The sequence below is a fragment of the Clostridioides sp. ES-S-0123-01 genome, assembly GCF_020658415.1.
GTDB lineage: Bacteria > Bacillota > Clostridia > Peptostreptococcales > Peptostreptococcaceae > Clostridioides.
Genome location: NZ_JACVWD010000001.1, coordinates 230687 through 288357 on the forward strand (window position 1 = coordinate 230687; position 57671 = coordinate 288357).

General features: G+C 26.3%; 58 protein-coding genes, 1 riboswitch and 1 other annotated feature. Of the genes, 42 read left to right on the forward strand and 16 right to left on the reverse strand.

Annotation, left to right across the window (positions count from 1 at the left end; genetic code table 11):
• Positions 1 to 45: 45 nt before the first annotated feature.
• Positions 46 to 1158, reverse strand: coding sequence for a tyrosine-type recombinase/integrase (locus IC175_RS00960; RefSeq protein ID WP_227482587.1), 1113 nt, complete (start codon positions 1156 to 1158; stop codon positions 46 to 48).
• 347 nt (positions 1159 to 1505) lie between these two features.
• Between IC175_RS00960 and IC175_RS00965 the strand changes: the two genes are divergently transcribed.
• Positions 1506 to 1883: a BlaI/MecI/CopY family transcriptional regulator gene (locus IC175_RS00965; RefSeq protein ID WP_227434997.1), complete on the forward strand. Its 378-nt coding sequence runs from the start codon at positions 1506 to 1508 to the stop codon at positions 1881 to 1883.
• Between the two features lie 581 nt (positions 1884 to 2464).
• Here the strand turns inward: IC175_RS00965 and IC175_RS00970 are convergent.
• Positions 2465 to 2728, reverse strand: coding sequence for a hypothetical protein (locus IC175_RS00970; RefSeq protein ID WP_227434999.1), 264 nt, complete (start codon positions 2726 to 2728; stop codon positions 2465 to 2467).
• A 321-nt stretch (positions 2729 to 3049) separates the two neighbouring features.
• Here IC175_RS00970 and IC175_RS00975 point away from each other — a divergent pair, with 321 nt between their 5' ends.
• The 4 genes from IC175_RS00975 (at position 3050) to IC175_RS00990 (ending at position 6638) form a co-directional block, all read left to right on the forward strand.
• A complete protein-coding gene (locus IC175_RS00975) occupies positions 3050 to 3622 on the forward strand; it encodes a hypothetical protein (protein WP_227435000.1) in 573 nt (190 codons plus the stop codon).
• Between the two features lie 101 nt (positions 3623 to 3723).
• Positions 3724 to 4722: a DUF4003 domain-containing protein gene (locus IC175_RS00980; protein WP_227850997.1), complete on the forward strand. Its 999-nt coding sequence runs from the start codon at positions 3724 to 3726 to the stop codon at positions 4720 to 4722.
• A gap of 351 nt (positions 4723 to 5073) precedes the next feature.
• Positions 5074 to 5712, forward strand: coding sequence for a lactate utilization protein (locus IC175_RS00985; RefSeq protein WP_227435003.1), 639 nt, complete (start codon positions 5074 to 5076; stop codon positions 5710 to 5712).
• 26 nt (positions 5713 to 5738) lie between these two features.
• Positions 5739 to 6638: a YegS/Rv2252/BmrU family lipid kinase gene (locus tag IC175_RS00990; RefSeq protein WP_227435009.1), complete on the forward strand. Its 900-nt coding sequence runs from the start codon at positions 5739 to 5741 to the stop codon at positions 6636 to 6638.
• 107 nt (positions 6639 to 6745) lie between these two features.
• Here IC175_RS00990 and IC175_RS00995 read toward each other — a convergent pair whose 3' ends face one another.
• Positions 6746 to 8410 carry a glutamine--tRNA ligase/YqeY domain fusion protein gene (locus IC175_RS00995; protein ID WP_227850998.1) on the reverse strand — a complete coding sequence of 555 codons (1665 nt, stop codon included), beginning with the start codon at positions 8408 to 8410 and terminating at the stop codon, positions 6746 to 6748.
• A gap of 294 nt (positions 8411 to 8704) precedes the next feature.
• Here IC175_RS00995 and IC175_RS01000 point away from each other — a divergent pair, with 294 nt between their 5' ends.
• From IC175_RS01000 to IC175_RS01030, 7 genes are all read left to right on the forward strand, one after another.
• Entirely contained in the window at positions 8705 to 9418 is a 714-nt protein-coding gene (locus tag IC175_RS01000; protein ID WP_227823981.1) for a DUF2140 domain-containing protein, read from the forward strand.
• Positions 9419 to 9578: 160 nt separating this feature from the next.
• Entirely contained in the window at positions 9579 to 10142 is a 564-nt protein-coding gene (locus IC175_RS01005) for a hypothetical protein (RefSeq protein ID WP_227435019.1), read from the forward strand.
• A gap of 301 nt (positions 10143 to 10443) precedes the next feature.
• A complete protein-coding gene (locus IC175_RS01010; protein WP_227482592.1) occupies positions 10444 to 12144 on the forward strand; it encodes a hypothetical protein in 1701 nt (566 codons plus the stop codon).
• Positions 12145 to 12312: 168 nt separating this feature from the next.
• A complete protein-coding gene (locus IC175_RS01015) occupies positions 12313 to 12930 on the forward strand; it encodes a hypothetical protein (RefSeq protein ID WP_227435022.1) in 618 nt (205 codons plus the stop codon).
• Positions 12931 to 13039: 109 nt separating this feature from the next.
• Positions 13040 to 13208: riboswitch (Lysine riboswitch) on the forward strand.
• Between the two features lie 81 nt (positions 13209 to 13289).
• Positions 13290 to 14483 carry an aspartate kinase gene (locus tag IC175_RS01020; protein WP_227482593.1) on the forward strand — a complete coding sequence of 398 codons (1194 nt, stop codon included), beginning with the start codon at positions 13290 to 13292 and terminating at the stop codon, positions 14481 to 14483.
• Between the two features lie 17 nt (positions 14484 to 14500).
• Positions 14501 to 15793, forward strand: a complete 1293-nt coding sequence (lysA, locus tag IC175_RS01025) for a diaminopimelate decarboxylase (protein ID WP_227823980.1) — start codon at positions 14501 to 14503, stop codon at positions 15791 to 15793.
• Between the two features lie 204 nt (positions 15794 to 15997).
• The gene (locus IC175_RS01030) at positions 15998 to 16663 is read left to right on the forward strand and encodes a hypothetical protein (protein WP_227435027.1); all 666 of its coding nucleotides are present in this window, start codon (positions 15998 to 16000) and stop codon (positions 16661 to 16663) included.
• A gap of 148 nt (positions 16664 to 16811) precedes the next feature.
• Here the strand turns inward: IC175_RS01030 and IC175_RS01035 are convergent, their stop codons facing one another.
• The gene (locus IC175_RS01035; RefSeq protein WP_227482595.1) at positions 16812 to 17897 is read right to left on the reverse strand and encodes an AI-2E family transporter; all 1086 of its coding nucleotides are present in this window, start codon (positions 17895 to 17897) and stop codon (positions 16812 to 16814) included.
• Between the two features lie 191 nt (positions 17898 to 18088).
• Here IC175_RS01035 and IC175_RS01040 point away from each other — a divergent pair, with 191 nt between their 5' ends.
• The 3 genes from IC175_RS01040 (at position 18089) to IC175_RS01050 (ending at position 20680) form a co-directional block, all read left to right on the forward strand.
• Entirely contained in the window at positions 18089 to 18805 is a 717-nt protein-coding gene (locus IC175_RS01040; RefSeq protein WP_227482596.1) for a pseudouridine synthase, read from the forward strand.
• Between the two features lie 42 nt (positions 18806 to 18847).
• A complete protein-coding gene (locus IC175_RS01045; protein WP_227435032.1) occupies positions 18848 to 19429 on the forward strand; it encodes a tRNA (mnm(5)s(2)U34)-methyltransferase in 582 nt (193 codons plus the stop codon).
• Positions 19430 to 19807: 378 nt separating this feature from the next.
• Positions 19808 to 20680: a MurR/RpiR family transcriptional regulator gene (locus IC175_RS01050; protein WP_227435034.1), complete on the forward strand. Its 873-nt coding sequence runs from the start codon at positions 19808 to 19810 to the stop codon at positions 20678 to 20680.
• Positions 20681 to 20865: 185 nt separating this feature from the next.
• Here the strand turns inward: IC175_RS01050 and IC175_RS01055 are convergent, their stop codons facing one another.
• The 4 genes from IC175_RS01055 to IC175_RS01070 all read right to left on the reverse strand — a co-directional run bounded on the left by IC175_RS01055 (position 20866) and on the right by IC175_RS01070 (position 23085).
• Complete coding sequence (locus IC175_RS01055; RefSeq protein WP_021384215.1) at positions 20866 to 21066, reverse strand: cold-shock protein; 201 nt, start codon at positions 21064 to 21066, stop codon at positions 20866 to 20868.
• Positions 21067 to 21408: 342 nt separating this feature from the next.
• Entirely contained in the window at positions 21409 to 21618 is a 210-nt protein-coding gene (locus IC175_RS01060) for a helix-turn-helix domain-containing protein (protein ID WP_227435037.1), read from the reverse strand.
• Between the two features lie 10 nt (positions 21619 to 21628).
• The gene (locus tag IC175_RS01065; RefSeq protein ID WP_227435040.1) at positions 21629 to 22096 is read right to left on the reverse strand and encodes a DUF2975 domain-containing protein; all 468 of its coding nucleotides are present in this window, start codon (positions 22094 to 22096) and stop codon (positions 21629 to 21631) included.
• Positions 22097 to 22386: 290 nt separating this feature from the next.
• Positions 22387 to 23085, reverse strand: coding sequence for an alpha/beta hydrolase (locus IC175_RS01070; RefSeq protein WP_227823978.1), 699 nt, complete (start codon positions 23083 to 23085; stop codon positions 22387 to 22389).
• A gap of 264 nt (positions 23086 to 23349) precedes the next feature.
• On the opposite strand from IC175_RS01070, the gene IC175_RS01075 reads away from it, so the two are divergent.
• Positions 23350 to 23907, forward strand: coding sequence for a TetR/AcrR family transcriptional regulator (locus tag IC175_RS01075; RefSeq protein ID WP_227435043.1), 558 nt, complete (start codon positions 23350 to 23352; stop codon positions 23905 to 23907).
• Positions 23908 to 24176: 269 nt separating this feature from the next.
• Here IC175_RS01075 and IC175_RS01080 read toward each other — a convergent pair whose 3' ends face one another.
• Positions 24177 to 24656 carry a GNAT family N-acetyltransferase gene (locus tag IC175_RS01080; protein ID WP_227435044.1) on the reverse strand — a complete coding sequence of 160 codons (480 nt, stop codon included), beginning with the start codon at positions 24654 to 24656 and terminating at the stop codon, positions 24177 to 24179.
• A gap of 307 nt (positions 24657 to 24963) precedes the next feature.
• Between IC175_RS01080 and IC175_RS01085 the strand changes: the two genes are divergently transcribed.
• From IC175_RS01085 to IC175_RS01125, 9 genes are all read left to right on the forward strand, one after another.
• A complete protein-coding gene (locus IC175_RS01085) occupies positions 24964 to 25722 on the forward strand; it encodes an N-acetyltransferase (protein WP_227850999.1) in 759 nt (252 codons plus the stop codon).
• 639 nt (positions 25723 to 26361) lie between these two features.
• Entirely contained in the window at positions 26362 to 26763 is a 402-nt protein-coding gene (locus IC175_RS01090) for a hypothetical protein (RefSeq protein WP_227435051.1), read from the forward strand.
• Between the two features lie 366 nt (positions 26764 to 27129).
• Positions 27130 to 27684: a GNAT family N-acetyltransferase gene (locus tag IC175_RS01095; RefSeq protein WP_227851000.1), complete on the forward strand. Its 555-nt coding sequence runs from the start codon at positions 27130 to 27132 to the stop codon at positions 27682 to 27684.
• 80 nt (positions 27685 to 27764) lie between these two features.
• Positions 27765 to 27978, forward strand: a binding site (T-box leader).
• Positions 27979 to 28240: 262 nt separating this feature from the next.
• Entirely contained in the window at positions 28241 to 29275 is a 1035-nt protein-coding gene (gene argC / locus IC175_RS01100) for an N-acetyl-gamma-glutamyl-phosphate reductase (protein ID WP_227851001.1), read from the forward strand.
• A 41-nt stretch (positions 29276 to 29316) separates the two neighbouring features.
• On the forward strand, positions 29317 to 30534 hold the full coding sequence (gene argJ, locus IC175_RS01105) for a bifunctional glutamate N-acetyltransferase/amino-acid acetyltransferase ArgJ (RefSeq protein ID WP_227435055.1): 1218 nt from the start codon (positions 29317 to 29319) through the stop codon (positions 30532 to 30534).
• Positions 30535 to 30547: 13 nt separating this feature from the next.
• A complete protein-coding gene (gene argB / locus IC175_RS01110; protein WP_227435056.1) occupies positions 30548 to 31408 on the forward strand; it encodes an acetylglutamate kinase in 861 nt (286 codons plus the stop codon).
• 52 nt (positions 31409 to 31460) lie between these two features.
• Positions 31461 to 32654 (forward strand): aspartate aminotransferase family protein, encoded by a 1194-nt coding sequence (locus IC175_RS01115; RefSeq protein WP_255612864.1) that lies wholly within the window; start codon positions 31461 to 31463, stop codon positions 32652 to 32654.
• A 106-nt stretch (positions 32655 to 32760) separates the two neighbouring features.
• Positions 32761 to 33783, forward strand: coding sequence for an ornithine carbamoyltransferase (gene argF / locus IC175_RS01120; protein ID WP_227851002.1), 1023 nt, complete (start codon positions 32761 to 32763; stop codon positions 33781 to 33783).
• Positions 33784 to 33907: 124 nt separating this feature from the next.
• Entirely contained in the window at positions 33908 to 34516 is a 609-nt protein-coding gene (locus IC175_RS01125; RefSeq protein ID WP_227845741.1) for a DUF4878 domain-containing protein, read from the forward strand.
• 377 nt (positions 34517 to 34893) lie between these two features.
• Here the strand turns inward: IC175_RS01125 and IC175_RS01130 are convergent, their stop codons facing one another.
• The 4 genes from IC175_RS01130 to IC175_RS01145 form a co-directional block, all read right to left on the reverse strand.
• Positions 34894 to 36111, reverse strand: coding sequence for a M20 family metallo-hydrolase (locus tag IC175_RS01130; RefSeq protein WP_227851003.1), 1218 nt, complete (start codon positions 36109 to 36111; stop codon positions 34894 to 34896).
• A 229-nt stretch (positions 36112 to 36340) separates the two neighbouring features.
• Positions 36341 to 36979, reverse strand: coding sequence for an ABC-2 transporter permease (locus tag IC175_RS01135; protein ID WP_227435062.1), 639 nt, complete (start codon positions 36977 to 36979; stop codon positions 36341 to 36343).
• The gene (locus tag IC175_RS01140; protein ID WP_227482608.1) at positions 36979 to 37842 is read right to left on the reverse strand and encodes an ABC transporter ATP-binding protein; all 864 of its coding nucleotides are present in this window, start codon (positions 37840 to 37842) and stop codon (positions 36979 to 36981) included. Before IC175_RS01140 ends, IC175_RS01135 begins: the two co-directional genes overlap by 1 nt.
• The gene (locus IC175_RS01145; protein ID WP_227435065.1) at positions 37839 to 38213 is read right to left on the reverse strand and encodes a GntR family transcriptional regulator; all 375 of its coding nucleotides are present in this window, start codon (positions 38211 to 38213) and stop codon (positions 37839 to 37841) included. The genes IC175_RS01140 and IC175_RS01145 overlap by 4 nt, the downstream gene beginning before the upstream one ends.
• 423 nt (positions 38214 to 38636) lie before the next feature.
• Between IC175_RS01145 and IC175_RS01150 the strand changes: the two genes are divergently transcribed.
• The 5 genes from IC175_RS01150 to IC175_RS01170 all read left to right on the forward strand — a co-directional run bounded on the left by IC175_RS01150 (position 38637) and on the right by IC175_RS01170 (position 43779).
• Positions 38637 to 38981, forward strand: coding sequence for a replication/maintenance protein RepL (locus IC175_RS01150; protein WP_227435067.1), 345 nt, complete (start codon positions 38637 to 38639; stop codon positions 38979 to 38981).
• 16 nt (positions 38982 to 38997) lie between these two features.
• A complete protein-coding gene (locus IC175_RS01155) occupies positions 38998 to 39594 on the forward strand; it encodes a hypothetical protein (protein WP_227435068.1) in 597 nt (198 codons plus the stop codon).
• Between the two features lie 36 nt (positions 39595 to 39630).
• A complete protein-coding gene (clpB, locus tag IC175_RS01160; protein WP_227830582.1) occupies positions 39631 to 42225 on the forward strand; it encodes an ATP-dependent chaperone ClpB in 2595 nt (864 codons plus the stop codon).
• Positions 42226 to 42508: 283 nt separating this feature from the next.
• Entirely contained in the window at positions 42509 to 42979 is a 471-nt protein-coding gene (locus tag IC175_RS01165; protein ID WP_227435071.1) for a methylated-DNA--[protein]-cysteine S-methyltransferase, read from the forward strand.
• 659 nt (positions 42980 to 43638) lie between these two features.
• A complete protein-coding gene (locus IC175_RS01170) occupies positions 43639 to 43779 on the forward strand; it encodes a hypothetical protein (RefSeq protein WP_227835512.1) in 141 nt (46 codons plus the stop codon).
• Here IC175_RS01170 and IC175_RS01175 read toward each other — a convergent pair.
• Positions 43776 to 44147 (reverse strand): helix-turn-helix domain-containing protein, encoded by a 372-nt coding sequence (locus IC175_RS01175; RefSeq protein ID WP_227435072.1) that lies wholly within the window; start codon positions 44145 to 44147, stop codon positions 43776 to 43778. The two genes, IC175_RS01170 and IC175_RS01175, sit on opposite strands and share 4 nt — an antisense overlap.
• 638 nt (positions 44148 to 44785) lie before the next feature.
• Between IC175_RS01175 and IC175_RS01180 the strand changes: the two genes are divergently transcribed.
• Entirely contained in the window at positions 44786 to 45043 is a 258-nt protein-coding gene (locus tag IC175_RS01180) for a hypothetical protein (protein WP_227435074.1), read from the forward strand.
• 260 nt (positions 45044 to 45303) lie between these two features.
• Here the strand turns inward: IC175_RS01180 and IC175_RS01185 are convergent, their stop codons facing one another.
• On the reverse strand, positions 45304 to 45978 hold the full coding sequence (locus IC175_RS01185; RefSeq protein WP_227851004.1) for a VanZ family protein: 675 nt from the start codon (positions 45976 to 45978) through the stop codon (positions 45304 to 45306).
• 263 nt (positions 45979 to 46241) lie between these two features.
• On the opposite strand from IC175_RS01185, the gene IC175_RS01190 reads away from it, so the two are divergent.
• From IC175_RS01190 to IC175_RS01215, 6 genes are all read left to right on the forward strand, one after another.
• Positions 46242 to 46541: a hypothetical protein gene (locus tag IC175_RS01190; RefSeq protein ID WP_227834313.1), complete on the forward strand. Its 300-nt coding sequence runs from the start codon at positions 46242 to 46244 to the stop codon at positions 46539 to 46541.
• A 145-nt stretch (positions 46542 to 46686) separates the two neighbouring features.
• A complete protein-coding gene (locus tag IC175_RS01195; protein WP_227830579.1) occupies positions 46687 to 47082 on the forward strand; it encodes a DUF5071 domain-containing protein in 396 nt (131 codons plus the stop codon).
• A 751-nt stretch (positions 47083 to 47833) separates the two neighbouring features.
• On the forward strand, positions 47834 to 48487 hold the full coding sequence (locus tag IC175_RS01200; protein ID WP_227482611.1) for a TVP38/TMEM64 family protein: 654 nt from the start codon (positions 47834 to 47836) through the stop codon (positions 48485 to 48487).
• Between the two features lie 156 nt (positions 48488 to 48643).
• Positions 48644 to 50299: a dihydroxy-acid dehydratase gene (ilvD, locus tag IC175_RS01205; RefSeq protein ID WP_227851005.1), complete on the forward strand. Its 1656-nt coding sequence runs from the start codon at positions 48644 to 48646 to the stop codon at positions 50297 to 50299.
• Positions 50300 to 50657: 358 nt separating this feature from the next.
• On the forward strand, positions 50658 to 51596 hold the full coding sequence (locus IC175_RS01210) for a S8 family peptidase (RefSeq protein WP_227435084.1): 939 nt from the start codon (positions 50658 to 50660) through the stop codon (positions 51594 to 51596).
• 223 nt (positions 51597 to 51819) lie between these two features.
• Positions 51820 to 52248, forward strand: a complete 429-nt coding sequence (locus IC175_RS01215; protein WP_227435085.1) for a flavodoxin — start codon at positions 51820 to 51822, stop codon at positions 52246 to 52248.
• A 192-nt stretch (positions 52249 to 52440) separates the two neighbouring features.
• On the opposite strand, the gene IC175_RS01220 is transcribed toward IC175_RS01215, so the two are convergent.
• Entirely contained in the window at positions 52441 to 53061 is a 621-nt protein-coding gene (locus tag IC175_RS01220; RefSeq protein ID WP_227851006.1) for an aldolase/citrate lyase family protein, read from the reverse strand.
• Positions 53062 to 53220: 159 nt separating this feature from the next.
• On the opposite strand from IC175_RS01220, the gene IC175_RS01225 reads away from it, so the two are divergent.
• From IC175_RS01225 to IC175_RS19335, 5 genes are all read left to right on the forward strand, one after another.
• On the forward strand, positions 53221 to 53589 hold the full coding sequence (locus IC175_RS01225; RefSeq protein WP_227823971.1) for a MerR family transcriptional regulator: 369 nt from the start codon (positions 53221 to 53223) through the stop codon (positions 53587 to 53589).
• 464 nt (positions 53590 to 54053) lie between these two features.
• Positions 54054 to 54416: a metal-dependent transcriptional regulator gene (locus IC175_RS01230; protein ID WP_227482615.1), complete on the forward strand. Its 363-nt coding sequence runs from the start codon at positions 54054 to 54056 to the stop codon at positions 54414 to 54416.
• Positions 54417 to 54427: 11 nt separating this feature from the next.
• Complete coding sequence (locus IC175_RS01235; RefSeq protein WP_227851007.1) at positions 54428 to 56092, forward strand: helix-turn-helix domain-containing protein; 1665 nt, start codon at positions 54428 to 54430, stop codon at positions 56090 to 56092.
• Between the two features lie 62 nt (positions 56093 to 56154).
• Entirely contained in the window at positions 56155 to 56907 is a 753-nt protein-coding gene (locus tag IC175_RS01240) for a sulfite exporter TauE/SafE family protein (RefSeq protein ID WP_227435094.1), read from the forward strand.
• 368 nt (positions 56908 to 57275) lie between these two features.
• Positions 57276 to 57410 (forward strand): hypothetical protein, encoded by a 135-nt coding sequence (locus tag IC175_RS19335; protein ID WP_255612865.1) that lies wholly within the window; start codon positions 57276 to 57278, stop codon positions 57408 to 57410.
• Positions 57411 to 57671: the final 261 nt, after the last annotated feature.

Here is a 57671-nt window from a genome sequence, read left to right on the forward strand (position 1 = left end):
TATAGATGATAAAGGCTAGAGTAGTTATAATTAAAAAATGTAATATTAGTTGGCATTAAATAAGTTCTCAGAAATTTTGTCAGATGCTTCTTTATCCATTTCTTTTAGAACATGGGAATAAACATTTAAGGTTGTATTTATATTTGAATGACCAACTCTTTCTGAGATAACTTTTATAGGTACCTTAGAATTTATAAGTAAAGTAACATGTGAATGTCTTAAATCATGAAATCTAATGTGTGGCAAGTCATTCTTTTCTAAAAATCTTTTGAATTTTTTACTCATAACATCTTCAGCAATAGGTTCACATTTTTTATTGAAAAATAACAAGTCATGACTATTTCTAATAGAAGACTTTAATAAGTTTTTATTTTGTTTTATCTTATATTCCTTTAGTAAAAAGATTAATTCCTTTGGAGCAGATATTTTTCTAATAGAGCTTTCAGTCTTTGGTTCTTTAAGAATTACAGAGCCATTAATTCGAGCTGTTATCTTATTTACAGTTATTGTATTCTCTTCAAAATCAATATTATCCCAAGTTAAACCTAAAACTTCTGAAATTCTAAGACCTAAACCAACTGCTAAATTAATAGGTAATTCCATATATGTATTTTTTGACAATTTCAACAATTTTATCATTTGTTCTTTGTCATAAATTTCATTTTTAAATTTTTTATATCTTGGAGCTTCTATATTATCCATAATATTTTCTTTTACTAATTTGAGTCTATATGCTCTTTTTATTGCAAGTTTCAATATATTTATATGAATCTTAATTGATTGAGGATTCAATTTATGAGATAGTTTATCAATGTAGTTCTGTATATGAATTGGATGTAAATCCTGTATTTTATATTTACCAATAGAGGGATTAATATAATTCTTACAAATACTAACATAATTGTTGTATGTAGCTAATGATATATTTTCACTGTACTTTTTTAAAAAATCTAATAGAAATTCTGAGACAGTGATTTCGTTTGGAATTAAAAAGCCATCTTTATACAGACTTTCCTTTACTTCATTTAACCTTTTGCTCGCATCTCTTTTTTTATCAAAAATACCCATGTTCTTTTGTTTTCTTTTTCCAGTATCTTCATCTGTAAATTCAAGATAAACTACATAATTCTTGTTTCGTTTTCTAATAAATGCATTCATATATAACCCACCAATCAAAATTTTATACATTTATTATAACATATGGATAAACTCAAAAATAGTTTTTGAAATAAATTTATGGCTATTTCAAATATTGATATTTATTGATTATAAAATGAGTATATTATCTTAAATATTAGAATTTTAATTTGATAATCTGTTATACTTATATATATAAATAAAATTTATTATTTACTTTTGGGTTTTTTATGTTTGATTGGTACTGAAAATATAAGTTTTTTATATTAATAAATTTGAATTGTATATTTTGAATAAAACCTTTGACTGGGAAAGTTTATTAATATAGTATTTAATTATGTATAAGTTTGAGAGGAGTGTAAAATCATATGACTATTACTAAAATACCACCAGCGGAATTAAAGGTCATGAAATTTATTTGGGGATCAGATTTTACAGTAACATCAAAAGATGTCATTGAAGCTATGGAAAAACTATATGATTGGAAGCAAACTACAACACTAACACTTTTATCAAGATTAGTAAATAAGAAGTTCTTGGATGCTAAAAAGATAGATAGACATACACATTATACAGTTATTATTGGAGAAGCTGAATATTTACATTTTGAAACAAAAACTTTTCTAGATAATATGCATGGAAGTTCTATTGAAAGCTTTATGAAAGCATTGTTCAAAAAGGGGGTAAATGAGGAGGAATTAAATTCTGTTGAAAAATGGGTAAAAGACATTAAGAAAGATGAATAGTTTGTTTGAGATCAATAGCAAGAATAACTTTAAACATATATTTTTTGTAGTAATTGTATGTTTAAATGTATGAACATTTAAGCATTTAATAGTATATAAAAACTAAGGCTTATTAGTTATTTTTAAGATGAATTTAATTATCATAAAATAAATAGTTTTTACAATAATTAGTAAAATGAATTAAAAGTGAAGTAAACTGTAAAATACATAGATTTATTTATTAAGTATCCCTAGTTTTCTAATGCATTTTAATACTATAAGTCTAATATAAAATCAAATTTATTGATATTTAATTTTATATTAGACTTATAGTTAATCGGAGCTTAGCTAAATATCGATTATTAAAATAGAAAACTAAAATTTTTTTATTATTTATACAAATTGATTATTTTTTAGGTATATTAAAAGTTGTAATTTTATTTTTATATTGATTATTTATAGTATATTAAATGACAATGTATTAGATTATCTTGTTGTTTAAATAAGTATTTATAAGTATAAAATAAATATTACTAAAATAGATATTAATAGCCATTAAAATAAAAAGAAAAGTTCCTAATTTTTAGGAACTTTTTATTTGTTTAGTATAATGTATGAGTTTTTGCTTCAGCAATAGCTCTTGCTGCACTTTTAGGATTTTCTATATTCTCTTTTTTATAGAAATTAATTACTTCTTCTAAATCTTTATTTTCAATGTCATCTTTTCTATTTTCAAGAATATAATTTATGATTGATTCGTTTATAAAGTTTGATAAATCTGTATTTTCATTATTAGTCATTTTGTATACTTCTTGTAATAAAATTTCATTAACTTCAACTGTAATTTGTTTTGTATTTTTTATCATATTAATCACCTCTTAAAAAAATTATAGCATTTCAAAAAAATAAAATCAATATGTTTTAAAATTATAGAATTTTAATTCTTAAATTCTTAAAAATAGAAAAATTAAATAGAAGTAGTTTTGAGCTATTAAAAAGATTAATAAAAAAAATATTTAGTCATAAAAGCCTTATACTATATGATTCTAAGATGAAGGATTTATAAAGGTTTAGGGTGAATTAAGTATAAGACAACTTCTTAAAGCAAATGAGTATGGCATTTAAATCTAAATGTAGACATATAATATTAAATATGCTAATATATCAAAATAATAAGGGGGGAATTTATGAAGCTTAAAGAAGCATTGATTACATGTGTTGTATGTAGTGTATGTTTAACTCCATTATTGGTAAATGGAGAAACAAAAATAGATGCAGAGCATTGTAAAGAATCTATAGTAAATATAGATACTATAGTAACTTCAGGTAAAAACTTTAATTCTAAATATAATCAAGGTATGGAAGACTATAAAAGCAGTGATGAGTATAAATTGAAAGTGCAAAAAGAGAGACTAGAAAACCAGCTAGGAATCAAAATAAAGGATTTAATTCCTATAACATTTGAAGTGAGTTATTATACCAGCCTTAACCAAGAAAATGGATATGGAGCTATAACTGCTACAGGAGATGATTTAGAAGATGGTTTTGTGGCAAACAATCACTTAAGTTTTGGAACTAAGATTATTGTAGATGGTAAAGTAAAAACCGTTATGGATAGGGGGTCTAGTAAGTATTTTAGTAATTCTAATGCGATAGATGTATTTGTACCCAAATGGAGTAACGAAAGTGAATCAGAGTATTATGACAGGGTTAATAATATGGGAAGGCACTATAAAAAAGGATACATCATTATGGAATAATAGTTCTTCTTCAAGTAATATGTATTGATTGCAATATTTATTACATATATAATAGATATTAAGTTAATTAATACAACAATGTATATTACTGGGAGGGCAATATGGAACAAACTTTTATAAATGGGAAAATAAACTTATTAATGGAAAATTATAAAGCATTAAATGAAGTTAAAGGTTCTTGGCAAATGGGATTAATTCAACATAGTTGTGCACTTGCATTTACGCTTAAGAACAAGAGGATAAGCCCTAGATTAGTAGAAGAGCGAATAGAGCTTATTAAAAAAAATACTGGATTATTCTCTAACTTTAGAGGATATAACATATTTTATATTGCAACACTACTTTCATTTGAATCAAATCCAGAAAGTAGTTTTAAGATGATTTTAGAGATATATAAAAATCTTAAAAATGAAAAGTTTTGGGGAGATACATATTTACCACTTACAGCATCAATAGTCTATGAAAATAGAGATAAAATGGATTATATTACATGTATATCAAAAATGAAAACAGTATACGAATATATGAAGAAAAAACATCCATTTTTAACATCTAGTGATGACTATTGTAATATAGCACTTATTGCAATTCATTCAAAAAATTTAGAAGAAGATTTAGAATACATAGAAAAATGCTATGAATTTCTAAATAAAAATGGTTTTTATAAAGGAAATGACTTACAAGCACTATCTCAAATTCTTTTATTTAGCGAAGATAGAACAATGGGTAAATGCAAAAAAACTATTGAACTTAAAAAAGCATTTAAAGAGAATGATTGTAAGTTAAATTATTATGGGTATCCAATAATAGGAGCAATTTCGTTATTAGATTATAAAGAAAATGAAATAATAGAAAATATAAAAAATGTTTCAAATAGGCTTAAAGAAGAAAAAGGTTTTGGGAATTGGTCTTTAGGAAAAAGCAATAGAGTAATGATTAGTTCTGCTGTTGTGGCTTCTATTTATGCAGATTCAATACAAAAAGAAAATAATATAGATTCTATAGCTAATAATATATTTTTAAATATTATTATTGCTATTCAAGTTGCTTGTGTAATGGCAGCTACAAGTGCAGCTATAGCATCTTCTTCATCAAATTAGTGACATTATTTATTAAAATTGGATATAATAAACTTAATAATACAATTTATATGTTTAAAAAAGAATATGATATTACACTTAAATTAATTGTGATATTTAATAAAATAAAGCATATAATTAATATATAGATTTCAGAAAATATATAATACTACATACAATATAGGGAAAGTAGAAAAATACATCTACTTTCCTTTTTAATTATAAATTATGAGTTAGTCTTATAAAAAAATTTATGGAAAATTTATTTAAAGTTTTATATTGTATTTTTTCTTAGATGTACTAAAATAAAACTATAAAGAAAATAAAATTTATAACAAACTAATACATATTGAAAATAAGGGGGAAGTTGAGATGGATCAAAATCTAAATTGGCTTAAAGAAAAAAGAATAGAAAAAACAATAAAATCTCTAGAAAGTAATAACATGAAAGGGTATCTAGTAAATAATAAAGAAGAGCTTCTTAAAAAAATTGAAGAAATAGTAGAAGTAGGTTCTTTAGTAGGTTGTGGTGGCTCTATGACTTTATTTGAGACAGGAGTTATTGACTTTATAAGAGAAAAATATGATTTTCTTGATAGATATGCAAAAGATATTAAACCAGAAGAAATGAAAGAAATATACAGAAAATCATTTTGTGCAGATGCTTATTTTACAAGTACTAATGCAATAACAGAAAATGGAGAGCTCTATAATTTAGATGGAAATGGAAATAGAGTAGCTGCTATGATATATGGACCAGACAAAGTAATAGTCGTAGCAGGTGTAAATAAAATAGTTAAAGATGTAGATGAAGCTATAAAAAGAACTAAAACAATAGCCGCTCCAGCAAATTGCAAGAGACTGAATACAAATACTGGATGTAAGACTACTGGCATATGTATAGATTGTTCAAGTCCAGGAAGAATTTGCTGTAGCTATACACTTATAAAAAGACAATTAGCACCAGAAAGAATACATGTAATTTTCTTAAACGAGGACTTTGGATATTAAAAGAATAAAATAAGTAAGGAGAAATAATGAAAAAAGTAAAACTTATATACAATCCTAATTCAGGTGAAAAAAAAATATTATCAAATTTAGATACTATTATAGAATTATATCAAAAACAAAATTATTTATTGATACCCTATAGATTGAATATTAAAGAGCCTGTAAATAATGCATTTAAAGAAGTAGATAGTTCCTATGACCATATACTAATAGCAGGTGGCGATGGAACTATAGATTTAGTTGTAAATTCAATGAAAGAGTTAGATATAAAGATTCCAATCGGAATTTTACCTACAGGAACTGCAAATGATTTTTCAAATGCTCTTCAAATTCCATTTGATATAAAAGAAGCTATAAAGGAAATCATAAATTCAAAGCCAAAGAAAATAGACATAGGGAAGGTAAATAATAAATACTTTATAAATGTCGCAAGTGCAGGTATGTTTACTGATGTATCACAAAGAATAAGCACAGACTTAAAGAATTCGTTTGGAAGAATTTCTTATTATATAAAGGGAATAGAAGAAGCATTGTATATGAGGAAGTTTAAGATAAAAGTATATTCCAAAGAGATGAATTATGATGGAGATATGTATCTTATGCTGATTTTTAATGGAAAAACAGCAGGAAATATAAATTTAGCATATAAAGCTGAAATAGATGATGGATATTTAGATGTAATTATTTTTAAAGGAATGCCAATTCCAAAATCAATACCAGTTTTGATAAGTGTGCTTAGAGGTGATTACTTAGATCAATATAATGGAAATGAAATATTGTATTTTAAAACTAAAAAAGTAGATATAGAATGTAAAGATTCTCTTATAACAGACATTGATGGGGAAAAAGGTCCAGATTTTCCTCTCAATATAGAATGTATAAAAGATGGAATAGAGGTTATGGGAATCTGTAGTGGAAAAAGTTAATTATTTAAAATAAATGATGAAGACTAAAATAAAAAATTACTTCTAACTAAATTTATTTATAGTAGAAGTAATTTATATCTTAAGTCTTCATTTTTTAGTTATAACAATTATTTAGCAGGTTTAAAAGAGCTTTTTAAAGGAACTATTCTATTGAACACAAGTTTTTCCTTAGTTGTATATTTATTATCTATACTAAAGAACCCATTTCTAACAAATTGGAATTTATCAAAAGGTTTAGCATCTTTTACTTGTGTAGGCTCAACAAAACCTTGTAATATTTCTAATGAATTAGGATTTATCTGTTCTAAGAAATGCTTTCCTTCATTTTCAGGTAAATCATCAAGAATCAATGGCTCAAACAATCTAAATTCACATGGTATAGCTGATTTAGCATCAACCCAATGTATTGTAGATTTTACTTTACGACCTGTAAATCCAGAACCACTCTTAGTTTCAGGGTCATAAGTACCATGTATTTCAACTACATTTCCATTTTCATCCTTAATTACATCCGTACATTTTACGAAATAAGCTCCTTTTAAACGAACTTCATTTCCTGGGAAAAATCTGAAATATTTTTTAATAGGTTCTTCCATAAAATCATCTTGTTCTATATATAATTCTCTAGAAAAAGGAACTAATCTTTTACCTTGAGATTCATCTTTAGCATTGTTTTCTATTTCAAGCATTTCAACCTTATCTTCTGGGTAGTTGGTTATAACTAGCTTTAAAGGTCTTAAAACTCCCATAGCAAGTGGAGCCTTTGGCTGTAAGTTTTCTCTTAGGAAATAATCAAGCATTTGACTGTCTACTGTAGAGTTAACTTTCGATACTCCTATTTCACTACAAAAATTACGTAAAGCTTCAGCAGTATATCCCTTACGTCTAATTCCAGATATAGTAGGAACACGAGGGTCATCCCAACCATCAACAATTCCTTCGTCTACAAGTTGTTTTAATTTTCTTTTACTCATAACAGTATTGTTTATGTTAAGTCTAGCAAATTCTATTTGTCTAGGTACATTTTCCATTTCACATTCTCTGACAAACCAGTCATAAAGAGGTCTTTGGTCTTCAAACTCCAAAGTACATATAGAGTGAGTTATTCCTTCAATTGCATCTTCAATTGGATGGGCAAAAGCATACATAGGATATATACACCATTTATCTCCTGTATTATGATGTGTTGAATGAGCTATTCTGTATATAATTGGGTCTCTAAGGTTTATATTTGGAGAAGACATATCTATTTTAGCTCTTAATGTTTTTTCTCCATCTTTAAATTCACCATTTTTCATTCTTTCAAATAAATCTAGGTTTTCTTCAATAGTTCTATTTCTATAAGGGCTTTCTTTACCAGGTTCAGTAAGAGTGCCACGATACTCCCTCATTTCATCTTGTGTTAATTCACACACATAAGCTTTACCTTTTTTTATTAGGATTAAAGCTCTTTTGTACATTTCATCAAAGTAGTTAGATGCAAAATTTAATTCACTCCAATCAAATCCTAACCACTTAACATCTTCTTTTATGGATTCTACATATTCAACATCTTCTTTTAATGGATTTGTATCATCAAATCTTAAATTAGCCTTTCCATTAAATTCTTTAGCTAGTCCAAAGTTAAGACATATACTTTTTGCATGACCAATATGTAAATATCCGTTTGGTTCAGGTGGAAAACGAGTTATTATACTGTCATGTTTTCCTGTTTCTAGGTCATTTATAATAATATTTTTTATAAAGTTAGATGAGTTCGTTTCATTTGACATATTTTCATACCTCCTATTTAATTTGCTTATAATACAGAACACTACACTGTATTGCATAATATTAATTTTAATCCAAGATTAGAAAAAAATAAAGGTGTAATTAAGAGTATTATGCAAAATATTAACTTTTATACTAAAAACATGTTTTTTTACAGTTTATTTACAAAAAAGCAGATTAGTTGAATTAATCTTTAAAAGACTGTATTATAATATGTATATTGTTAAGAATATTATGTGAAGTTAGTTATCTAAATTTATTTTAAATCTGTTGACAGATTTGTAAAGGAGACGATTATGGGAAGGATTGCAAAGATTATATTAAGCTTAATTGTTATTATTTTAGTGTTAACAGGTATTGTTGTATACACATTAACACCAAAAGAGAGATATGATGTTAGTTCACAAAATAATAAAATCATAGACGAAGAGTATTTATCAAAAGGTTCATATATAAATTCTATGGAAATAGTAAAAAATCCACTTAGAATGGTTGGAAAAGTATCTGTTTCCGAAGAAGAGTTTAGAAATCTAATATATACATTAATGAATAAACATGGAATTAAAGAATTTGAAAATAATTTTGTTGAGATGAAGGATGGAAAAATAAAAGTGGCAGGTCCATATAAGGTCTTTGGTCTAATCAATAGCCAATATGAGCTTGAACTAAAACCCACTTTAAAAAATGAAGATTTGGTTGTAAGTCTTGAAAATGTAAAGATTGGAAAATTTAAAATAAGTGATAAAATGCTAGAAAAAATACTAAGTAATTACAATAAAAAGGTTCCATTTGAGGTTAATGGAAATAAAATTACTTTAGAAAAAAGTTATCTTTATCCAGTAACACTTAAAAATATATCTATAAAAAAAGGAAATGTTGATTTGGATATGGAAGTAGAAATAGATTTAAAATCACAAATAAATGGAGCATTAGGTTATCTAAAGGATTCTGGAAAAGCTCAGGATATACTAAATCATTTGATTAATTTAAAGAAAACATCTGTTGGTTAAAAATATAGAAAATTTATATTTATATTTTTATTATATTTTATATAATATTAAAGCACTTTAAAATCAAAATTTGTAAAATAGCCTTTATTATGTTAGAATATTTTATGACATTAAGTTGTAAGTGTATAATATTATTTAATTACTAGATTGGGGGGAAATGATGAATAAAATTTATATTGTAACAACATATACAGGAACTGTATTATCTTATTTAATAAGAAATATAAGTAAAAAACTGTATACACATGTGTCAATATCATTAAATGAAAATTTAAAGCCAATGTATTCTTTTGGGAGATTAAATCCAAGAAATCCATTTATTGGAGGCTTTGTTGAAGAAAATATAAATCAAGGCTTATATGCTATAAGAAAAAATACTGTATGTAGAGTATATTCATTAGAAGTAGATAATTCACAATATGAAAATCTATTTAAAAATATAAAATTAATTAGTGATTATAGAGAAGATTACTATTATGATATAATGGCATTGATATATTTGTCTATGAATATTCACAGAAAAGTTGAATATAAATACGTATGTTCAAACTTTGTTGCTGATATGTTAGAAAAAAGTGAAATAGATATTTTGAATAAAGAAGCATTTGAAGTAACACCAAATGATTTCTATAATTTAAATGGTTTAACTTTAGAGTATGAAGGTTTATTGTCAGAATATAATTCTAAACAGCATTCTTATGTATCCAAAATGGCAAACATATAAAAAATTTATTTTAAAATTTATCATATAAAAATATTGCTAAATAATTAGGCTGAAGATGGTAGTTTAACTTCGAGAGGATTAAGAATTCGTAAATCTTAGTTAGAACACTTTCTTCAGTTTTTGATTTTCTGTAGTTATTTACATGATTATAATATTTTTTTGAGATATAAATCAAATATAAATAAATAGTGGTACAAAAGTATAAAGATATCTTAATACATAATAAATATGATAAATATTTATTTTTTGTAAATATATGGATATAATAGTAATAATAATATTTTATAGAGAGGAGTATTAAATGAAACGATATCTTAAAACATATGGAGTTTCACTCATAATTGTAGCAATTTATGCATTTATTAAATTACCTGTACTTAGACTGGACTTCACATCTTTATTTTCAGTAGGAATAATATTTTTTGTTGTAGCAGGAATATTAGATATGATGCTAGATAGAAATGAAAGAACATCTAAACTTGCTAAATATAATTTCTCAATAGCAATAGCTTTACTTGTATATGTTGTAGTTGTACCCTTTATAGCCTCTACACCTGTACTTCATGCAAAAGCCTATAAAGACTTATTAGGAAAGGTGACTGAGAGTAAATTTACTGATGATATGAGTCCTGTCAGTGTAAATGACATTCGTCTTGTAGATGAAGACATGGCAATGAAATTAGGTGATAAAAAACTTGGAGAAGTTCCAGCTATAGGTAGTGTATCAAAATTAGGAAAGTTTCATATACAAAATGTAGATGGAGAGTTGTACTGGGTAGCACCTCTTGTGCATAGAGATATAATTAAATGGGTTACATCTTTAAGTGGTACAAGTGGATATGTAAAGGTATCAGCAAGTAATCCTCAAGATGTTCAACTAGTTCAAGAAATAGATGGAAAACCAATAAAGATAGTATATCAACCAGAAGCTTATTTACATCAAGATTTACAAAGACATTTATACATACATGGTATTGTAAATGTTGGTATGACAGATTTTACTCTTGAAATAAATGATGAAGGAAGACCTTATTGGGTTGTAAGTTTATATGAACATAAAATTGGTTACGGAGGAGCAAATGCTACAGGCATAGCTACCGTTGATGCAGAAACTGGAAAAATAAATGTCTATAATGTTAAAAATACACCTAAATGGGTAGATAGAATACAACCACAAAAATTTGTAACAGACCAAATTCAAGACTGGGGTGTTTATGTCAATGGATTTTTAAATTCTGTTATATCAGAAAAGGGAGTACTAGTGCCAACAGAAGGGACATCGCTAGTCTATGGAAATGACAATAGGTCATATTGGTATACAGGTATAACATCGTCTGGTGGAGATGAATCTACAATTGGATTTATGCTTGTTGACTCTAGAACTAAAGAAGCTAAACTGTATAAGCAGCCAGGAGCAACTGAGACAGCTGCGATGAAATCAGCTGAAGGTAATGTTCAAGAAAAGAATTATGAAGCTACATTCCCTGTTATGTACAATATATTAGGTCAGCCAACATATGTATCATCTTTAAAAGATAAAGCTGGTCTTGTAAAGAGAGTAGCCTTTGTATCTGTTGAAGATTATAATGTACTTGGTCTAGGGGAAGATAAAAATGAAGCTTTAAGAAATTATAAAGATTCATTAGAATCTAAAGGCAATGACTTAAAGCTTGATAATGATATGAAAGATGAAGTTATAGAAGGTGTAGTAACTAGAATAAGTCCTGATGTGCGAGGAGGAAATACTAATTACTATGTAACTTTAGATTCTAATAAAGAGATAATATTTAAAGCTACCTCAAAAGTATCTAGCGAATTACCATTGACTCAAGTTGGAGATAAAGTTAAAATATCATATTCAAAAGAAGAGTCTGGTGTAATTGAAATGTCAGAATTTGATAACTTAAATATTGCAAATTTTGATGATAAAAAAGCAAAACAAGAGACAGGAACTAATGAAGATACAAATTCACAAGATTCTGAAAGTCAAAGCAATGTGTAACTTAGTAAAAAAACTGTAGATAGTGTTTAGTGCATTAATAGCTAGTTTTTATAGAAATAAATTCTATAAAAACTAGCTATTTTATTTTAATTCTTTGTAAATTTAATGTCATAAATTTAATATAATATTAGTACAACTTTGCAAATAATACTTCAAGGAGAATGTACTATGACGAATATGGAAAAAGAGATATTGCTTTTAATTAGCAGGGTTAGATGTGTTACAGAAGCTCAATTTAGAAAGATTTATGGAGACCAAAAAAGATACAATAAAAAAAATTTCAAAAAAACATTAAGAAAAATGTGTAGTGAGTATACACTAAAAAAATATCCATGTGATGTGGATTATCGTAACTATAAGGACCTCTCATATGTTTACTATTTGAATGGTAGTAAGCTTTTTAAGGGAGATGATTTAATAAAGGCTCTAGTAGGGTCAGAACTAGTTGTTAGAATTAATACTGCAGGTTGTGATGTAAAAAGATTTTATCGAAATGTTAGTGTAGATGATGTTAAATATGATTTATTTATTGAATATACAGATCAATTTGGCAATATAAAGCAGGTTTTAGTAGATGTTGATTTAAATAATGAAATAGATGTTTCTAAATATGAGAATCTCTCTAGAAAAATAGATAAATCTACAATTCCATTTTTTAGAGTACCAAATATTTTGGTGGTTACACCAGATAATTTATCTGAATTAAATGACTTAGAGAAAGAAGATAATGAATATAGTATAAATTTTATAGATTTAGGATTAAATAAACTATTTAATTGTATATAAGATATTTTAGAAAATAAAGTTTTTGATTTGCCACATTTTGTAAAAAAATTGTTGCAATATTATATAGAATATGATAAAACTATATTAATAAATTAATTAATAATAATGAGCCTAGGGTAGAGGTAGCTATATTCAAGAGTAATCAATAGTAGCTGGTAAGTGTTGATGATTGATGAAAGGGTCTATAGCCGAAGAAAAGTTGTTGACAAACAGATTTTCTGGACTTATGCAGAATATGCATAAGGCTGTCACTTTTAAAGTGGTGAGCTACAAGGTTACTTGGTCTATGAAGTTCACACGTCCAAAGTATACCTTTGGGCGTTTTTATTTATCAAAATTTAGCTTGAGGGGGAAAAAGCATGAGTATAATTGTCCAAAAATATGGAGGAAGTTCAGTTGCAGATACTGACAAAATAAAGTCAATTGCAGAAAATATAATAGAAAGAAGAAAAGAAAATCCACAAATGGTAATAGTTGTATCTGCTATGGGAAAATCAACAGATGAATATATAAACTTGGCAAAAGAATTGAGTAATGAACCTAGTAAAAGAGAGCTAGATGCTTTAATGTCTACTGGAGAAATGATTTCGGCATCTTTATTATCAATAGCATTAAATGCACTTGGTTGTAAAGCCATAAGCTATAATGCTTATCAATTAAATATAAAAACAAGCGGACTTCATGGAAAATCTCAAATTGACGATATAAATGTAAATAGAATAAAGAATAGTTTAGATGAAGGGAATGTTGTAATAGTAACTGGATTTCAAGGAATCAATGAAGATGGTGATGTAACTACTCTTGGAAGAGGTGGTTCAGACACATCTGCTGTAGCTCTTGCAGTTAAATTAAATGGTAAATGTGAGATATATACAGATGTTGATGGAATTTATTTTACAGACCCAAGAAAATATGCAAAGGCAAGTAAACTTGATGAGATTGAATATGAAGAGATGCTTGAATTAGCAAGTTTAGGAGCACAAGTAATGCATTCAAGAAGTATAGAACTTGCACAAAAATATGGTGTTGAAATTTATGTTGGACGTACATGTGGTACAGTAAAAGGAACATATATAAGAGGGGGAAAAGACATGAAATTAGAGGATAAAGTAATAACAGGATTAGCTACTAGTGATGATGATAGTTCTATAACAATAAAAGATTTTAAAGTAGAAAATATATCTAGTTTATTTGAAGATATAGCAACTATGGGAATAAGTGTGGATATGATAAGTCAAACTGCACCTATTTTAGATAAAATAAGTGTGTCATTTACAGTTCCAAAAGAAGAATTAGGAGAGTGCAAAAAGATAGTGTCTAAATATACAAATGAAGAACATGTAGTAATTGATAATAACATCACTAAATTCTCTTTAGTAGGTCTTGGTATGAAAAATACTTCTGGAGTTGCTGCTAAAGTATTTAAGATATTTAATGAAAATGGTATAATGGTAAAACTTATAACTACATCAGAAATTCGTATAACTTGTGCCATAAATTCTGATGATAAACAAGTAGCTATTGAGAAAATAGCAGAAGTATTTAATATATAAAACTTAGGGAGGATATTATGAAACTTCATGGAACTATGACTGTAAAAGACAATGAATTATATATTGGAGGTGTAAGCTGTCTAGAGCTTAGTAAAAAATATCAAACTCCATTATATGTATTTGACGAAGACTTAGTAAGACAAAACTGTAGAGAATATATAAAATATTTTAAGGCTAAAGATGGAAAAAATAAAGTTGCTTATGCAGGTAAGGCATTTTTACCTCTTTATATGTGTAATCTTATAAATGAAGAAGAGATGTGTTTGGATGTAGTTTCAGGAGGGGAACTATATACAGCTTATAAATCAAATTTTCCTATGGAAAAAGTTTTCTTTCATGGAAACAATAAAACTGAAGAAGAAATAAATATGGGATTAGATTTGGGAGTAGGTAAGTTTGTAGTAGATAATTTCTATGAGTTAGATTTAATTGAAAAATTATGTAAAGAGAAGAAGAAAACTCAAGAAATATATTTTAGAATAACACCTGGTATAGAAGCTCACACACACGATTATATAAAAACAGGTCAAATAGATTCTAAATTTGGTTTTGCTTTAGTAAATGGAGATTTGTTTAGAGCAATAGAAAAATTGAATGATTATACAAATATTAAATTGGTAGGTCTTCATGCTCATATCGGTTCACAAATATTTGATGTAGAACCATACATAGATACAGTAGATATAATGATGAACTTAGTAAAAGAAATAAAAGAAAAATTTAATATACAGCTGACAGAAATTGACTTAGGCGGAGGTGTAGGTGTTTATTATAGTAAAGGTGATAAACCTAAAACTATAAGAGAATTCTGTGAAACTATAATCACTAAAGCAGAAAATTCTTGTAAAGAACTTGGAATAGAAGTACCTACATTGGTAATAGAACCAGGAAGATCAATAGTTGCAAATGCAGGAAGTACATTGTATACAGTAGGTTCAATAAAAGATATAAAAGATGTTAGAGTTTATGTAAGTGTAGATGGAGGTATGACAGACAATGTAAGACCTTCACTATATCAAGCTAATTATGAATGCAGTATTGTAAATAAGATTAACCATGAGACCATGAACCATGTAACAATAGCTGGTAAATGTTGTGAAAGTGGAGATATATTAATTGGAGATATAGATATAATGGATATAAAAAGTGGAGATGTACTTATAACAACATCAACAGGTGCATATGGATATTCAATGTCTTCAAATTATAATAAAATACCAAGAGCAGCAGTAGTGTCAGTATTTGATGGAGATGACAAGATAATTTGTAAAAGACAAAGTTATGAAGACTTATTATCTTTAGAAGTATAGAAGAAGAATTAAATATTAAATTTTAAAATAAGTAGATTAGACGATATATCTATAGATTTAAACTAATTTTTAGTTTGTTATAGTTATTCAAGTCATATCTACTTATTTTCTGTTTTATTAACAATTTTCCTGTAATAAATATAAAATATTTTAAAAACTTCCTGATTATGATAAAATTTAAAGTATATGACAAGGAGGGATTTAATGAGAGGAAGAGTAATTTTATTGATATCGATATTATCTATATTTCTTGTAGGATGTTCATTTAATAAAAAAGATGAAATAAGTTCAACTGAGCAAGGAAAAATATATTTAGAGAAACATGACTATAAAAAAGCTATGGAAGCATTATCCTCTGCATTAGAAGAAGATAGCGCTAATGAAAATGCAAGAGCTATGTATATGCAATCTATGAGAATGCTAAATGTGGATGAATTTGAAAAAGCTACAAATTATACGGATGCAATTAAAGAGCTTAAGCTTATAGAGAAAATTAAAAACGGCTCATCTGTTATTAAAAATGAAGCATCTAAAAAGAAAGAGGAATTGACTAAATTAGAAAAAGAACAGAATGAAGCAGAGGAAGAACGAAAGAAAAAGGCAAAAGACACAGCTGGAGAAGATAGGTATAGAGTGGAATCAGAAGCAAAGAAATCTTCCTATAGTGAAAAGAGTAAAAATAATAAATCTAATTCCAAAAACAAAAATACAACTTCAAACAATAACAAAGATGTAACTAACAATGATTCTTCTCAAAATCAAGAAAAACCAAATACGAGCAATCCAACACCGACACCAACTCCACCTTCATCAGAAAATAGTGGAGGGTCAGATAGTAGTGGAAATTCTCAGAACTCAAATAATCAGTAAATGTAAAGTATTACATATAAAAAATTAAGACTTTGTATCAGAAAATGAAATTAACTTTTAGCATATATTCTTTGCCAAGAGTTAATTTCATTTTTTTATAGTAATGTAATAGATAATAATTAATTTTTAAAATTATAAAAGATAAAGCTTATTGCAATCTCTTGTCAATATATTTGTCAATAGAAGTTTTTACAACAGCAGCTACAGGTACTGAAAGAAAAACACCTATAAATCCAAAAAGAGACTGTCCTATTAAAATCGCAGAAATTATCCATATAGCTCCTATTCCAACTTGATTGCCCATAACCTTTGGCTCTATGAAATTTCCATCTAGTTGTTGTAATATAAATATAAATACGATAACCCATATGGTTTTTTGTGGGCTGTATAAAATTGTCATAGCTACTGGAGGTATAGCTCCAATAAATGGCCCTAGATAAGGTATTATATTTGCTAAAAATATTATTGAAGCTAAAAATAAAGCATTTTCTATTCGAATGATAAATTGAAATCCTATAAATGCAATTATACCAATAATGAGAGAGTCTAAAATTCTACCAATTAAATAATCATAAAAAATATCATGAGTAGTTCTAAAAAATTCTATAATGTCATCAGCTTTGTTTCTAGCAGTAGAAGAATATAGCAATCTTTTAAATCCTAATGCAATTTTTTCCTTATCATATATAATATATATAGATAATATAAAGCCCATTACCATACTAAATAGCATAGATGATATGCTAAGTGTATAGATTAAAAAGTTTTTAGGAATTCTACTAATAAAATTACTAGCTTCTTTTAATGCATTATCTAAGCTGTGTTGTATATGAGGAATTAGAGCTTTTAAAAAATCTATGTTTGACATATTTTTTTCTATAAAATTATCTATATAATCACTGTAGATAGGCATTTCATTTATTAATCTATTTAATGTATTGGCTATTGAAGGAATTAGTAATCTAATACCAAAAGCTAAAATAATACCTATCAATATATAAGATAAAAAAATGGATAAAAGCCTATGTGTTTTAAATTTTATTTCAAAAAGCATTACAAGAGGATTTAAAAGCAAAGCGAGTAAAATAGCTAGTAAAAATGGACTAAAAAAACTTAATAATCCTTCAATGCTAGATATAAAATCTGCTGGAGTATTAATAAACTTAAAAAATAAAATTCCAATAAACACGACCATTAAATAATATTTTACATTTTCTTTTGAAATAATAATCACTTCCTTAAAATAGTGTTTAATCAGCTATTACATATTAATAGTATGTGAAAAGAAATTACAATTATTTAGGAAAATTAAATAATTTTTTGGCTTGTTTTTAATTAAGGTCTAGTATAGTATAATAATGTAACAAAATTAATGTTGATAAAAATATTAAATAACATATAATTTAAGATAAGAAAGGATTATGTATGAGAATTAATAAATATATAGCTTCTTGTGGAATTGCATCTAGAAGAAAAGCAGAAGAAATCATTCTTGAAGGAAGAATAAAGGTAAATGGAAATATAGTAAAAGAGCTATCTTTTAATATTGATGAAGAAAAAGATATAGTAGAATTTGATAATAAAGCAGTAAAGCCAAGCGAAAATTATGTCTATATAGTATTGAATAAGCCAGAAGGTTATATAACTACTGTAAAAGATCAGTTTAATAGAGCAAGTGTAATAGATATATTAAAAGATGTAAAGGAAAGAGTATATCCAATAGGGAGGTTAGATTATGAAACAAGTGGGCTTTTGATACTTACTAATGATGGAGATTTAACATATAAACTTACTCATCCAAAACATGAAATTAATAAAACTTATGTGGCAAGTGTAAAAGGAATTATAAATAAGGATGAAATAAAAAATTTTGAAAAAGGACTAAAAATAGAAGATTATACAACAGCACCTGCTAAAATCAGAGTAACTAAGGAAAATAAAGAAAAGAATTATTCAGTATGCGAAATAACTATACATGAAGGAAGAAATAGACAAGTAAGAAAAATGTGTAAGGCTATAAATCATCCAGTTTTAAACTTAAGAAGAATTTCTGTAGGGAAAATAGTATTAAAAGATATAAAAGTTGGTGAATATAGATACTTAACAGAAGATGAAATAAAATATTTAAAATCAATAAAATAACATGAAAATGAAATGAAGTTAATAGTAGGGAGAAATAATATTATGGCATATGCAAAACATTTAACTAAAATTACAGATATAAATAAATTTTATTTAGAAAATATTATTAATAAAGGTGATGTAACAATAGATGCTACCATGGGAAATGGTTATGATACAAAGTATTTGGCTGAAAAGGTTGGAGAAAAAGGCTTTGTATATGCTTTTGATATACAAGAAGAAGCTCTAAAATCTACAAGAAAAAAATTAGAAAAAGAAGGATATATAGATAGAGTAAAATTAATACTTGATGGTCATGAAAATATCGATAAATATGTAAAAGAAGAAGTTTCATGTGTTTTATTTAATTTAGGATATCTTCCAAGAGCAAAACATCTAATTATAACTAAACCAGATACAACTTTAAAAGCTATAAAGTCTAGCTTAGAAATATTAAAAGAAAATGGAATAATAAGTATTGCTATATATACAGGACATGATGGAGGGCAAGAAGAAAAAGATAGTATATATAATTTTGTAAATAATTTAAATCAAGATGAATTTAATGTTTTAGAATCTAAATTTTTAAATCAAGTCAATAACCCACCACAATTGATTTTAATTGAAAAGAAAAAATCACAATAAACACTAAAAAAAACTTGACAAGATTCTATTAAGAGTTAATATATATATTGTAACCTTTTAAAAACACTTTAAATAATAAGTATATGATAATTTACTTTTGAAGTAAGTAATGTGCTTAAATATGCAAAATAAAATATTTAACTTTTAAATGAGTAAAAATTGAAAATTTTAAAAGAAATATTGAATAAATCTTAAAAAATGCAAGGAAAGATGGTATAATAAATTTAATCGAAAATACTATGTGAAGTATAAGGTACAGAAAAGTTAGAATTTTATGAGTTTAAGAAGCTGAGATAAAAACTAAAATAATAAAATTTTTAGAAAAAATATTAGTAGTGATAAAAAGAAAATAGTTTATATAACTAAAAGGAGAAAAAAATGGAAGAAACAAATGAAATGAAAGATAGTAAACATTTGATATCAAATATACAATCTCAATACACGAGGTTAAGTAAGGGGCAAAAACTTATAGCACAATATATTTTGAATAATTATGATAAAGTTGCATTCATGACTGCATGCAAATTAGGTGAAACTGTAGGAGTGAGTGAATCTACTGTTGTAAGGTTTGCAAATGCTCTAGGCTATAGTGGGTATCCAAAATTACAAGCTGCACTTCAAGAACTCATAAAAAATAAATTAACTACAGTACAAAGAGTTGAAATGGCACATGATTATTCTGATGATTTTGCAATATTGAACAAAGTTTTAAAGAGTGATATAGATAATATAAGATCAACATTAGAAGAAATTGATGAAAAAGCATTTAAGGAAGCTTCTAATAAACTTTTAAAGGCAAGAAAAATATATATACTTGGTATGAGAAGTTCTTTTGTAGTAGCTCAATACCTAGGTTTTTACTTAGATATAATACTTGATAATGTCCATATAATTAGAATGGATATGGGAGATGCATTTGAACAGATTGTAAGAATAAACGAAGAAGATGTTATAGTTGCAATTAGTTTCCCACGTTATTCAAAAAAATCTTATCAAATTGTCAATTATGCTAAGGAAAAAGGAGCACATGTAATTTCATTAACAGATAGTTTATTTGCACCAGTAGCAGCACTTGCAGACAATACTCTTTTGGTTAAGAGTAATATGGCTTCATTTGTAGATTCACTAGTTCCAGCACTTAGTATTTCAAATGCTCTTGCAATCTCTGTTGGTATGAAAGAAAAAGAAGATATTAAACAGCACTTCGATGACTTAGAGCAAATCTGGAAGAGATATTCTGTATACGAGTAAAGTTTATATATTAATAAGTATGATTAATTATTAAAAATCTCAAATCCATCAGTTTTTGAGTAAAAATACTATAAAAAACTGACTGACATTTAACTGACAGTCAGTTTTTTTATTTAAATAAAATTTTGCTTAAATTATCAATAAAAAAAGACTCTCAAAAGAGTCTTTCCCGAAAAATCTATATATTATAATATAGTTATATTTTCTGCTTGAGGACCTCTAGCGCCTTTAACTATATCAAAGCTTACTTGTTGACCTTCTTCTAATGATTTAAATCCTGAAGTTTGTATAGCTGAGAAATGAGCAAATACATCATCTCCACCTTCTATTGATATAAACCCAAATCCTTTTTCATTATTAAACCATTTCACTATTCCATTATTCATTAAAAATACTCCTATTAACCTATATCAAGATATACTTGATTTAATTGTGTATTACCACAAATACTATTATATCATAGATTAATAGGAATGTCTATTCAATTATATTTTTTAGTTAACATCTTTGGTTATTATTAGTCTTAAAAATATATTTAAGAGTTTTATATTAAGATATCTTAATATAAAACTAGATAAAACTAAAAAGGGTTTTCTAGAAAATAAAGTCTATTTAATTTAATACCCATTAGTACACATGAAAAAGATTTGACAACATGTCTAAATTTTCAAGTAAAATAATAAAGGCTATAGGTGATAATCAAAAAGAGTGTTTTAGACACTCTTTTCTTAATCATCTTCTACATATTCAAGTATATCACCTGGTTGGCAGTCTAAAGCTTTACAAATTTCATTTAGAGTGGTGAATCTAATAGCTTTTGCTTTACCAGTCTTTAAAATTGATAAATTAGCATTTGTAATATCTATTTTTTCAGCCAAATCTTTAAGTGATATTTTTCTTTTTGCCATCATTACATCTAGATTAACTATAATTGCCATAATATCACCTCTATATCGTTAAATCGTTATCTTCTTTTATTTTTATAGCTTTATTAAATGTTTCAGCAATTACAAAACACATTAGTGAAAAGATAAAAGAGATGACCATAAGTGGTGAAATTCCTCCATTATCAGTTCCAAATATTTTTATAGGACCAGCATTTACACTATAACCATTGATACATTCAATTATAGTATTTATCAATAAGCAATATCCCATTATTTTAAATCTCTTAACATTTTCAAGTATAAAAGGTGAGTATTTAGTGCTATTAATTATAAAAGTTAGGAATAAAATAACTATATAATAGTCAGAAAAATAAACAATTCTAACAATTGTAATAATCAATTTTTCAAAGCTAAAATTATACAAAGATATGGGTATCATACATAAGAATATTATACCTGTTGCAGCCATACTTACTAACATAATGTACAAAAACACTGTTAGAATATTTCTAAAAAATTTTGTACTCATAAATACCATCTCCTTAATATAGGTTATATTATTGATTATAATATATAATTTATTGTTTTTCAATAAAAAAATATTGATTAAAATATAAAAATATTATTGTATATATAAATAAAAATATTAAGGTGGTAAGTTTATATGAAAAAGAATATAAGTTCTAAAATATTAAATAATATTATGCTAGTTGGAATAATTTTAGCTTTATTATCGCTTATTTTAATGATACTAAAATAAAGTGAATTGATAGAATAATTATTCTAATTTATAGATAAATAGTAATAATGAAATTATCTTCATTCAAATAAAGTATTTGTCCATTTATTTAATACTTTTAATTGCTCTTGTGTATTAAACCAATGCTCCCCGTTTTCTATAACTGTTAAATTACAATTAAAATGGCGTGTAAATTTCTCTACCACACTTAGTTCTGTAAGTTCGTCATGTTTACCATATAGTATTCTTGTTGTAGTGTTCCATTTAGTAATAGGATGTTTTTTGACATATTGCAGATATTCCCATGAAAGTGTATGACCAAATGAAGTTGGAATAATTAGTTCATGTTTAAGTTGTTCTTCTGATACATTTGCCCAAAGCATCATATTAGAAATAAGCTGTTGCATATCGAGAATTGGAGATACAAAAACACACTCTTCCAGATTCTCATTTTCAAAACTTAACATACTAAACCATGCACCAATACTATTTGCATATAATGCAATTTGATTCCAATTAGATTTTGCATATTTCATTATAGCTAATAACTCTGGAACAACATTCCATGGGTCAAACGAAATGTTTTCTTCTTTACGTTCTCCATGTTTAGGTAAATCAATGCTTAAAACCTGCCATCCATGATTAACAGCGATATTAGCAAAAATTTCGGCTTCTTCTTTATAACCACATTGTCCGTGTATATAAATATACAATTTGTTTGAAGGATTTCCCCAAAGAATTGAAGGAATTCCATGAATTTGAAAATATTTCTTTTCCATAAAAATCTCCCTTCAGTTTAATATATAGTATCTATTGATATATCTATTAAACTATAAAATTATACTGTAATATTCTAATTTAATTAGTTATAATACTAATTTAATTAGTTATAATACTAATATAGTTAGTATTATATTAAACTAAAATTAAATTGTCAACATTGCACTCAATATAAAGTTTTTTATAAGTCTTAATTGTTGACGAAGCTAATTAGATTAGTTAAACTAATAAAGTAATTAATTTTAGTTGAGAGAGGTATAATCATGCGTGTTAGTAGAGATATAGTAATACAGGTAGCATCTGATATAGCTGATAAAGATGGGCTTAACAAGCTTTCTTTAAAAGTTGTTGCAGAAAAACTAAGTATACGTACACCTTCTTTATATAATCATATAGAAAGCTTAGATGATTTGTTGAGAGAGGTTGCTCATAATGGTATGAGGAAAATGAATAAACAGATGGAGAAAGTTGCTATTGGTGATTCTGGAGATACAGCTATAAAGTCTGTAAGTATTGCATATTTTAATTTTATAATTGCTCATCCTGGGGTTTATGAAACAATTCAATGGGCTATTTGGCATGGGAACAAAGAAACATCAGAGATATTTGAAGAATATAAATCGCTATTAGAAAAACTTATTCTTTCTTGTAATTTAAGAACAAAGAATATAGATGAAGTATTAAATTTGTTGATGAGTGTGATTCATGGATATTCAACTTTGCAACTTGGAAAAGCTCTTTTAGATTCAGAAGAAGCCATAAAAAGTCTATCTGACACTGTTGATACTGTACTATTAGGTATTCATAAAAAGTATGACTAAATATATCGCTAAATATTAATGTAAATGATAGAATTAATAATCAACATTACATATATATCAATAAATTATAATATAGTTGATTTAATTAATAGATTGGATTAGAAAATAAGAAGTAAAAAAATAAATATTAATGTCTTTGCTAGAAGATTCTTTCAAAGTATATTACTTAAAACTTAAAGAAAAATAGTGTACTTTAAAAATTTAATCTAAAAGCAAATCAACTTTAAAAACTTTAAGTGGATTTGCTTTTGATATATTTCTTTGTTAAATTAATTTGATATTGATAGTTTCATTGGAGTAAAACGTATACCATTGACAATCTGTTCAGCATTAGTATTTTTAAATCCTAATTTATGGTAAACTTCAACAGCATAAGGGGATGAATTTACAGTTACTTCAGTTAAATCATCTCTGTTTTCAGTACAATACTTTACACCTATAGCCATTAATTTTTTTGCAACACCACATTTGTGATAATTTTTATCTACAAATAACATACATATATGATTTAGGTCTCTGATAGCTAAAACCCCAATTAACTTTTCACAATCAAAACAGCCCCAAAAGAAAATAGATTTTTCTTTGACTTTTTCAATAATAGAGTTATATTCTATAAATTCATGGAATGACTTAATTCCTTCAGCACAATAATCTGGAGACTCAAATTCTTCAAATACATTCCAAATTAAATTTAATGCACTTCTAATATCAGGTTCTTTTAATTCTCTTATTAGGTACTTTTCACACATTATAAACAACACCTCTATTATTAAAAATTTTTCTTATAATTATATACCTTAAATATATTTATTTCAATATAAATTGTTTTATTAAATTTGAATTTAAAGGTGATTAATAAAACAATCCATATATAATATAGTTAGAACATAAAAATTTATTTAATTTTACATATAATTTAATAATAATGATAAATTTGAAATAATTTAATATAAAATGAAAATATATATGACATATAAGTGTCATATATATAATAGTACAATTAAAGATATAGTATATATATGAAAATTATTTTGTAAAGAGAGAAGGAGAGGTAATATGCAGATTATAGATATAAATTCAAACAATATTGATAATGAACATGTATGTTGTGCAATTACTGAAAAAAAGGGAGAAAACTGTGTTTCTTCTAAAAAATATTGGATGAAAAGTAATTTTGACAAAGGTCTTGTATTTAAAAGATTAGATGAAAGAGGTAAAGTTTTTATAGAATATATACCAGCAGAAAATGCATGGTGCCCTATTACTGCAGATAATTATATGTATATTAATTGTTTCTGGGTATCTGGAAAATTTAAAGGACAAGGATACTCTAATTTATTACTACAAAAATGCATTGATGATGCAAAGTCAAAAGGAAAATATGGGTTAGTTGTACTTTCATCTGAAAAAAAGCTACCATTTTTATCTGATTCTAAGTATTTAAAATATAAAGGATTTTATCTGGCAGATACATCAGAACCAAGTTATGAGTTATTGTATTTTCCATTTACTGATAATGCACCTATTCCATGCTTTAAAGATTGTGTAAAACAAAGTAAATCAAAGGAGAATGGGATAGTTTTATATTACAGTAATCAGTGTCCACATACTGCTAAATATGCTCCTATTTTAAAAAAAATTGCGAATGCTAGAGGTGTTGAAGCAAATCTTATAAAATTTGAAACAGCAAAAGAAGCACAAAATGCTCTTGCACCATTTACTACATATAGTCTTTTTTTCAATGGAGAATTTATAACTAATGAGATACTTTCTGAGAAAAAAATTGAAAAATTTTTAGATAGTAAAGGTTTTTAAAACTCAATTAAAATAAGATATAAACTTAAATCTTCTAGTTTTTGTGCAATTTTTAGGTGTTTGTTTGGACATAAATGAGAATATACATTCTATGTTGTTTCAATTTTTTCATGTCATAAATGTTCTGCTATTGTTAGTATATTTATTCACTAGTCAAATTATAATATTTTACAGAATAACTAAACATTGCAACAAGATGGTTGTGTATTGTTTTTAGATATTTTTGACTGTAATTAACTTTTAATAATTAGTTTTGTCACTTTCTTACATGGGAAGGAATAATTCCAGTTATTTGAAAATTTCAAAAGAAAGGAAGTAATTTTAAATCTATTGTAAGCTTTTCATTAATAGTAGTATCCTTTGCTGTTGTTTGAGTTCTTCTATATTTATTCTCCATATACTTATATTAACATTATATGTGTATGTATCAATGTTTTTTATATACTATTTGTGCTATCCATTCAACCTAAATGAGTGTGATTTCCACTCTAAATTGTAAAAGCTTCATATAAATCCTATGATATATTTAAGATATTTTTATAATAATTATAAATTTATATTAATAAACAACTGTAAAGGTGAACTTGCTTATAGTATAATAAATTAATATATTATGCAAAGAGTTAAGGAGAGATACTTATGCAGACTTTAGATGTATACATGAAAAAATTATGTCCACAATATCTAATAAAACATAGTGAAATCGTTGATGAAGTAACTGTTGATGTACGTACATCGATAGAATATGGTAGTATAGCCAAATTAGAACATAATATCTCTGTTATTAATGAAAAAGAATATGACTTCCTGCACAGGAATAAACCCATCGCAGGAATTGTTGTCTTATATGGTTTAATAAAAAATCGTAAAAAAATAAAAGATAGGCTTCTATCTATTAGCGATAACAATAGTAAAAAGATAATAATTGTTTGCTCTAGAGGTAGGCTTCGTAGTCCAATTGTTTGGATGTATTCTAGATATTTAAAAATAGATTCTAAAGTATTAATAAATGGAATACACTCTCTAAAAAATAATTCTTAAACTTATAAAAATATAGATCATTCTCGATATTATGCAACTAATTATCACATATATAGTATCAAGCTAGAATGTATATATATTTACACAAATCTATATGTATTCTCACTTGTTGTTCAACTGTGTTGAATTAATAATGATACTTTTATCAGTTAATTTCCATCAATTTTATTTTCAATAATTATAATTGTAAAATTGAGGATGTTGTAGAAATAAAAAAAGATATTGAGTAGTAAAATTTATGATACTAATATACTTTATAGCCTGTTAGAAAATATAGAACTAATAGAACTAATAAATGAAATTTCATGTGATAGATGAGCTTTTATCAGATTAAAAAGAAAATCAGAAGAAAGACTATTGTTGTGTATGATTAAGAATTCTTTGATAACAATTTTAGTCTTTCTCTTAAAAGGAGAAAAAATGATATTAAAAACAGAAAGATTAACTCTAATTCCACTATCACTTCGTCAACTTGAACTTTGGACTTCCAATAATTCAGAATTAGAAAAGGAATTAGAATGCATTTATTGTGCAGAACCAATGACTGGTTTTTTTTATGATATTGTAAAAGGACAATTAAATATTGCTAAAAAAGATGAAAAAAATATATTGTTTTATACATTTTGGTTTATTATGTTAAATGAAAACCGTACAATTATAGGATTAGCCGATTTTAAAGATGTGCCAAATTCTTATGGTGAAATTGAGATTGGTTATGGATTAGGTGAGGATTATAAAAAACAAGGATATATGACAGAAGTTATTAAAAAGATATGTAGCTGGGGATTAAGTCAACCAAATGTTTCTTCTGTGATAGCTGAAACTGATGCTTACAATACAGATTCACAAAATGTTTTATTAAGATGTGGTTTTAAGTTATATCGTAACTCGGATACAAAATGGTGGAAATTAACAACCTAGAAAAAATTTCCAAAAATTTATAAATAATATTGACAAACTACTAAAAATAAATTATTATATAAAACAACAAGAAAAGAAATTGAAATCCTATGAAAAAGAAAGTAGCATAAAAGGATTTGATAGAGAGCTAGGGATGGTGGAAGCCTAGTAATGAATTTTATTGTGAATAGAGCTTTGGAGGAAGTTACCAGAATTAGTAGTATGGTAATTGGTGAGTCTCGCCTTAAGAGATTAGAGTGGGTAAGATTATCTTATCAATTAGAGTGGTAACGCGGGTGTATATTCGTCTCTTGGTCTTTGACCAAGAGGCTTTTTTAATTTTAAATATACATTTGCAAATACTTTTTAATTCATAAGAATTATTATAATTGTAATTTTACCAATAAGAGTGGTACCGCGGAAATTCGCCTCTTAGCATTATAATGCTAAGGGGCTTTTTATTGTTAGTTAGATAGTTTTAAACTTATATATTATCAAATGATTATTAAATAATAATATTAATTTAAAAAAATAATTCGAAATATTCTTAAAATAATTATAAAACGGAGGAAATAAAATGAGCAAAATAAAAGCTGGAATTATTGGAGCAACTGGATATGTTGGTGTAGAATTACTAAGATTACTAATAAATCATGAAGGAGTAGAAGTTACAGCTATAGGTTCAAATTCATACATTGGCAAAAACATAGTTGATATATACCCAAGTATAGGTTATGAAAACAGTATGACATGTATAGAAAACGAAAAAGTAATTGATATGTGTGATGTTGTATTTACTGCTCTTCCACATGGTGTAAGTGAAAAGTTTGCAATAAAAGCAATTGAATCTAAAAAGAAAGTCATAGATTTAGGTGCTGATTTCAGAATAAAAGATGAAAAAATATATAGTAAATGGTATGGAGTATCTTTTATAGATACAATTTTGCACAAAAAAGCTGTATATGGATTAAGTGAGATATATCAAGAAGATATAAAAAGTGCTGATATAGTTGCAAATCCAGGATGTTATCCTACTAGTATTTCTTTACCATTGATGCCATTATTAAGTTCTAAATTAATAAAAAATAATAATATAATAATTGATTCTAAATCAGGTCTTACAGGAGCTGGTAGAGAGTTATCAACAAGTAGTCATTTTACAGAAGTTAATGAGAATATAACTGCATATAAAATAGGAAAACATAGACATACTCCAGAAATAGAACAAAATCTAAGTGAAGCGTATAAAGAAGATGTAGATGTAGTTTTTACACCAAATCTAATTCCAGTAAATAGAGGGATACTATCAACTATATACTGCATAAAAGAAGATAATGTATCTATAGGTGATATACATAAAAAATTAACTGATTATTATGAATATAAAGAATTTATAGAAATACTCCCATTAGATAAGATAACCTCTTTAAAAAATGTTGTATATTCAAATAAATGTGTAATATCAGTACATGAAAATAAAGATACATTAATAATCTGTTCAACTATAGACAACATGATTAAAGGGGCAGCAGGGCAAGCCGTACAAAATATGAATATAATGTTTGGAATTGAGGAGACTACAGGCTTAAAGCATATTGCACCAGCATTTTAGGAATAGAAAAATACTAAACTCATATAATTAGGAGGATAAAAATGGAGATTATAAAAGGTGGAGTTACAGTTCCAGAAGGGTTTGTTGCTTCAGGAATTCACTGTGGCTTAAGAAAAAATAAAGAAAAGAGGGACTTAGCTTTAGTTTATTCAGATATTTTATGTGATGCAGCAGCAGTAGTTACTCAAAATAAAGTTAAAGGAAATCCAGTTTATGTAACACAGGAGCATATTAAAAATGGAAAAGCACAAGCGATTATAGTCAATAGTGCTAATGCTAACACATTTAATGGAAAAGAAGGTCTTATAAACGCATATAAAATGGCTAAATTTACTAGTGAAAAATTAAATATTAAAGAAGATGATGTTTTGGTTGCATCTACTGGTGTTATAGGAAAACCACTAAATATAGATTTAATAGAAAAAAATATGGATGAGTTAGTAAGTAATCTCAGTAAACAAGGTCATATTGGAGCAAGAGAAGCGATTATGACAACTGACATTATAAAGAAAGAAATAGCAGTAGCAATAATGTATGGAGATAAAAAAATAACTATTGGAGGTATGGCAAAAGGTTCAGGAATGATACATCCTAATATGGCAACAACATTGGGATTTATAACGACAGATGCAAATATCGATAGCGTTCTCTTAAAAGAAGCTCTAAAAAGTGCAGTTGATAAAAGTTTTAATAGAGTTAGTGTAGATGGAGATACAAGTACTAATGATATGGTAATGATTTTGGCAAATGGAAAAGCGAAAAATGAGAGAATGGATGAAAAAGATGAACATTATCAAGTATTTTTAAGTGCGCTTACATATGTTTGTATAGAACTTGCTAAACTTGTTGCTAAAGATGGAGAAGGATGTACAAAATTAATTGAATGCTATATAAATGGAGCACTAAGTGAAGAACATGCAGTAAAGTTAGCAAAAACAGTTATATCTTCTTCCTTGGTAAAGACAGCTGTATTTGGAGCTGATGCAAATTGGGGAAGAATATTGTGTGCTTTAGGATATGCGGGTGAAGAAATAGATATGGAAAAAGTAGATATTATTTTTGAAAGCATGAAAGGATATATAGAAGTATGTAAACAGGGAAATGGGTTGGATTTTAATGAAGAAAAAGCGAAAAAAATTCTTGAAGATGATGAAATAAGTATATTAGTAGATTTGAACATGGGAAATGCTAGAGGAAATGCATGGGGATGTGATTTAAGTTATGATTATGTAAGAATAAATGGAAGTTATAGAAACTAGGAGGAAATGCTTAATGATTGATATAGAAAAAGCAAATACACTGATAGAAGCTTTACCATATATAGAAAAGCATCAAGGCAAAACTATTGTAGTTAAGTATGGTGGAAGTGCAATGAAAAAAGATGGTTTAAAAGAGTCTGTTATGGAAGACCTTGTACTTATGAGTTATGTTGGAATAAATATAGTTTTAGTACATGGTGGAGGAGCAGAAATCAATAAAATGCTTGCTAAAGTAGATATAGAAAGTAAATTTGTAAATGGGCTTAGATATACAGATGAAGAAACTATGGAAATTGTAAAAATGGTCTTAGCTGGAAAGGTAAATAAAGACTTGGTAAACAAGATACATACAAAAGGCGGAAGAGCAGTAGGGCTTTGTGGGATAGACAATAATATGATTTTATGTGACCCATATAAAAATTATGAACTAGGATTTGTTGGAGAAATAAAGAAAGTAAATGTTGAACTTATAGAATCTTGCTTGAAATCAGGCTATATTTCAGTAATTGCAACTATTGGAGTAGGAGAAGATGGTGAGACCTATAATATAAATGGAGATACAGCAGCATCAGCTATAGCTAAAGAATTAAATGCAGATAAGCTGATACTTCTTACTGATGTGCCAGGTCTTTTAAGAGATCCAGATGAAGAAAAGTCATTGATAACAGAAGTTATATTAGATGATGTTGATAAGCTATTTGATGAAGGTATAATTACTGGTGGCATGATACCTAAGATACATGGATGTGTAGACGCTTTGAATAATGGGGTAAATAGAGTCCATATTTTAGATGGAAGAGTTCCTCATTCTATAATAACAGAGTTATTTACTGATAGTGGAATAGGCACATTAATAAGAAAAGAAAATGAATAAGAAAATAAGTTAAATATAAAAAAGATTATAAACTTAAGTGAGGATGATAAAAATGAAGATAAATAACAATAATATAGTTTCAAAATGGGAGGAATATTTCATAAATACATATAGCCAACCTGATTTTATTATAGACTATGGCGAAGGTAGTTGTTTTTTTGATACTAAAGGCAATAAATATATAGATTTTACAAGCGGATACGGAGTATCTTCTCTTGGATATAGTAATAATAATTTAAAAACTGCTTTAAAGGAGCAAGTGGACAAATTATTACATACATCAAACTTATATTTCAATGGTCCAGTATTGTCTGTAGGAGAAAAAATAATTAATATAAGTGGATTGGATAAAGTATATTTTTGTAACTCTGGAACAGAAGCAAATGAAACTGCTTTTAAAATAGCAAGAAAGTACAGTAGTGATAAATATGGTGAAGGAAGAGGGACAATCATAAGTTTAAAGGATTCTTTTCATGGTAGAACAATGATGTCTTTGATGGCAACTGGTATGGATAAGTATCATAAATATTTTTATCCACTTCCCGAAGGATTTAAATATGTAGAAAAAAACGATATTGAAGATTTTAAAAATAATATTGATTCAACTGTTTGTGCAGTAATTCTTGAAGCAGTTCAAGGTGAAGGTGGAGTTAATGTTCTTGAAAAAGATTATATTTTAGAACTTGTAAAAATATGTAAAGAAAAAGACATAGCAGTAATATTTGATGAAGTTCAATGTGGCATAGCAAGAACGGGGAAACTTTTTGGATATGAATATTTTGATGTAAAACCAGATATTGTTACAATTGCAAAAGGTTTAGGCGCAGGGATACCAATAGGAGGAGTATTAGTAAATGAAAAATTTTCAAAAGTTTTAGGGAAAGGAGACCAAGGTACAACATTTGGAGGGAATTTATTAGCTATGGTGGCAGCTTCTGTTGTGTTAGATGAAATATCTAAAGAAGGATTTTATGAAGATGTGTTAGAAAAAGGAGATTATATAAGAAAATCTATTGAAAATTTTAATAGTACAATCGTAGTAAAGACAAAAGGTATGGGCTTGATGATAGGAATCGAAACTACTATTGAATCTAGCACTATAGAAGAAAAAGCTAGAAAAAAAGGATTACTTATTTTGACTGCTGGAAAGAATGTACTTAGATTTTTACCACCTTTAACTATTAGCTACAAGGAGATAAATGAAGCTCTTGAAATTTTAAAAGATATATTACTAGAAGATAATTAAGTTATTAAAAGATTCATTGTTAGGGTGAGAATTAGAGTAGATAAAAATATATGAAACTAAAAATTTTATAGCATTTAAATAAATTTACAAAAAGGGGAAAATCAATATGAATAATATAAGTTTAAAAGGAAAGAGTTTTTTAACATTAAAGGATTTTACAAAAGAGGAAATTAGATATTTATTAACTTTATCTAGTTATTTAAAAACTAAGAAGAAGGTTGGTATAAAAGGAGATTTATTGCAAGGTAAAAATATAGCATTATTGTTTGAGAAGACATCAACAAGAACTAGATGTTCGTTTGAGGTGGCTGCTCATGATGAAGGTGCTCATGTAACTTATCTAGGACCCAATGACTGCCATATGGGTAAAAAAGAATCTGTATCCGATACAGCAAAAGTTTTAGGAAGATTTTATGATGGTATAGAATTTAGAGGATTTAAACAAGAAACAGTTGAAAGTTTAGCAAAATACTCTGGAGTACCTGTTTGGAATGGCCTTACAGATGAATATCACCCAACTCAAATACTTGCAGATTTTCTAACAGTAATTGAAAATGTAGATAAAGATTTAAATAAAGTTAAATTTGTTTATGTTGGGGATGCTAGAAATAATATGGGTAACTCATTGATGATAGGATGTGCTAAAATGGGAATTCATTTTGTAGCGCTTGCTCCTAAAGAACTTTGGCCAAATGAAAAGTTAGTTGAATATATGAAAGAAATAGCTAAAAAGTCTAAAGGAGATATATTGTTAACTGAAAATATTGATGATGTAAAGGGTGCTGATGTTATATATACAGATGTATGGGTTTCTATGGGAGAAGAAGAACAATATGAAGCGAGAATAAATCAACTTAAAGATTATCAAGTGAATATGGATATGATAAAGAAAACTGAAAATGAAAATGTTATATTTTTACATTGTCTTCCAGCTTTTCATGATTTAGAAACTAAAGTTGGTCAAGAAATTTATGAAAAGTTTGGATTATCAGAATTAGAGGTTACTGACGAGGTATTTAATTCCAAGTATTCAAAAGTATTTGAAGAGGCAGAAAATAGAATGCATACTATAAAGGCTGTTATGGTTTCTACTATGACTGATGTAAATATGAATAATAATTTAATATAAATATTTTTTAATCTAGATTTATGTTTTGATAAAAGTCATAAATATTCTAAATATATTATTAAAAATCCTCATTATATGTTAAAATAATTTATGTATCAACAAATTAAGAGGGAGGATTTGAGATATGAAAAAAATCATATTACTTTTAACAACTTTTTTATTAGCAATATCTTTGACAGCATGTTCAAGTGCAAAACCAGAAGATACAATCAATAATTTTTTTAGTAGTGCAAAGAAATTTGACTTTGAAGGTATGAACAAAGTTATGGAAAATAATGATGAAAAATATAAGGATATACTAAAAGAATTAGAAACAGAAGACCCAAGTACACAGTATGTTTTAGATTATCTAAAAAATAATGCATCTAAAATAACATACACAATAAAAGACAGTGAGATTAAAGATAATAATGCAAAAATTCAAGTAGAGTGTAAGTTTGTAGATTCAACACCATTACTTAAAGAAATAGTGGCTGAAGCATTTACAAAGATGCTTGGCATGAGTTTTTCAGGTCAAGATTTAACAGATGAGAAAACAACTGAAATGTTAGTGTCAATTATGAAAGAAAAGCAAAAAAGTGTTGAAGAAACTTTTGTAACAAAAACTGTAGAGTTTGAATGTACTAAGAAAGATAATAAATGGATAATAAGTTCAGCTAATGATGCACTGGCTGATGTATTATTATCTAATCTTGTTACAGCAGGAGAGGAATTTTCTAACTCTATGAGTTAAGTTGAATATTAAATTGGAACTATAATAAAAAATGAATATATAACATTTATAAGGGATATCAGCTTTGGTATCCTTTATATTTTTAAGGTAAATAGATAAAAATCAATGGAGATATTAAAAATAATTTGAATATTTATTGTCATTATTAGAAAAATATTTACTGTATAATATATATTATTTAAAATGAGATAATTACGAATAGAATGTATAATTATAAGTAAGACATATATCTAATGGAAATGATAGATGTGATATTATTGATGAGAAATCAACTTTTATATAAATAGAATTAGAAGGTAGCAATTAGAGTTAGTTGCTACCTTTTTCATGTTTATTTTCTTTTTTTATACATCAGAATGAAGAGTATTATTGTAAAATTATTTTAGATTAAGATTATCTAGTATTTTTAAAAATATTTTTACTGCAATATCTAAATCATTCACAGTAACATTTTCATTAGGATTATGACTTATGCCTTCAGTACATCTTATAAATACCATGCCTATATCAGTTATATTATCCATTTCTTGAGCATCATGACCAGCGCCACTATAAATATAAAATGGGTTGAGATTTAAATCCACAAAACTTTTTTCTATAACTTTTGTCATTTTATCAGAACATGGCACAGGAACATTTTCAAAAGAGAGTTCACTTGTATAATTAAGTTTTCTATTTTGACATATGCGAGTTATTTCATCAAGTATTTTTATTACTGAAGTATCAAGAGTTTCTTGTGAACATGAGCGGACGTCAAGAGTAAAATCAACCCTTTCAGGAACTACATTTGATGATGATGGATAGAAATTCATCTTTCCAACTGTAGCAACTAAATCAGGCGTTATCTTAGCTATATTTTCAATTGATAATACACATTCACAAGCACAACATCCAGCATCAAATCGCATATCCATTGGGAGTGTTCCAGCATGGCCAGATTTGCCATTTACTGATATTTTAAAACTCTTAAATCCTGTAATACTTGAAACAATACCAGCAGGAAGAGCATTGTTTTCTAAGACAGGTCCCTGTTCGATATGGAATTCTAAATAAGCATCAATATCTTTTCTAGGGTGTAAATTTATTAAATTTTTAGTATCAAATCCAAATTTTGTCACAGCTTCTTCAAGCGTAATTCCATTTTCATCAACAGATTTGAGTAGTTCCTCTTTAAAAGTACCAGCAAAAACTTTACTTCCCATTAGAGATGTTTCAAATCTTGTTCCTTCTTCCTCAGCAAATGCAACTAATTTAATATTAAATGGATAAGACTTATTATTATTTATAGCTTCTTCAAGTCCAATTAGAGGAACAATTATTCCTAGCATTCCATCAAATATACCTCCACATTTTACACTATCTTGATGAGATGCAACTACTAATGTAGGTGCGTTTAAGAAATTAGATTTATATGTACCTATAATATTTCCAATATCGTCAATTTCAATATCAAGATTCAAATTTTTCATCCAAGAACTTATTAATTCAATCGATTTTTTATGCTCATCAGTTAATATAAGTCTTGTAAGACCTGTTGTTGTTGAACTTATTTTTCCTAATGTTTGTAAATAATCCATACATCTTTGTCCTAACATGGGTACCCTCCTAAAAATATAATTGTCAACTAAATTTATCAGATAATTATATTATATCAGTATATTTAGAAAATAATAGGATGTTACTGAATAAATAAATAATAAAAAATAAAAATCCGAGTAGAAATGAATTCATAAAAAACAAAAATACTATCAAATTTTACCCTGACAGTATTTTTATAAAATCTTTTATAAAACCACTTAAATATAAAACTAGTGTTAATATCTTTTACACTTCTTTTTTACAATAAATTTTTGTAGAAATAAAATATGAAATTACAAATAATAAAATCGCAATAAATGGAAGAGAATAAACTAAAGTATTAAGTATAATCTCAATAGAAATACTTGAATTAAATCTTTCCAAAAGACTTTTAAATCCTAATATTGCAGCAGTAGGAAGTAAAAAGCATGCAATCATTAATAAACGAGCTTTTTCTGTACCAAATTTATAAATAAGTGGTAAAATAAGGCTAGCAAAACATACTGAAATTGATAAAATTAATCCTGTAATAACTAAAGTATCATCTAAAACAAGTGTATTTTTAAAATATCCATTAACAATGCTAATAATAAGTGAAAAAAATACACCTATAAAGCTAAATATTAACATAGTTAAATATTTACTTAATACAATAGTGTCACGTTTGATAGGCATTGTAAGTACATAGCTATCCCATTTATTTAAATCATCATATGAAAATGTTGAAACAATCATTGTTGTACATAAAACTATAATAACACCTATAAAACTACTGTTATTTCCATCTCCAACAGAAGAGATATATCCAAATACAATCATAAATAAAATTAGAAATTTTATATTGCTTTTTAAATTAAGTAAGTCTTTTAAAATTAGTCCCTTCATTATTTATCACCTCTCACATAAAATAACATAATTTCTTCAATTGATGTATTATCAACTATAAGGTTTGGATGTTTTGTAATAAATTTATACTTATCTTTAAGTAGTACTTCATATCCAAACTGGCTTTTACGATAATATGAATAATCTTCATTTGTAAGTTTAGCAAAATCATTAGAATTACATTTTAAGATACCCATAGTATCGATTAATTCATCTTTGCTTTCGCTAAATACAATTTTCCCCTTATGTATAAATGTAATATAATCTGCTATTTTGTCCAAATCACTTGTAATATGTGAAGATAAAATAATAGAATGTTCTTCATCTTGTATAAAATCTAAGAATATATCCAATATTTCTTCTCTTACAATAGGGTCAAGTGAACTAGTTGCTTCATCTAATATTAATAACTTTGGTTTATGAGATAAAGCTACAGCAATACTAAGTTTCATTTTATTACCTTTTGAAAACTCTTTAATTAGTTTATTATTTGGAACTCTTAGTTGTTTTAAATATTCTTTAAATAGTCTATCATCCCAGTTTTTATAGATATGGCTCATAATTTTTGAGATATTATTTGTATTTAAATTCTCATGAAAGTTGCTTCCTTCAAATACGACACCAATTTGTTCTTTGATTTCTTTTTCATTTTTTATGTTATCAAGGCCAAAGATTTCAATATTTCCACTATCATAAGATATTAAATTTAAAATTGATTTTAGTGTAGTAGTTTTTCCTGCACCATTTTCACCTACAAATCCCATTATAGAGCCTTTTGGTACTGAAAAAGATACATCTTGTAATGCAAAATTTTTGTAAACTTTGTTTAGGTTTTTTATAGTTATTGCGTCCATAATTATCATTCTCCCTTATATAATAAAAGTAAAATATCTTGTAACTCATTATATGTAATGCCACTACTTTGAGCTGTATCAACTGCTTTTTGTAGATATTCTTCGATTAAACGAAGTTGTTCTTCTTTAACAAAATCCATATTTTTGCCAGATACGAAACTACCTTTACCAGTAACTGTTTCAATAAATCCATCATGTTCTAAATCACTATATGCTCGTTTTGTAGTAATTACACTTATTCTAAGTTCTTTTGCTAATAATCTCATACTTGGAAGAGCAGTACCTTCTGGCAACTCTCCACTTATAATCATACTTTTAATTTGTGTAGTAATTTGTTCGTATATTGGCTTGCCACTTGAATTACTAATAACTATATTCAATTAAACACCTCCTTAAATTGTATATATAGTATATATACATTATATAAATATATATATACTATGTCAAGTAAACTTACAAAAAAATAATTGGAAATATTATGTGTTTAGTGGTTTTACTCTGTAGAAAAGATTATTTTACTGAGCATATTAAAATTTTTAAAAAAAATTTACAAATATTATTCAAAAATCTTACCAATAAATTGAAAATACTGATTTTAAAAAACAATAAAGTTTAGCTTATAGATAAATAAAAGTTTAGCTTATAGATAAACTTTTGCTATTTTTGTTTTTGACATACATATTTTTTTGTAATATATTTATATTATCAATTAGAGATAAGGAGAGTGAGAAGAGATATTTAATTTAGATAAGGCATTAAAAAAAGATTTAAATCAAGAATACACAGAAAGTAGAAATTTGGTTATGAACAAAAGTAAATATATGAATGTTTGCTTTAAAAATTATATCAAAGTGGCAGAAGGAATGTATACTAAAAGAGATTTAATTCCAATAAAATTGATAAATTCTATGGATAAAAATAATAAGATTAGGAAAACACTACATGAATTATCTTGCGAATTTGAATATCCAAAGACTTCCTTGTCTTCATTGTTTACAGAACTAAAAAAATTAGATTTTTTACAGAAAGTAAAAAATGGTGAGTATATGATAAATCCACATATAGCATATAAAGGAAATAAAGCTGATAAAGAAAGTTTACTAGAAGAATATAATCAGATAAAAAGACCTAATAAGGTTAGTAAATAAGGAAGAAGGTTTTTATATGAGTTTAAAACTTGATAGAAATGTTCTACAGTGGTTTGATTATGTATTTGAAAATGAAGAAACTAGTTTGAGATATTATAATTTTGAATGTACATTAAAAGAGATTAGCCCCACTAGTTTAAACAGAGTAGCATTTATATTAGAAAAAAATAATTCTGAATACTGGAAGTTGTATTTTGAAATACCAGCTGAAGTTACTTTGAAACTTAAACAAAACATTCATCCTTTATTTAGAGAGTATATATATGAACAAATATCACTGTATAACGATAATCAAATTTACAATTTTGTAAATTCAAATTTATTAAAAGTGTTTAATAATATTGCAATTTACCAATATAATCTTTTAGAAAATCTATATACTATTGATTTTAGAAAGAGTTTTATAGATAAGTGCCAATATTTGTTAATAGGTGAAAAAAGACTTATAGATGAAGATTTATATCTAAGAGCAAAATCAAAAGAAGTGTTTGATTTTTTTAATTCAGATGGAACCTTTAATCTGACATTAAGTTTTGACATACAAAAAAATGAAAGTTTGCTTGATAGTCTTTTAGAGCTTAGAAAATCAATAATCATAAATGAGAGAATTTAATTTATTTGGATATAATATTAAAATGGAGGGATTTATATGGACGTAGAAAAAATGACTTTAAGAGTTCAAAAAAGTTTAAATGAGGCTTATAATGAAGCAGTAAAAAATCATAACCAACAAGTAGATGTAATTCATCTTTTTTCAGCACTTATTAATCAAGAAGATGGATTAATACCAAATATAGTAGAAAAGATGAATATATCAATAGATTCTTTAAGAAATACTGTAAACTTTGAAATGGATAAACTTCCAAAAGTATATGGAGAAGGAGCAGATTCACAAGGAGTGTCAGCTACTAGAAAAATAAATGAAGTACTTATAAAAGCAGAAAGTATTTCTAAAGAATTTAAAGATTCATATATAAGTGTTGAACATGTTATGCTTGCAATGATGGAAACAGAATCAAAATCAGTTGTTGGTAAAATATTGAAACAATATAATATAAATAAAAATGATTTTTTAAATGTTTTATCACAAGTTAGAGGTAGTCAAAGGGTAGAAACACAAGACCCAGAAGGAACATATGATGCACTTGCTAGATATGGAACAAATTTAGTAGATTTAGCTAAAAAAAATAAATTAGATCCTGTAATTGGAAGAGATGAAGAAATAAGAAGAATTATAAGAATTTTATCAAGAAGAACAAAAAATAACCCTGTATTAATTGGTGAGCCAGGTGTAGGTAAAACTGCGATAGTTGAAGGCTTAGCAGAGAGAATAGTAAGAGGAGATGTACCAGAAGGATTAAAAGATAAAATAGTATTTTCTCTTGATATGGGCGCATTGATTGCTGGTGCAAAATATAGAGGAGAATTTGAAGAAAGATTAAAGGCTGTCTTAAAAGAAGTTCAAAGTTCTGATGGAAAAATCATTCTATTTATAGATGAGATTCATACTATAGTTGGTGCTGGTAAAACAGAAGGCTCAATGGATGCAGGTAACCTGATTAAGCCTATGCTTGCAAGAGGAGAGTTAAATTGTATTGGTGCAACTACTTTTGATGAGTACAGAAAATATATAGAAAAAGATAAAGCCCTTGAAAGACGTTTCCAACCTGTAATTGCAGAAGAACCTACTGTTGAAGATACAATATCTATACTTAGAGGACTTAAAGAAAGATTTGAGATACATCATGGAGTAAGAATTCATGATAATGCTATTGTAGCAGCAGCAAAACTTTCTCATAGATATATACAAGATAGATTTTTACCAGATAAAGCAATAGATTTAATAGATGAAGCTGGAGCTATGATTCGTAGTGAAATAGATTCATTGCCAACAGAATTAGATGTGGTTAGAAGAAAATTATTTACACTAGAAACTGAGAGAGAAGCTTTGCTTAAAGAAAATGATGATAAGAGTAAGACAAGATTAGAAGATATTCAAAAGGAAATAGCAGAGTTAAAATCTAAAAATGATGAAATGACTGCTAAATATGAAAAAGAGAAGAGTCAAATACTAGATATCAAAAATTTAAAATCTCAATTAGATGAAGCTAAAGGAAAAGCTGAAAAGTACGAAAGAGAATATGATTTTAACAAAGCAGCAGAGGTTAAATATGGTGAAATACCTAAATTAGAAGAGCAAATAAAGAAATATGAAGAAAGTATGAATGATGGTTCTGAAAACTCACTTTTAAAAGAAGAAGTTACAGAAGAAGAAATATCTAATATTGTATCAAAGTGGACAGGTATACCAGTAACTAAATTAGTCGAAGGTGAAAGAGAAAAGCTACTTAAGCTAGAAGATGAACTTCATGAGAGAGTTATTGGACAGAATGAAGCTGTTACAGCAGTTTCAAATGCAGTAATACGTGCAAGAGCTGGCCTAAAAGATGAAAGAAAACCAATTGGTTCATTTATATTCTTAGGGCCTACAGGAGTTGGAAAAACTGAACTTGCAAAAACTCTTGCTAGAAATTTATTTGATAGTGAAGACAATATAATTAGAATTGACATGTCTGAATATATGGAAAAACATGCTGTATCAAGATTAGTAGGACCTCCTCCAGGATATGTAGGATATGAGGAGGGCGGACAACTTACAGAAGCAGTTAGACGTGCACCTTATTCTGTAATATTATTTGATGAGATAGAAAAAGCACATGAAGATGTATTTAATATGTTTTTACAAATATTAGATGATGGTAGACTTACTGATAATAAAGGTAAGACTGTAGACTTCAAAAATACTCTTATAATAATGACCTCTAATATAGGAAGTAATTATTTATTAGAAGCAGGTGGAAATATAACAGATACTACTAACAGTCTTGTAATGAATGAGATGAAGCATAGATTTAAACCTGAATTTCTAAATAGAGTAGATGATATTATAATGTTTAAACCTTTAGACCAAGATAATATCAAGAAAATTATAGACATATTTATGGAAGATTTAAAAAATAGATTAAAAGAAAAAGATATTTCTATTGAGGTTACAGATTCAGCTAAAGATGTAATGGTGAGAGAAGGTTATGACCCTGTGTATGGTGCAAGACCTCTTAAGAGATATATAGGAAATACATTAGAAACTATAATTGCAAGAAAACTTATTGCTGGAGAGATATATAATGGATGTACTATAGTTATAGATGGTCAAGATGAAAATATTGAAGTTTTAGTTAAGTAATAAAAGTCAGTAGAGCAAAATGTGTGGTTTGATACATCATGCTCTACTGACTTTCTTGTTCATTAATGTTAATTAATTTATATATTTATGGTTTTAATAAGGAAGATATAATTAGTTTTATTATTTATATAATATAGGGTTATTAATTGATTTTATATAAAACAAATATTTTTAAACAGAGTAAGGTTTTTTTATTAAAAGTTGATAAAATATATGATATAAATAAGTAAAACTATTAATCATAACTGAAGATAAAAATAAATATGGAAGGATATAGTGCTCAATGAAAAATATATTTTACTATGAAACTAAAATTGGGAAAATAGGAATATCAGAAGAAAATAATTACATTACAGATTTATTCTTTGGGATACAAGAATTATCTTGTGAAAAATATACAGTTAAAGAGACTAAAATTATAAAAGATGCAAATAAACAACTAAGTGAATATCTAAATGGTGATAGAAAAAAATTTGATTTACCATTACATCCATCAGGAAGTGAGTTTAGTAAACAAGTGTGGAGTGAACTTTGTAAAATTCCATATGGAGAAACAAGAACTTATCTAGAATTAGCGAATACAATCAATAGACCTAAATCATATAGAGCAGTGGGGTTGGCCAATAGTAAAAATCCTATTTCTATTTTTATACCTTGCCATAGGCTTATTGGTTCTAATGGAAGTTTAAGAGGTTATTTGGGCGGAATAAAAACAAAGGATTATTTATTAAAACTGGAAAGTGAAAATAAATAATAGAATTATATAGTAAGTACATATTGAAAAGATAATACTTATAATGAAAATTAACTTTATTTTCATTAATAATTAAGTTCCAATAATTAAGTTATGAAAACTTAAACTCTCAATAATAAAAATAGTTTAAAGCTAAATAAATTTTACTACACAAATATAAAGTGAATAACATAAATAAAAGATAAATAGTATTTTGTGAGAAAAATTTGAAGTGTAGTCAGGCAAATCTAGCCTCTTTAGAAAGTGGATTTTAATTATGTTTATAAATGGTAAAAAAATACTGATAATGATAGTTAGTAAACTATAATTATCAGTATTTTTTATACTTTATCAAGTACTAAAAAGTAGATTAAATAAACATAAAAATTTATATATTTATACAAAATTTTATAATAAGAATTATCTTAAAAAATATATAAAAACATAAAAAATATACAAAATTCTACAATAATAGATTTTTTTGTTATAATTACGAGTTTTTTATTGCATCTGTAGAATAAAAGTATTATTATATAGTTAAGATAATTATCCAAGAAAATTTTGGATAAGAGAAAAATATTTTATGAAATGAAAAAATCATAATTACATAATTTTTATTAAAATTTGTTGGGAATCTTTGAATAAAATTAAGAACATAGGTTCGCTGGGGGATGGTGTATGTGGAAAAATCAAATACTACTATTATAAGAAAGGAAAAAATTAAAGACACAGGAATTAAATTAGATTTTTTATTGAGTGTAGATATTGATTTTTATGAAATGTTATTAGAAATATTGGAAAAAGTAAAAGAAGAGAACTAATTCTCTTCTTTTAAAAATCTCTTTATATAAGCATTATCAATCATTTTTTCTATAGCCTCTCTATCTTCTTCTTCAAGTGAATATATCTTTTCTAAAAGCTGCTTTGTTTTTTCACTAACTGATAAACTTTCTATTATTAATTTGTCTTCTCTATTTATTTTTGTATTTTCATTTATACCTAATAAATAATCTGTAGATGTCTTCAGTGATTTTGCTAATCTTACTATTATTTCACTTTTAGGTTCTCGCAGATTATTTTCATAACGTGATAAACTAGCTTCAGTTATACCAACTTTAGTAGCAAGTTCCTTTTGATTTATATTCAACTCTTTTCTTAGCTTTGCTATTCTATCTCCTAAACTTTCCATATGTACATCACTCCTTACCGAAATTATAAGTTATTTTGCTGAAAAGTAAAATAAAATTACCAAAAATATATAAAAAAAGAAAAAAGATAAGAAAAAAGATTGATAATTACCGTTTGTATATATATAATATAAATTATACAAATGGTAATTTATGGAGAGGTGATATGTTGAATGGAAACAAATCAAAATTAAAAATGATGCTATTAAAAAAATAATGAAAATATTAAAAATAAATCCTATAATACATTTATTTGAAGAAAATATAAAAATAAGTTTATAGAAAAGAGATATATATGTTGTAAAATATTGTGTTTTGATATAGATGATTTAATATACAAATGATTTGAATAAAAATTTTTATTAATACAATTACCAAATGTATAAATCGATATAGAAAGGGTGGTAAGGATAAGTTTTACTAAGTGAAATAGATTGTATAATGATGTTGGAATAATCAACAAATGATTTATTATGGAAATAAAAAAGAGAACTAATTAGCAAGGCTTTTAGGATTAAAGAAACTCTCAAAAGAGAAAGATGGTATATAAATATGTAATGGTAAAAGTTTTAATTATGTCAAAATAGTATATAACAAGGAAATGACTTAAAAATAAATTAAATATATTGGAGAATTTGAAATGATAATAATTAGAAGCCAGGATAAAACTAATTTAATGAAAGTTAGTAAAATTGAAATAAATGATAATCAAATATATGTAACATTTGAAGATATGTATAATACTAGGAAGATAGGATGTTATGAAAGTAAAGAGAGAGCAATACAAGTATTAGATAAGATACAAAATTTTATTGAGAATGGCACTGAATATGATTATATAACTGCTAATAAAGTTAGATGTAATGTAAATCGAATATTTCAAATGCCAATTAAGTAAGGTTATTATATTAGGCTATTCAGATTTGAAAATTATTCTAATAATTTTGTTGAAAGTGATTATAATTAAAATTTATTTTAAATATTGTTTTTGCTATAATCAAGCAGAAAAGTGAAAATAGGTATTATCAATAAGATAAAAAGTTATTGTTAAATATATTAAAGAATAAAATACCCTGTTCTTAAGGTAGTAAGAATGGGTATTTTATTTGTACATAAATATTAAGATAAAATGTAAAGCTAATAGATACATTAAATTATCTAATAAGTGATATAAAAATTATACAATAGAAATTCTCCTAAAACAGCTAATATTAAGTACATAATAGCTTCATTTTTAGGGAGGTTAATAGTTTTTCTATTTGTATCATCATCAGCTTCAACAGCAATTTCATCTTGAAGAATCTGTTCATATCGATGTGCAAAGATAGTCTTTTTACTTATATAATTAAATAAATTATCTATACATATCCATATGAAGTATCCCAAAATAGCACCTAGAGTATTCATCATCAAATCATCAATATCTGTGGTTCTATGATTAAATAATTGACAAATCTCAATTGCCAATGAAAAGCTTAGTCCAGTACATAATATGCTAATAAAATTTCTAAATCTTTTCCAAATCAAAGGAAGTAAAAATCCTAAAGGTATAAACATGATGATATTTAGAATGTAGGTTAAAGCACCACTTGAACTAAATGGAATTAAATTTATTTCATCTAGTCTAATAATTTCACCATATCTACCTATATCCCATATACTTCCAATACCTGCTTTGCTAAGTGCTAAGTAAATATAAAACAAAAAAACATAGACCCATATTAGATGTGTTACTAAATTCCTTTTTTCTTTTAAATTTACTCTTCTTATAACAATTATTTGGTATATTAAACAAGGTAATATTGCACAAAATAACGGATAAAGTGTACACATAATTTTAATTTATCTCCCTCCAAAATTTATATTTTTGACCTTATAAATACTATCTTTATTGTAATCTTTAAAAATAAACTTTTCTTTAATAAAACCTTAAAAATTTATTAACTTATAAAAATAAACTATGTATCCTTATAAGACTTAGAAAATTGAATCTTCTACACTTAATATGTAAGTATTTAAAAATTTTATCATATGTATAAATATTATAAATATATGGAAATAATAATAGTATATATTGGTAAAATAGGAGGAATTGTATGAAATGGATTAAATGGTATAGTATTACATGTATATGTATTTTTGCTCTTATAACTTTTTTTATGTTAATGTTTCCTAATAAAGTAAAAATACTTGATGCTTCATCTGCATATAGTTTTATTGAAAAAAAAGTGCCAAATAATGCTAGCTATCAAGGATACAAGAGGAATCAAATTGATGGTACTACTACAATTTATTATAATTATAATAATTCAACTCATGTAGTAAAATTATCACACCCTGAATATAATTCGAGAGCGACTAACTGGGATAAAGTTTCAAATATTATATTTGATTAACTTAAAATTAGTACTTATATACAAGTATATTAAGTTATAATTTGTTTGACATTTGTAAATGTAGATATTAGAATCTAAACATAAACGATTTTTGTTTATCTTGAAGATAAGGCAATTATTGTGTGTTAGACTGGAGAAATAGATTATGAAAAATGTCGAAGAACTGCTTCCAAAAGATAAGTTTGATAACTGTAATATTGAAAAATTAAAGTTATTATCTGATGAAGAGATAAAACCTATTTGCCTTAGGCTTTTAGAATGGATACAAGATTACAATTGGCCTGTTGCAAAAGATATATTACCTGTATTGGCATTACATCAAGAAATTATTACTCCACTGATAATAGATATTCTTATCCCAGAGGAAAAAGATGATGATTGGAAATATTGGATAATCGTATGTCTATTACCAATGTTCACAGATAAAAAACTTGAACCAATTATACCTTTTATAAAGAGAATTGCAGAAAAACCAACAAAATGGGAAAATACTTCAGAAGTAGATGAGGTTGCGAGAAAATTGTTACAATTAAGGTTATGAGTATTTTTGGAGTGTGCTTTATTAGATAAGATATGTATAATAGTTCAACTTTACAAAACTATGCTATTATGTGATATGCAGTTAAAAATATGGGATTTTAGAAAATAATTATTTTATGAAGGTTTATGGATTTATATATGAATATATGAAGATATTTTAGACTTATATTCTCCAAAAAATATTGTTGATAGAATGCAAATAGCAGTGTATTTCTAATATACTTATGTACCTAAAAACATTCTCTTTATGGGAATGTTTTTTATTTATTAAAAAATCAATATTTATTAATGCATGAAATAATAAAGCTCATATTTTCTATAAATAATACTATCTTCCATCTTATTAAAAAAATTTTCTAAAGAATACAATAAAAAATAATTATTTAGTTTAATTGTGTAATTTATTGATATCTTTTAGATTTTTTGTAATTAGTTAATATAAAAATGTATTATAATGATATTATTGAAACTTGAAAATCTGATAAAGAGATAATATCATAAGAAGTGATTACTATTAACTTTCATCTAATAAGTCTAAATCATATAGAATCTGAATTAACTAATATTAAAAATCTTATTTTAATTTTTGATGTAGGATTATTAACTTTGATGAAATTTTAAAAAGTCATGAAGAAGTTATTTAGATAGAATATAAATAAAGGGTTATTTATTGAAACTTAAAAAAGAAGATAAATAATAGAGATATACAATAAATACACATAGAAAGGATGATATTTATTATAAAAAGGAATTTGAAAGGAATTGTTACAGCACTTATCATTGTTATTTTTATACTCATTTATTATGCATTTTTTAGGGGTATTACAGCAGAGCAAATACGTCAATATGTGCAATCATATGGAAACTATGCACCCTTTGTATATATATTGATTTTCTCAATTTTGCCAATTACTTTTTTTCCAGTTCCAGTATTAGCATTGGCTGGAGGATTAGCATTTGGATTGTGGAAAGGGACACTTTATACGATAATAGGTGCAGGTGTTAATAGTGCAATTATGTTTATGATGGCAAAGGTATTAGCTAAGGATGCCATAACTAAGTTTTTAAAAAATAAATTATCACCATCTTTATGGAAACTTTTTATGGAGGCAGATGAGAAGAGAGGATTTTTTATTATATTTGTATTAAGATTGATACCAATTACTCCATATAATCTGATAAACTATGGAGCAGGGCTTACTAATATAAGATTTAGTAGCTATATGTTTGCAACACTTATTGGTATTTTACCAGGAACATTAGTGTTCTTAAATATAGGAGATAAAGCTATTGATATCACTAATCCTTCTTTTATAATTTCTATAGTGTTGTTGTTTTTATTAATAATAACATCTTTAATATTGGCAAAAAAGATTTCTCCAACTAGTATATCTAAGAGAGAATAACTATTTAATTTATTTGTGTAAGATATTAATATAAAATAGTAATATTTTTATATTAATATCTTTTAATATTTTTTGGGTTTTTTGTAATTAATTGATATAAAAATATATTATAATAATATTATGAAAATTTTTAAAATATAAGAAAGAGGTAATACAATGAGAAGCGATATAAAAAAAGGAATAGAGGGAGCTCCAAAGAGAGCATTAATGTATGGAATGGGTCTTACTAGAGAAGAAATTGAAAGACCATTAATAGGTATAGTAAATGCACAAAATGAAGTGATTCCTGGTCATCTTCATCTTGATGAAATAGCAGAAGCAGCAAAAAATGGAGTGAGAATGAGTGGTGGATTACCATTAGAATTTCCGGCTATAGGAGTTTGTGATGGTATAGCTATGGGGCATGTTGGAATGAATTATTCACTTGCTTCAAGAGAATTAATAGCCGATTCTATAGAGGCAATGGCAATGGCACATGGTTTTGATGCTTTAGTACTTATACCTAATTGTGATAAAATAGTCCCAGGAATGTTAATGGCGGCTGCAAGACTTAATATACCAAGTGTTGTTGTAAGTGGAGGTCCTATGCTTCCAGGAAAAGCAAATGGAAAAGTATATGACTTTAACTCTGCAATGGAAGGTGTTGGAGCTTGTAAGGATGGGACAATGAGTGAAGAAGAACTAGAAGTGTTGGCAATGAATTCTTGTCCTGGCTGTGGTTCATGTTCTGGGCTTTTTACAGCTAATAGTATGAATTGTTTAACAGAGGCACTAGGTATGGGTATTCCATATAATGGTACTGCTGCTTCACATTCAGGAGAAAGAAAAAGAATAGCAAAATATGCAGGTATGTATGTTATGGAACTTCTTAAGAATAATATAAAGCCCAGAGATATTTTGACAATAGACGCTTTTAAAAATGCAATAACTGTAGATATGGCAATGGCTGGTTCTACAAATACAGTGCTTCATTTACCTGCAATAGCCTATGAAGCAGGAATAGAACTTAATTTAGATTTATTTGATGAAATAAGTGAAAAAACTCCTTGTTTAACAAAATTAAGTCCAAGTGGTAAGCATCATATCGAAGATTTACATATGGCAGGAGGAATACCAGCTATAATGAATGAACTTTCAAAGATAAAAGGAATAAATTTAGATTGTAAAACAGTAACAGGCGAGTCTATAGGAGAAAACATAAAAAATTGTGAGATAAAGAATGAAGAAGTAATACATACATTAGAAAATACATATAGCAGTCAAGGTGGCCTATCAATTTTAAGAGGTAATCTTGCTGTAAATGGAGCAGTTGTAAAAAAATCAGCAGTAGCAGAGGAAATGTTGATTCATGAAGGTCCAGCAAGAGTTTTTAATTCAGAAGAAGAAGCTGTTAGTGCTATATTTGACAAAAAAATAAACAAAGGTGATGTTATAGTTATAAGATATGAAGGTCCAAAAGGAGGGCCAGGAATGAAAGAAATGTTATCTCCCACATCAGCAGTTGCGGGAATGGGGCTTGATAAGCATGTAGCACTTCTTACTGATGGGCGTTTTTCAGGAGCTACCAGAGGGGCATCTATAGGACATATTTCTCCAGAAGCTATGGAAGGTGGTTTAATAGGAATAGTTGAAGAAGGAGATATAATTTCTATAAATATACTAGATAAAAAATTAGAACTAAAAGTAAGTGAAGTAGAAATAGAAAATAGAAAATCAAAATTTAAGCCTTTAGAACCAAAAATAAAGCATGGATATTTAAGTAGATATGCTAAGCTGGTTACATCAGCAAATACAGGGGCAGTTTTGAAATAGTAAATATATTAAAAAAGTAGAGAATATTAAATATTAACAGGATATCTTAAAAAGTTTTTACTATAAATAAGATATCCTATTTTATTGTTTTAAATGTATAAAATATTTTATGTCCTACAAAAAGGTAAATTATCTATAAAAGTAAATCTGTATATGTAAGCAAATCTTTAGTTTGATATAACATATAAATTTTATTTTGTAGACAATAAAATATGACTCCTAAAAATAAAAAACATATCATAAATATAAATAGATGAGTATAAGCATGTAACTATAAATTAAATTATTAATTTATAGTTTATAACTTTAACTTGTTTATAATTTTTTATATGCAATAAAATTTTTAGGGGGATACATTATGAATAAAAAAATGAAGTTAATTCCATATGAGATAAATGAAAATCTAAGAGGAACAAAGAATAAATTTCCATATGGTATAAAACAAATGAATGCTAAAGGAATGTGGGAAGAGGGTTACACTGGTAAAAATGTTGTAGTTGGTATAATAGATACAGGTTGTGATACATCTCACCCTCTATTAAAAGGAAAAATCATTGGAGGTGCAAATTTCAGTGATGATAGTAATGGAAATAAAAATATATATGAGGATTTTAATGGACATGGAACACATGTAGCAGGCATTATAGCAGCATCTAATTATAATAATGAAGTTATGGGAGTAGCACCAGATTGTAAATTATTAATAGCAAAAGCATTAAATAAAGATGGTATTGGGACATATCAGAGTATAATTAATGCTATCAACTTTGCTGTAAGTAGTAAGGTAGATATTATATCTATGTCTCTAGGAGGGAATAAAGATGATAAAAATCTAAAAAATGCTGTTTTACAAGCAGTAAAAAATAATATTCCTGTAGTCTGTGCAGCTGGTAATAATGGAGATGGGGATTCTAGTACAAGTGAATATAGTTATCCAGCAAGTTATCCTGAAGTAATAGAAGTAGGTGCAATAAATGAAAATTATTTAGTTGAGAAATTTAGCAATTCAAATAGTACAATAGATTTAGTTGCACCAGGAAGAAATATTTTATCCACTTATATGGATAATAAACTTGCTATTATGAGTGGTACTAGTATGAGTGCACCCTATGTAACAGGTTCAATGGCATTGATTAAAGAGTGGGCAAGAGAAGAGTTTGAACGAAATTTTGATGAAGCTGAGTTGTATGCACAGTTGATAAAGTGTACAAGAGCACTTGGTTTGCCTAGAACAGAACAAGGAAATGGTTACTTATATTTAAACCTTTATAAATACAAGGGAAATACTAAAAGATAATCTTTGTTTGCTAATGAAAGATAAGGACTATATATTTACGAATAAATGATAAAAATTATTTAATGAGAAATATTATCAATAAGTATTGATTTTTAAAACTGTGCATGATATTATATATTTAGAAAAAATAAAGAGATTTCAAATAAAGAAATCTTTTATTTTTTAAATTCTAGTTAGCTATAGCTAACTAAAAGAATGATTAAAAATATCGTAGGAGGTAAAAATGAATAAAATATATATTGTTTATTGGAGTGGAACAGGAAATACTGAAAAAATGGCAAATTTTGTAGCTGAAGGTGTAAAGTCAAAAGGTAAAATAGCAGAGGTTTTAGATGTAAGTTTATTGAAACCAAGCGATTTAAAAGGAGAAAATAAATTTGCACTAGGTTGCCCATCTATGGGAGCAGAACAATTGGAAGAAGGTTATATGGAACCATTTGTATCAGAATTAGAAGCAATGGTATCAGGTAAACAGATTGGATTATTTGGTTCATATGGTTGGGGAAATTGTGAATGGATGAGAGATTGGGAAGAACGTATGCAAAATGCTGGTGCTACAATTATAGGTGGTGAAGGAATCACAGCAATGGAAGATCCAGATGGAGAGGCAGAGGCTAATTGTATTGAATTAGGTAAAATGTTGGCTGAATAAATTTGTATGCTATAAAAAGCTAATTTTTAAAAACTAATGATAATATTAGTATACATAACACTAAAAAATATTAATAGCATGATATATGTAATGAATATTTTATAAAAGATAAAATATTTAATATTTTGACTTCAATATACATTCAGTACTGCCAGATAACGATTTTTTATTTGTTATCTGGCAGTATGTTTATTAAGTATAAACTGAATAATCTGAGCTATTTAATCTTATGAAAGTTTTAATAAGTGTTGTAGAAAAATGTAAGGAAAAGGAGTAATAATGTGCTCCATTTATTGTAAAAGAAATATAACCATCAACCTGTACTATCTCTTCAAGATTGTCATAGCCTGATTTTTGTTCAATTAACATCATTTTCAATGTTTCTTTATCTGCATTTTTAATATAGTTTAAATAATTCATACGTCCATAATACGAAGCACGTTGAGGGTTGCATCCTCTTATGCCTTTTGGTGGATAGGTACAAACTGATACTGCTTTTTGTGCGTCTTGTACTGTATTAATAAATGGAAAGCCTATAATATCTGTTCCCATATTCATTATAGATCTAACAAGAGTAGGGTCACTATTTCCCAATCTAACCAAAGAAGCAGCACCACCAGCATGTGCTGCTATCATATGTTGCTGAATGTCTTTACGGTCTAAAGCTCCATGTTCTCCCTCAATCCATACAAAATCATATCCAGATAATCCTACTAATTCACTTACAGCTGAATCAGACAGTGAAACTGCAATCCCACAAAGTACTTTTCCTGCATTTAAATTTTCTTTAATCATAGTTGCATATTTTACCATTTATATCATCCTTTCTTTTACAAATTGATTTTTACACTTCAAACTATACAACTTCAACCTAACTTGAAGTCAATATTTTTTATTGAATACTGATTGACTATTATGAAAGGAATTTTTATAATGTTATTATTCATTTAAAAGTTTAGGGAGGTAAAGAACATGCAATATTCCATGACTGAGGTATCAAAAATAACTGAAATTTCTCCATCAGCAATCCGTTTTTATGAAGAAAAAGGTTTACTACTTCCCATCAATAGAAAACCAAGCGGTGTTCGTTACTTTTCAGAAAAGGATGTAGAACGCTTGATATTTATTACAGAACTTAAAAAGTCAGGTTTATCTATAAAGAATATATATGAATGTTTTCATTTCTGTGATATGGGAGATGACACAATAGATAAAAGAATTTGCCTATTTGAGCAATATAAACAGAATATTCAAAATAAAATACATGTGTTGGAACATTGTATGGAGCAAATAGATGAAAAAGTAGCTTATCTAAATGAAAAAAAGGCAGTTAAGAAATAATTTCTTGTGCTCTTTTTATAACTATTTCTATTGAGGATAAGTAAATATAGAAAAAGGATACTAGTTTTTGATATTAACTTCTTAGAATTAATGGGTTGATAATAATTAAAATAGTGTGTAGAAAATGAATTAGTATTCCTGTCATTTATACCTGATTTTATGAAGGTTTTTCAACTATGTTGTCTATTTATTTATGTAAAGTCTCGTTTTTAATGATTTTTACATTATATATCAAAATCTAAAATGGGTTTTATTTTATATGATATTTCTCTATGTAATAAAAAAGAAAATTATGATAAGATATATTAATGTAAGTGATAAAAATACTTATAAGTGTAAAAGTGAGTATTTTTTTATTATATATGAACAATCTAGATTATGATGTTAAAACATACAGTTATACTTTTTTAATTAGTATGATAAAAATATTAGAATTGAATTGTTATTGCTTGGGGGAAGTAGAAATGTATGAATCAAGAGAAAATTATTTAGAGACAATATTGATTTTGGAGAAGAAAAATGGAGTTGTAAAGTCTATTGATATAGCAAAAGAATTAAATTATAGTAAAGCAAGTGTAAGTAGAGCTGTAGGGATTTTAAAAGAAAGTGGTCTTATTATAATGATGCTTGATGGTGAAATTATTTTAACTGAGAATGGTAGAAAAAAAGCAGAAGAAATTTATGAAAAACATATTTTAATTACTAGATTTCTAATAAATACATTGGGAGTTTCATTCAATATAGCTGAAAAAGATGCATGTAGAATAGAGCATGTGATAAGTAATGAGACATTTGAAAGAATAAAAAAATATTTAGACAAAAACTAAGAGGTGAGCTTATGGAGTATTTTAGTGAGTCGAGTAAATATGAAGTGCAAAAATTTAATTGGGGAGAAGTTACATGGATACATGAGCCATCAAAAACACAATCTAATAGACTTAGTGCTGGAGTTGTAAAATTTTTTCCAGGAAATTGTCAAGAAAAACATTTTCATTTAAGTGAAGAACAACTTTTATACGTGATTCAAGGAGAAGGAATACAAATAATTGATGGTAGAAAGATTAATATAAAGAAATCATCAATAATCTATTGCCCACCATATTCAGAACATGAAATTATAAATACTGGTAAAAATGATTTGATAATATTAATCGCTTATGTTCCCTATAAATTTTCGAGCTTAAAACAATTACCAATCATGTTTTCTGAGAATAATATACAAGAATTAGTTAATATAAATATACTTGAAAATATTGCAAATCAAATATCTAATATATTGAAGCTTAAAATATCTATTTATGATTCAAAACACGAAAAAATATTTGAAACTAATGGAGAAGTTAAATTTTGCGTTACTTGCAAAAATATAAGAACCTGTAATAGAAAACTTAATAAAAATATAAATAACGACAATTTTACTAAAATATATAATTGTGATTATGATGTTTCTAGTCTAGAGATACCTATAGTATTAGAAGAAAATATAATTGGATATATAGAATGTGGAAATTTTATAATATATAAATCTATTGATATAGATAAAAAGTTGTCTATATTATCAAATAACTCAAATATAGATACAAAATATATAAATAAAATTTACAGTGAAATTCCATTAAATCCTAAAAGTAGATTATATGTATTAAAAGAAAATTTACTAATGGTAACTGATTTTATTCAGGAAATAGCGAAAAGAAAATTCTTTGAAAACCAACTTAGCATAAAGGATGAGGAAATATTAAAAAATAGAAAAGACAATATAAGGCTTGAAGATGCACTTAAAAAGGCTAATACTAGGCTGTTAGAAGAAAAATGTATTATAAGCCCTATAGAAATTAGTATACTTAATACTGCTGGTGGAGAGTATCCTTATGAATTAGAATTTTCTCTTGAGAAAGAAATTAAAAATATGAATTTAGAAGGTATTTGTAAATTAATAGAGGTAAATAAGAAAATACATAATAATATTAAGAGTATTGTTCAAGAGATGACGCTCATATTATCTAGAACAGTACTTAGAGATTTAGAAGATTTAAATCTTATTTATTATGTAAAAAATAAATATACTAAAAAAATATCACTTGTAAGTAGTGATGAAGACTTATGGAATATATTACTTGAATTTTCTAAAGAATGTATTGATATTAATAGAGACTCTTGGAGAAAAGATAAAGTAAATTTAATTGAAAAGATAAACGAATATATACAAAAACATTATAAAGAAAATATAAATTTAAATAGCATATCTGATGTATTTTTTATAAGTCCAAATTATTTAAGTTCTATTTTTAATGAAAAGAATAAAATTTCAATAACTGAGTATATAAATATTCTTAGAATAGAAGAATCTAAAAAATATTTAAAAAATGGAAATATGAGTATAGCAGATATTTGTAAGAAAGTAGGATTTAATAATAGCAGTTATTTTTCACAAATATTTAAAAAATTTAATAATAGTACTCCAAATGAATATAGAAAAAATATATTGGACAATAAAAATTAAAAAGAAATTGTATAGAGTATATATTATAAAGGAGATTGAAATAGAATGTATGGAGGAATTTTATGTTTGTAATTACTTTTTTATGTATAGGGGGTTTTATAGCTGCTTTTGTAGATTCTATAGCAGGTGGAGGTGGGCTTATCAGTATGCCTGTTCTTATGGCTATTGGAGTACCAATACATCTTGCTATTGGTACAAATAAATTTGCAGCATCAGCAGGTTGTATAAGTAGTGCTTATAGATATGCAAAATCTGGCAAAACTAATAATGAACTTTTAAAAAAGTTAGTTCCTTTTACTATTATAGGTAGTATTTTAGGAGTAAAATGTGTATTATCAATAAATGAAAATATACTAAATGTTTTAGTTGTATTAATGATTTTAATAGTGGCAATTTATACTTTTGTTTCTAAAAATTTAGGTCAAGAAGATAGATTTGAAGGTATTAATAAGAAAAATTTGAGATTAGGAATGCTTATGGCATTTATAATGGGATTTTATGATGGTTTTTTTGGACCTGGAACAGGAACATTTCTAACTTTCGGATTTATAAAAATATATGGATATGATTTCTTGCATGCTTCAGCAAATACAAAAATATTAAACTTGACAAGCAATGTAACTTCGTTATTATTATTTATGATAAATGGTCAAGTATATTATAAAATTGCTGTATTGTTTGCATTAGTGATGATAATAGGGGCCTATGTGGGTGCTAAAGTTGCAATAAAAAATGGTTCAAAAATGATAAAACCAATATTTTTAGTAATGGCATTGTTTATGGTCACAAAGCTAATGTACCAGACATTGTTTTAATTAGATAGTTTTAATTCCTATAATTATTTATATATTATATAAAAATCTACAACCATTGTAGTTATATTAGTTATGGCTTTTTTATAGGATACTGATAATTAAAAACTTCAAGTGTTTTGTAGTTTCTAAATGCTCATTATAGTATATATGAGAACATATATTTCATGTTATTTTAAGATTTTCATGAGGTTAATGTTGTATAAATATGAATATATACAAATTTTACAAAAATTCTAATTATCTTCTAATACAGTTCATATATAATACATATGGAAATTGTAATATTATAATAGAAAAGTTATATAGTATAAAAATATAACTTTAATCTATGTATATGAAATATATAATAATTTGTAGGAGGAATATATATGAACATATCAAGAAGAGCTATGAAAATAATTGAACTGGCACAGAGAATTGCTAATAAAAGAGGTGTAACAGTACAAGAAGCTTGGAATGATGCCATAAGAGAATACAGAGAAAAGTATGAATATGTTGCATAAATAGTGCGCATTGTATTTTAAATATAAGAAAGTTTATAAAATAAAAGGACTTAGAGTTTTGTTTCTAAGTCCTTTATTTTTTTGAAAGTAAAGTATTTAAATAAAACAATCTATGATTGAGATTGTTTTATTTAAAGCTAGTTTTAGAAATTTATATAATAATTTTCAATAACTATTTAGAAAAAAATCTAAATAGTTATTGAAATGAATAATTAATTATGCTATATTGTATTTAGATGAAATTCTAAATAGAGAGGTGAT

Excerpts from the sequence above, each read along its gene's own strand:
- IC175_RS01135 (WP_227435062.1), bottom strand. The coding sequence starts at position 36,979 with ATGAAGGGACTAATTTTAAAAGACTTACTTAATTTAAAAAGCAATATA.
- argF (WP_227851002.1), top strand. The coding sequence starts at position 32,761 with ATGAATAATATAAGTTTAAAAGGAAAGAGTTTTTTAACATTAAAGGAT.
- IC175_RS01045 (WP_227435032.1), top strand. The coding sequence starts at position 18,848 with ATGGCATATGCAAAACATTTAACTAAAATTACAGATATAAATAAATTT.
- IC175_RS01060 (WP_227435037.1), bottom strand. The coding sequence starts at position 21,618 with ATGGCAATTATAGTTAATCTAGATGTAATGATGGCAAAAAGAAAAATA.
- IC175_RS01210 (WP_227435084.1), top strand. The coding sequence starts at position 50,658 with ATGAATAAAAAAATGAAGTTAATTCCATATGAGATAAATGAAAATCTA.
- IC175_RS01065 (WP_227435040.1), bottom strand. The coding sequence starts at position 22,096 with ATGAGTACAAAATTTTTTAGAAATATTCTAACAGTGTTTTTGTACATT.
- IC175_RS01075 (WP_227435043.1), top strand. The coding sequence starts at position 23,350 with ATGCGTGTTAGTAGAGATATAGTAATACAGGTAGCATCTGATATAGCT.
- IC175_RS01180 (WP_227435074.1), top strand. The coding sequence starts at position 44,786 with ATGATAATAATTAGAAGCCAGGATAAAACTAATTTAATGAAAGTTAGT.
- IC175_RS01020 (WP_227482593.1), top strand. The coding sequence starts at position 13,290 with ATGAGTATAATTGTCCAAAAATATGGAGGAAGTTCAGTTGCAGATACT.
- ilvD (WP_227851005.1), top strand. The coding sequence starts at position 48,644 with ATGAGAAGCGATATAAAAAAAGGAATAGAGGGAGCTCCAAAGAGAGCA.
- IC175_RS01215 (WP_227435085.1), top strand. The coding sequence starts at position 51,820 with ATGAATAAAATATATATTGTTTATTGGAGTGGAACAGGAAATACTGAA.
- IC175_RS01240 (WP_227435094.1), top strand. The coding sequence starts at position 56,155 with ATGTTTGTAATTACTTTTTTATGTATAGGGGGTTTTATAGCTGCTTTT.
- IC175_RS01010 (WP_227482592.1), top strand. The coding sequence starts at position 10,444 with ATGAAACGATATCTTAAAACATATGGAGTTTCACTCATAATTGTAGCA.
- IC175_RS01030 (WP_227435027.1), top strand. The coding sequence starts at position 15,998 with ATGAGAGGAAGAGTAATTTTATTGATATCGATATTATCTATATTTCTT.
- IC175_RS00960 (WP_227482587.1), bottom strand. The coding sequence starts at position 1,158 with ATGAATGCATTTATTAGAAAACGAAACAAGAATTATGTAGTTTATCTT.
- IC175_RS01080 (WP_227435044.1), bottom strand. The coding sequence starts at position 24,656 with ATGTGTGAAAAGTACCTAATAAGAGAATTAAAAGAACCTGATATTAGA.
- IC175_RS00990 (WP_227435009.1), top strand. The coding sequence starts at position 5,739 with ATGAAAAAAGTAAAACTTATATACAATCCTAATTCAGGTGAAAAAAAA.
- IC175_RS01005 (WP_227435019.1), top strand. The coding sequence starts at position 9,579 with ATGAATAAAATTTATATTGTAACAACATATACAGGAACTGTATTATCT.
- IC175_RS01150 (WP_227435067.1), top strand. The coding sequence starts at position 38,637 with ATGAACAAAAGTAAATATATGAATGTTTGCTTTAAAAATTATATCAAA.
- IC175_RS01155 (WP_227435068.1), top strand. The coding sequence starts at position 38,998 with ATGAGTTTAAAACTTGATAGAAATGTTCTACAGTGGTTTGATTATGTA.
- IC175_RS01220 (WP_227851006.1), bottom strand. The coding sequence starts at position 53,061 with ATGGTAAAATATGCAACTATGATTAAAGAAAATTTAAATGCAGGAAAA.
- IC175_RS01230 (WP_227482615.1), top strand. The coding sequence starts at position 54,054 with ATGTATGAATCAAGAGAAAATTATTTAGAGACAATATTGATTTTGGAG.
- IC175_RS01055 (WP_021384215.1), bottom strand. The coding sequence starts at position 21,066 with ATGAATAATGGAATAGTGAAATGGTTTAATAATGAAAAAGGATTTGGG.
- argC (WP_227851001.1), top strand. The coding sequence starts at position 28,241 with ATGAGCAAAATAAAAGCTGGAATTATTGGAGCAACTGGATATGTTGGT.
- clpB (WP_227830582.1), top strand. The coding sequence starts at position 39,631 with ATGGACGTAGAAAAAATGACTTTAAGAGTTCAAAAAAGTTTAAATGAG.
- IC175_RS01015 (WP_227435022.1), top strand. The coding sequence starts at position 12,313 with ATGACGAATATGGAAAAAGAGATATTGCTTTTAATTAGCAGGGTTAGA.
- IC175_RS01185 (WP_227851004.1), bottom strand. The coding sequence starts at position 45,978 with ATGTGTACACTTTATCCGTTATTTTGTGCAATATTACCTTGTTTAATA.
- IC175_RS01195 (WP_227830579.1), top strand. The coding sequence starts at position 46,687 with ATGAAAAATGTCGAAGAACTGCTTCCAAAAGATAAGTTTGATAACTGT.
- IC175_RS01085 (WP_227850999.1), top strand. The coding sequence starts at position 24,964 with ATGCAGATTATAGATATAAATTCAAACAATATTGATAATGAACATGTA.
- IC175_RS01095 (WP_227851000.1), top strand. The coding sequence starts at position 27,130 with ATGATTAAGAATTCTTTGATAACAATTTTAGTCTTTCTCTTAAAAGGA.
- IC175_RS00980 (WP_227850997.1), top strand. The coding sequence starts at position 3,724 with ATGGAACAAACTTTTATAAATGGGAAAATAAACTTATTAATGGAAAAT.
- IC175_RS01050 (WP_227435034.1), top strand. The coding sequence starts at position 19,808 with ATGGAAGAAACAAATGAAATGAAAGATAGTAAACATTTGATATCAAAT.
- IC175_RS01165 (WP_227435071.1), top strand. The coding sequence starts at position 42,509 with ATGAAAAATATATTTTACTATGAAACTAAAATTGGGAAAATAGGAATA.
- IC175_RS01130 (WP_227851003.1), bottom strand. The coding sequence starts at position 36,111 with ATGTTAGGACAAAGATGTATGGATTATTTACAAACATTAGGAAAAATA.
- lysA (WP_227823980.1), top strand. The coding sequence starts at position 14,501 with ATGAAACTTCATGGAACTATGACTGTAAAAGACAATGAATTATATATT.
- IC175_RS00975 (WP_227435000.1), top strand. The coding sequence starts at position 3,050 with ATGAAGCTTAAAGAAGCATTGATTACATGTGTTGTATGTAGTGTATGT.
- IC175_RS01125 (WP_227845741.1), top strand. The coding sequence starts at position 33,908 with ATGAAAAAAATCATATTACTTTTAACAACTTTTTTATTAGCAATATCT.
- IC175_RS01175 (WP_227435072.1), bottom strand. The coding sequence starts at position 44,147 with ATGGAAAGTTTAGGAGATAGAATAGCAAAGCTAAGAAAAGAGTTGAAT.
- IC175_RS00985 (WP_227435003.1), top strand. The coding sequence starts at position 5,074 with ATGGATCAAAATCTAAATTGGCTTAAAGAAAAAAGAATAGAAAAAACA.
- IC175_RS01225 (WP_227823971.1), top strand. The coding sequence starts at position 53,221 with ATGCAATATTCCATGACTGAGGTATCAAAAATAACTGAAATTTCTCCA.
- IC175_RS01235 (WP_227851007.1), top strand. The coding sequence starts at position 54,428 with ATGGAGTATTTTAGTGAGTCGAGTAAATATGAAGTGCAAAAATTTAAT.
- IC175_RS01190 (WP_227834313.1), top strand. The coding sequence starts at position 46,242 with ATGAAATGGATTAAATGGTATAGTATTACATGTATATGTATTTTTGCT.
- IC175_RS01090 (WP_227435051.1), top strand. The coding sequence starts at position 26,362 with ATGCAGACTTTAGATGTATACATGAAAAAATTATGTCCACAATATCTA.
- argB (WP_227435056.1), top strand. The coding sequence starts at position 30,548 with ATGATTGATATAGAAAAAGCAAATACACTGATAGAAGCTTTACCATAT.
- IC175_RS19335 (WP_255612865.1), top strand. The coding sequence starts at position 57,276 with ATGAACATATCAAGAAGAGCTATGAAAATAATTGAACTGGCACAGAGA.
- IC175_RS00965 (WP_227434997.1), top strand. The coding sequence starts at position 1,506 with ATGACTATTACTAAAATACCACCAGCGGAATTAAAGGTCATGAAATTT.
- IC175_RS01040 (WP_227482596.1), top strand. The coding sequence starts at position 18,089 with ATGAGAATTAATAAATATATAGCTTCTTGTGGAATTGCATCTAGAAGA.
- IC175_RS01140 (WP_227482608.1), bottom strand. The coding sequence starts at position 37,842 with ATGATAATTATGGACGCAATAACTATAAAAAACCTAAACAAAGTTTAC.
- IC175_RS01115 (WP_255612864.1), top strand. The coding sequence starts at position 31,461 with ATGAAGATAAATAACAATAATATAGTTTCAAAATGGGAGGAATATTTC.
- IC175_RS00970 (WP_227434999.1), bottom strand. The coding sequence starts at position 2,728 with ATGATAAAAAATACAAAACAAATTACAGTTGAAGTTAATGAAATTTTA.
- IC175_RS00995 (WP_227850998.1), bottom strand. The coding sequence starts at position 8,410 with ATGTCAAATGAAACGAACTCATCTAACTTTATAAAAAATATTATTATA.
- IC175_RS01070 (WP_227823978.1), bottom strand. The coding sequence starts at position 23,085 with ATGGAAAAGAAATATTTTCAAATTCATGGAATTCCTTCAATTCTTTGG.
- IC175_RS01000 (WP_227823981.1), top strand. The coding sequence starts at position 8,705 with ATGGGAAGGATTGCAAAGATTATATTAAGCTTAATTGTTATTATTTTA.
- argJ (WP_227435055.1), top strand. The coding sequence starts at position 29,317 with ATGGAGATTATAAAAGGTGGAGTTACAGTTCCAGAAGGGTTTGTTGCT.